Genomic DNA, 54866 nt, shown 5'->3' on the forward strand with positions numbered 1-54866 from the left:
CGATTCCAGCGCCGCGCCGCATCCCGATTCGTCGTGTTTCGAAGGCCATGAGATGCATGTGATCGCCTCTGCGCGCTTGTCGCTGGAGGCAGCGGCAGAACGGGCCGAGAGCCTGGGCATTCCTGCGGTCATCCTGTCAGATGCCATCGAAGGCGAAGCGCATGACGTGGGCCAGGTGCACGCAGCAATCGCGCGCGAGGTTGCCCTTCGTGGACGGCCTTTTGCCGCGCCTGTGGTGATCCTGTCCGGGGGGGAAACCACGGTGACTTTGGGCAAGGAACCCGGCCGCGGCGGGCGGAACACGGCCTTTCTGATGGGACTGGCCGAGGGGATCGAGGATCTGGACGGCGTGACGGCCTTGGCCGCCGATACCGACGGGATCGACGGCACCGAGGACAATGCCGGGGCGTTCGTCGACGGAGGCAGCTTTGCCCGTATGCGGGCCAAGGGGAAGGATCCGCGCGGCTTTGTCCGGCGGCAGGATCCCTATAGCGCCTTTGACCTGATCGGCGACATCTACGCGCCCGGGCCCACCGGGACAAATGTTAATGATTTCAGGGCGATCCTGATCAAACCTCAAGCATAGTCGTAGCCAAGCGCCGCTTCGGTCTGCAGATCCAGCTCACTGCGCAGCAGATCGAGGTCGGCCTCTTCCAATGTCGCGGGTGTGACCGGCCTTTGGTCGACCGAGGCGAGGAATTTTGACCCCAGACGCTTGTGAACGGGACGCATTTCTCCCGGTGGCGGGGCCAATTCCAACACGGCGTTGAGATCGGACAGAAAACGATCCGGAGCGCGCTGGACCGCCTCCATCCGGCATAGAACCACGGTGCAGCCCCGGTTCAGATAGGAGAGCAGCGCCGCCAGCTTTGCCTGGCGTAGGGCAAAGAGATTGGCAAACGGCAAGCCGGTCAGGGGATGGCGATCCTGTTGCAGCGGCATCCCTTGTCCACCAAGCGCGGCCACCTGCGGGAAATAGCGTTTGCGATCCGCAATGGTACGCCATTCCGCGCGTAGGAACTCGTCAAAGGGCAAGGCCTGCATCGCGGGGGGGCAGTGCCACGGTTTTGCGTGCATCGACAGCGCCCAGGTCCGCGCATCGCGCACGGTACAGATCACGGCCACATCGCCGGGGATCGCGGTCATCTGTGGAAACCCGTGCTTCCACCCCAGATCCTCGATTGGCGTCAGGGCCGAATTGCGGCCAATGAGGCGTTTGACGAAATTCGTGCCCGAGGACCGCTCCCCGAAGACTTGAAAGCGGGAGGGCGCGGCGTGCGGGCGACTGATCTGCCAGCCTGTGTCGCGGAAACGCGGGTCGATCATGGGGACTGCCTGTTCGTTTTGCGCCACGTTAGCGGGCGGGGTGACAGATAGCGATTCCCCGGATGCAGGTCCTGCGATAGGCTGTCCGCAAAACAACGGCGAAGAGGCCAGAGCAGATGCAAACGGTGGCAGCGGCGCTGACCATGGTGCGGGATGATACCTTTTTCCTGAAGGCATGGCTGCGCCACTACGGCGAAACCTTTGGGCGCGAAAACTGTTACATCGTCAATCATGGGCGGGGTCAAGACGTGGCCACGCTGGCCGAAGGCTGCAATATCATAGGGATACCCGGCGATCCTCATCCCAATTTTGACATGAAGCGCTGGCGAATGCTGAACAATCTGGTGCAGGGTTTGCGGTGCTATTACACCCATGTGGTCGTGGGGGATGTGGACGAACTGGTGGTGGTCGACCCGGCGCAAGGTGTATCGCTGCTCGATTACCTGCGCGAGACCAAGGCCAAGCGCGTTCTGACGCCGCTTGGCCTTGAGGTCATCCACCGGATTGATCTTGAGCCTGAAGAGATCGGCGATCGAATCCTTGGACCGCGGCGGCACGTCCGGCTGGCGCCGCATTATTCCAAGCCGTGCATCATCAGTCATGGGGTCAAGATCGCCCGTGGCGGGCATTTCACGCAATACGATCAGCTGATCGCGCCCGACGATCTGTATCTCTTTCACCTGAAGTTCTGCGACTTCGGCAACTACGTCACGACGATGAACGCGCGAAATCGCGTAACCTCGGAGGTAGGGGTCGATGTCAAGGAGGCGGCCATCGGTCGGCACTGGTTCGCAGAGGCGCGGGGCGAAGACCGTGCGGTGTTCGAGGGGTTTGCCGAGCTTCCTGTCAAAGAGGGCTTTGACCTTGGATGGGTGCGGGCGCGGATGGCGCGCAGCTGGGCCCCGCGTGGCGAAACCGGCTTTTTTGCCTTCCGACGGCCCGACTATGACGGACAATACGTCCTGCCGGAGCGGTTCATAGGGGTGATCTGACCTCAGGACCCGCCGGAGGAGGTAAAGGCGATGTTGTCGATGCTCAGGCGCGGGAAAGTCTGTTCGACCATGTCACCGGCACTGGCAAGGAAGTCCTGCGAATGGCCGTCCAGCATGCCGTATCCCGTCTGCCAGACAACCTCCGGCGTGTAGAACAGGGCAAAGGCCATCATCGCGCCGATCAGCAAGGAGCGTGAGTTCTTGCGCCGCGCGCCTTTGGTCGCAAGAAAGCGTACCACATGCAGGGCGATCATGACCATCGAGGCAGCCAACAGGGCGGCCAGCGAAGAGATCACCCAGTATTGCGCGTCGGTGGACAGGATGCTCTGGCGCAGGGAGTCTTCCAAAACGCTGCGATTGGTGCTGATGGCGGCCACCAGATAGGCCCAGGCAAAGCCGATTACGGCGGCACCAAAGACGTGTTCCCGGGTAGTGTCCTTCGCATAGGCCTGTTGGCCCAAGCGGAAGTAGGCGGGATCTATGCGCTTGACCCGGTTGGAAAAGTCGCGCTGGTCCTGCTTGCGAAAGTTCGTGGAGCGATATGGCATTGTCATAAGTAATGGTTACGAAGGGATTTGGGCGGGATCGCGGCCTGAATGGGGGCAAAACCGTGTCGATGGCCTAAAATCTGAAGGGAAATTTAACGGCCTGAAAAGGCGTCGGGCGATTGGCCCAAAAAATTGAAACAGTGCATGTAAAAACGCCCCGGGGTTTCCCGGGGCGAAACAGCCATTGAGTGCGGCCTAGGGCGGGGCTCAGCGGATGGCGTCGAGAATTCGCGCCCAGCTGCGGATGCCCTTGTGATAACTTTCCACGTCGTATTTTTCGTTGGGCGAGTGGATCTGATCGTCATCCTTGCCCCAGCCCACCAGCATCGAATCCATGCCGAGGATGGATTTGAAATAGCCCGCTACCGGGATCGAACCGCCACAACCCGTGAACGCCGCCTCATGCCCCCATTCGGTGCCCAGGACGCTGCGCGCGGATTCAAAGGCCGGATGCGTGGTCTGCATCTGGCTGGCAGGCGATGCGCCGTGGCCGTGGAAATCGACCTTGATATCCGCCGGCACCTGTTCACGGACCCAGGCGCGGAAATGGTCACGCAGCGCGTGCGGATCCTGCTTACCGACGAGGCGAAAGCTGACCTTGGCGCTGGCCTGGGACGGTAGCACGGTCTTGAACCCGTCGCCGGTATAGCCGCCGATGATGCCGTTGATCTCTGCCGTTGGACGCGACCAGATCATCTCCAGCGCGGTGCGGTCTTGTTCTCCCGCCGGGACAGACAGATCGACGTCGCCCAGAAAGGCCTTGTGGTCGAAATTCAGATCGTCCCACTGCGCGCGGATCGTATCGGACAACTCAGGCACGCCATCATAGAAATGCGGCACCTGAATGCGGCCGGACGCGTCGTGCAGATTGCCCAGAATACGCGCCAGAACCCGGATCGGGTTGATCGCCGCGCCGCCGTACATGCCCGAATGCAGATCCTTGTCGGCGCCGGTCAGGGTGATTTCCTCTCCCAGCAGGCCGCGCAACTGCGTGATGATCGAAGGCACGCGGCTTTCAAAGAGGCCGGTGTCACAGATCAGGGCAATGTCGGCTTTCAGCTCTGCCTTGTTTTCCTCAAGGAAGGGGATAAGCGAGGGCGAGCCGCTTTCTTCTTCTCCCTCAAGGAAAAAGGTGATGCGGCAGGGCATGCTGCCGTGGATTTCCTTCCACGCGCGGCAGGCCTCTATAAAGGTCATCAGCTGGCCCTTGTCGTCCGACGATCCGCGCCCGCGGATCACGCGGCCCTTGGCGGTGTCTTCGATCGCCGGGTCAAAGGGATCGCGGCTCCACAGGGTCAGGGGGTCCACGGGCTGCACATCGTAATGGCCGTAGAACAGGACATGCGGCCCGTCGCCATCGACATGACCCACGACCATCGGGTGGCCGGGGGTCGGGCGGCTTTCGGCGGCGACGCCGATGCTGTTGAGGTCCGCCACCAGCCAGTCCGCCGCCTCTTTGCATCTATCGGCATAGGCCGGATCGGTGGAAATCGACGGGATGCGCAGCAGCGCCATCAACCGGTCGAGCGCGGCGGGCAGGTCGGAATCAATACGAGCGAGGGTTGCGTCGAGGGACATGAAGACTCCTGAAGATTTTGCGCGGAGCCTAGCAGAGGCCGTGCGCGTGTCCAGACGGATGGATCAGAGCGCGACCAGCGGCGCCGCCGCCAAAACGTCGCCCGTGGGCGCGCCGGTGGGCGATCCGCCGGGCGGTTCGTCAGAGAGGGCGAGGGTGCCGCCATCCAACTGTGTGGCAAGCTGCGGCGTCAGGCTTATTTTGATCCGGTCGTTTTCCGGGAGAACGCCCAGAGAGACCGGGGCAGGGGCGCCGTCCGCGATCAGCCAAAGCTCCAGCGCGCGGCCCGGACGCGGGCCACCTGCCACCCGGGCCAACACCAGTTCCTCGCGTCCGCGCGAAACCTCGGCGGTGAACCGCAGGGAGCCATCGGCCGAGGCGATCTCTGCCCCGAACGACGGAGCGCGCAACATCGGAATGGGCGCGATCAGCAAAAGCGCTGCAACCGTCGCAAGCCCGAAACCGGCCCCCAGCCACCACCGGCGTGGCCGTGCCTGCGGCGGGGCGATCTCCTGCATCAGTTGAACACGGGTGCGGGCGCGGGGCGGGACGGGGTCCAGATCTTTGGCCATCTCGGCCAGACGGGCCTCCCATTCAAACACCCGCGCGGCGAATCCGGGGTCTTCGCCGATCCGGCGGGCAGCGGCGCGATGCGCCTCCGGGTCCAGCAGACGCAGGACATATTCCGCGGCCAGCGCGTCATCGTCATCGGGAAGGAAGGGCATCGGAGTGTCGGTCATCGTGACATGCACTCCTTCAGGCTTTGCAGGCTGCGGCGCAACCAGGTTCGCATGGTGTTCAGGGGGACCTCGAATTTGGTGGCAAGATCCGCGTAGGTCGCCCCTTCCAGATAGGCACCGCGCACGGCCTCTGCACGTTCACCGGGCAATTCGCGCAGACAGGCGACGATTCGGCGGCTTTCGGAGGCGGCGATAGTCGCGGCTTCGGGGCCCGGGCTCAGATCGGCCAAGACCTCGACTGCGGTGCCACTGGGGTCGCTCCCGGCACGGGCCTTGGCGCGCAGGCGGTCAATCGAGATATTTCGCGCAATTGTGATAAGCCATGTCATCGGGCTGTGCCCGGTGACGGCATAGCGGTCCGCCTTGTTCCAGATGCGCAGAAAAACGTCCTGAAGGGTGTCTTCGGCATCATCGCGATTCTTGAGGACGGACAGGCAGACGGCCAGCAGTTTGGCGCTGGTCGCATCGTAGAGCGCGGCAAAGGCCGTTCTGTCACGCAAGGCCGTGCGCGCGATCAATTCTTCGATATCTTCACGAGTTACCATGTCACCCCGGTGCACGCGCTCCACCTCCGATCGTAGTGCCCGGAACGTAAAAGGCAAAGCAGCCGGGAAAGAAAGGACCGGGCACTGGTCGGCCAAGCATGTTTCCGATATGCGTCATTCCGCACCCATTAAAAGGTCATTGACCGCCTAACCTTTGACTCAGATCAAGGATGCGACGGATGGTCCGGACCAAAACGGTAGACACATAAAGCATAGGGCTTTAGTTATTCACAAACTTGAATAAGCAAAGCGCCCCGTTGGCTGGTCTTTGGGCCGGTGTGCAACAAGAAGGAGGAAGCCGGTGGACTATTCGGCGAAACTGGATGACGCCCTGAACCGTCTTCACGAGGAAGGCCGCTATCGCACCTTCATCGACATCGAGCGCAAGAAGGGCCAGTTCCCGCATGCCATGTGGCGCAAGCCCGATGGGGCCGAGACCCCGATTACCGTCTGGTGTGGCAATGATTATCTGGGCATGGGCCAACAGCCCTGCGTTCTGGAGGCCATGCACGAGGCGCTGGACGCCACCGGCGCGGGATCGGGCGGGACACGCAATATCTCCGGGACCACGGTCTATCACAAGCGGCTAGAGGCGGAGCTTGCCGATCTGCACGGCAAGGAATCGGCCCTGCTGTTCACCTCGGCCTATATCGCCAACGACGCGACTCTTTCGACTTTGCCGAAACTCTTCCCCGGTTTGATCATCTATTCGGACGAGTTGAACCATGCCTCGATGATCGAGGGGATCCGCCGCAACGGCGGCGCCAAGCGGATCTTCAAGCACAACGATCTGGCCGACCTGCGGGCCAAGCTGGAGGCGGATGACCCCGCCGCGCCCAAGCTGATCGCATTCGAGTCGATCTATTCGATGGACGGCGATTTCGGTCCGGTCGAGGCGCTCTGCGATCTGGCCGACGAATTCGGCGCCCTGACCTATATCGATGAGGTGCACGCCGTGGGCATGTACGGCCCGCGCGGGGCCGGTGTGGCCGAACGTGATCGCCTGATGCACCGCATCGACATCATCAATGGCACCTTGGCCAAGGCTTATGGCGTAATGGGCGGCTATATTGCTGCCAGCGACAAAATGTGTGACGCCATAAGGTCTTATGCGCCGGGCTTCATCTTCACCACCTCCTTGCCGCCGGCTGTTGCCGCGGGCGCTGCGGCCTCCGTCGCCTTTCTCAAGAGCACCGAGGGGCGTAAACTGCGCGAACAGCATCAGACGCAGGCGGGCATCCTGAAAACCCGCCTCAAGGGCATGGGACTGCCGATCATCGACCACGGCAGCCACATCGTGCCGGTGATCGTGGGCGATCCGGTGCACACCAAGAAGCTGTCCGACATGCTGCTGGAAGGCTACGGAATCTACGTCCAGCCGATCAATTTCCCCACTGTTCCGCGCGGTACAGAGCGCCTCCGTTTCACCCCGTCGCCGGTTCACGGCCCGAATGAAATGGATCGGCTTGTTAACGCGATGGATGAATTGTGGAGCCACTGTGCGCTGAATCGCGCTGATATGGCGGGATAAACCCCCAGAAACCTATCAAAGCACTTGAGATGTGTTAAGCTGGCGACAATAACCGGGTCGTGCGAATCGTGCGGCTTGGACCGGGCAGGCGTGAACGATGGGTAGAATGGGGCAGCTTCGCAATGATCGGGCGGAAATCCCAAAACCGTGACAACGGCGAAGAGGCCGTGCCGCAGAGCTTCGATGACTATGCTCTGAAGCTCGGCGACGTTATGCGCGGTGAACGGGCCACGATGGGCAAGTCCTTGCTTGATGTGCAGCGAGAGCTGCGGATCAAGGCAAGTTACATTGCCGCCATTGAAAACTGTGATCCATCGGCCTTTGACACGCCGGGTTTCATTGCCGGTTATGTTCGCTCCTACGCGCGGTACCTGGGCATGGACCCGGATGAAGCCTTTTCGCATTTTTGCGCCGAAAGCGGGTTTTCCGTCGCCCATGGCATGTCGCAAGAGGCGTCGGTTCTCCGCAAGCCGCTGAAAGACGATGCGCCGCGCGCGCGGGCCCGCAACCCGCTGACTGAGCCGCGCATGCCCTTTGCTCCGGCCAGCGAAAGCCTGCTGTCCAAGGTGGAACCCGGTGCGCTTGGCTCGTCGCTTGTCCTGCTGGCCTTGATCGGCGGCATCGGTTTCGGTGGCTACCGTGTCCTGCAAGAAGTGCAGCGGGTGCAGGTGACGCCGGTTGACCAGACCCCGATCGTGCTGAGCGAACTGGACCCCTTGCAGGCGGCCATCGCCCCCAGCGCGGTAAGCGAGATCAACGCGCCGCAGACCGCGGGGGTCTTTACGCCACCGACGACCGAAGCCTTCGACCGGCTCTATCGCCCGCAGGCGCTGGACGTGCCGGTTCTGGTGGCGCGGGATGCGCCGATTTCGTCGCTTGACCCGGAACGGGTCGGTGTTTTTGCAGGCAACACTGGCGCATCGCGGCTGCCGCGCGTGCAGGACAGCTCGCTTGCCGCTGCCGCATTGGCAGACCGTCTGGTCGCCGAGGGCGTGCTGCCAGATAGCGCTTCTCCCACGGCAACCGCTGCCGCCGCCAAGGGGGTGACAGTCGTTGCCGTTCGTCCCGCTTGGGTCGAGATACGCGACGAGCGCAACGGCGTTCTTTTGTCGCGTGTGTTGAACGCGGGCGATACCTTCAATGTGCCTGGAAACGCTGTGAACCCGCGCATTCGGGTCGGTGAATCCGGGGCCGTCTATTTCAACGTGGATGGACGTACCTTTGGCCCGTCGGGCGCGCGTGGACGCGTCACCAGCAACATCTCTCTGGCCGCTGCCGATCTGACCGGTCGCTATGCCCCGGCAGACACCAGTCGCGATGGCGATCTTCTCGCGGTTCTGACCGATCTGAATCTGGTCGGTCCGCAGATTGCGGCAGTGGAAGCCGGTCAGACCCCAACCACCTTGGCGGATCTCGTGCCCACCAAGACCGCACCGAAAAAGCCGACGGTCAGCCCGGTGGCGCGCCCGGCCAGCATCGTCGCCGCAGCCGCAAAGCCGGTGGTGGTACCGGCCCCGGTTGTGACTCCGCAACCGGAAATCGCAGTTGCACCGGCCCCGCTGCCGACGCCGGAGATTGCCCCCGCGCCGGAGCTGACCATTGCAACACCGGCACCGCAACCCGCTCCCGTTCCGCAGGTGACGGCAACGCCGACCCCGGGGATCACGGTTGTCGCCACCTCTGAGACTTGGGTTGAGGTGACATCACCTTCGGGCCAGAAGCTGTTGGCACGCCTTATGAAACCGGGTGAGAGCTATCAGGTTCCGCAGACGGATCAGGCGCCGACGATCTTTTCGGGCAATGCGGGCGGTGTCTTCTTTGCCGTGAACGGCCAGACCTACGGTCCTTATGGGCCCAACGGTCAGTTCGGCCGTGGCCTGTCGTTGGCCGCCGGGGAAATTCAGCAAAAGATGGCGGTGGCCGATCTGACGCAGAACCAGACCCTTGCCAAGACGGTGGCAGAGCTCCAACTGCAGGGTCAGTAACGGATCAGGGTGCGCAATGGCTGGCAATGCCCGGCGTGCCGCTGTATCCAACCGTCAAAACTTGAACAATCGCAGGACCGGAGCGCATGAGCCTCAATCACGTCCGCCCGTGGCGCAACATCTACCGCCGCACGTCCCGTCAGATCATGGTCGGCAACGTCCCTGTTGGGGGCGATGCACCGATTACCGTACAGACCATGACCAATACGGTCACCACGGATATTCCCGGTACAATCAGGCAGATACAGGCCGCAGCTGATGCGGGCGCTGATATCGTGCGGGTGTCCGTGCCGGATGAGGATTCGTCACGCGCGCTCAGGGAAATCGTGCGCGAAAGCCCGGTGCCCATCGTCGCCGACATCCATTTCCACTACAAACGCGGGATCGAAGCAGCAGAGGCCGGAGCCGCCTGCCTGCGCATCAACCCGGGCAATATCGGCAGTCAGGAACGGGTGCGCGAGGTCATCAAGGCAGCGCGTGATCACAATTGTTCGATCCGTATCGGCGTGAACGCCGGCAGCCTGGAAAAACACCTGCTTGAAAAGTACGGTGAACCCTGTCCCGACGCGATGGTGGAAAGCGGGCTGGATCACATCAAGATCCTGCAGGACAACGATTTTCACGAGTTCAAGATCAGCTGCAAAGCCTCGGATGTCTTTATGGCCGCCGCCGCCTATCAGCAATTGGCCGAACAGACCGACGCACCGATCCACCTTGGCATCACCGAGGCGGGCGGGTTGATGTCCGGTACGATCAAATCGGCCATCGGCCTTGGCAACCTGTTGTGGATGGGCATCGGCGACACGATCCGGGTGTCTCTGTCGGCGGACCCGGTCGAAGAGGTCAAGGTTGGCTATGAGATACTCAAGAGCCTTGGCCTGCGCCATCGCGGCGTCAACATCATCTCTTGCCCGTCCTGCGCGCGGCAGGGATTTAACGTGATCAAGACCGTGGAAGAGCTTGAAAAGAGGCTGGAACACATCAAGACGCCGATGAGCCTGTCGATCATCGGATGCGTGGTGAATGGCCCCGGTGAGGCGTTGATGACGGATGTCGGTTTCACCGGCGGCGGCGCGGGCAGCGGCATGGTCTATCTCGCGGGCAAGGCCAGCCACAAGATGTCCAACGACCAGATGGTCGAACATATCGTCGACGAGGTCGAAAAGCGCGCGGCGCAGATCGAGGCGGAAAGCGCAGAGGCGCAGGCGGCGGAGTAGGTCACTCGGCCAGATAACGGCCCAGAACAAAAACCGGGATGTCCCCGCGGATCATCCGGTCCTGCATGACGTAGGAAGGCAGGGTGTCCAGCGTCAGCGCCTGCATGAGGTCGGCCACCTCTGGCCGGGCTGTGTCCAGAATGCGCACGGCCACCTGATGCGCCTCTGCCAACGCGCGCAGGTCTTTTTCGGCCTGCGGGCACCGCGCGCAGTCGGCTGAGGTGAACATGGCCATCGCGGCCTTCTCTGGGCCGAACAGCACATCCGCGTGGCGCGTGATCAAATCCAGATCACCCTGCCGGTCCTCGGCATAGAGATCCGGCGCGGCGGGCGCTGCCAGCGCCCGCAACCGATCCGCCAACCCGGCCTCCTGTGCCGAAGCAGTCCCCGCCAGCAGGCAGAGCAGGAGGCCAGACCGCGTCATTGGCTATCGCGGGCCTCGGCGACGATCTCCTGCATGGTCGCCAGGGGCGCATAGCCGCGCACCATCTGGTCGCCAAAGACGAAGGTCGGCGTGCCACTGATGTTCATGGCGCGCGCAAGGTCACGGGTGTCCGCGATCCGACGGTTCACTTCATCGCTGCCCATCTCGGCCATGATCGCATCTGCATCCAGGCCCAGCGTCTCGGCAATACGGCGCAGCGGGCCGTTGCCGGGGTTGCCTTCCAGCGTGATCAGCGCGTCATGCACCATCTTGTAGGCTTCGTCTCCGGCGACGATCTGCGTGGCGATGGCAAATTGCGACGAGACCATCGAGGCCTCGCCAAGGATCGGGAATTCCTTGACGATCAGGCGGATATTGCCGTCGCCGGTGATCAGTTCCTCAACCTCGGGGTGCGCGCGCCGGCAGAAACCGCAGCGGTAATCGGAGAATTCGACGATTGTCACGTCACCCTCAGGGTTGCCGCCGACCCAGGAATAGCCATCGTTGATCAGCCGTTCCATGTTGGTCGCGACCAGAGACTCGTCCTGTGCCAGTTGCGCTTCTTTTTCGCGCTCTTCGAGAACGGCGACGGCTTCCATGATCACCTGCGGGTTTTCCAGAAGATAGCTGCGCACGGCATCGCCAAAGGCCGCGGTCTGTTCCGGCGTCATCGCCTCAAAGTCGAACGGCAGACCATCCGCCGCCTGCGCCATGGGCGCGGCAAGGATGGCTAGGGCAGCGGCAGTGCCGCGAAGGAAGGTGAGACTGTTGGACATGGGAACTCCTGACGTCGCAATTCTGAGGTTATTTCGATTGTTTCGCCGCAAGTAACACATCCTGGGCGCGTTGCCATGGTCCGGAATTCCGGGGTAGCAGGCCGGTAGCACGTTGTGCGTGGATGGCGGCGTCTTTCATGCGCCCGGTCAGGGCATAGCGTTCCGCGGTCACGACTGACGCCATGCCGGGTTGGCCGACCTTGGCGTAGGCCACGGCCAGATCCCGCAGGACACGGGCGTCCGACACGTCGCGGGCACGTGCGGATTCAAGCGGTTTCAACGCCTGTTTGGGCTGTCCGGCCGCCAACAGGGCCCGGCCCAGTCCGGCAAGGATCAGCGGCTCTCGCGGGGCGCGGTTGGCGGCGGCTTGATAGACCTGAACCGCCGCGCCGAACTGGCGGGACTCCAGCAGGATCTGCCCCTTGAGTTCCAACAGATAGGGATCACTCGGACGCAGAGCGATGGCGCGGTCGATCGCGCTGAGCGCCTTTTTCATGTTCGATTGGCGATGGTAGGCCACAGCCTCACGCATCAGGGCAATATCCTGACCGCCGCTGTCTTTCAGCCGCCGCAGCGTCCAGTTCGGCGCCCGTTTGAAGGCAGAGAGTTTGCCCTTGGCTCGGTTGAACCAGTAGTTGGCTGTCGGGTCTGGTCCCGGGCTTTTCTGACCGGCAACCATCCCCTGCAGTGCGCGCAGACGGTCCCGGCTGAGCGGGTGCGTGCGCATGTAGGGGTCCTGGCGCGTGGACGACAGCGCCTCTTGCCCACGGAACAGCTCCTGCACCTCCAGCGCGCCCTTGGGATCGACCCCGGCGCGCGCCATGTAGCGGACAGAAGAAATATCGGCTGCTGATTCCTCGGCCCGGGTGTGCGACAGGAACAGACGCATGGCCGTCCCCTGCGATCCAAGGGCGAAACCGGCGGCAGCCTGGCTGTTGGCTCCGGCGGCTGCGGCCGCGGCGGCAAGGACTAGGCCGATACCGGCGGCGGTGCGGGCCGCCCGCATGTTGCCAAGACGACGGGTGATATGACCGTTGGCGATATGGGCGGCCTCATGCGCCAGCACGGCCTGCAGGGCTTCGGCGCTCTTGAGCTTCAGGATCAGGCCGGAGTGGATGAAGATATACTGCGTGTTGGCGACGAAGGCGTTCAGCGAGTGGTCGTCCACCACCACGATCCGCACCTGATTGGGGCTGAGGCCCGCGGCGCTGAGGATAGGAGCGGCCAGTTGTCTGAGGGAATACTCCATATCGGCGTCGCGCAGCAGCGTCGTCGCCGCGCGCGCAGGGGTTGCCGCGATCATCGAAAACAGCGCGACGGCGGCGATCAGCCGGGGCAGGATGAGGGTGCGGATCATTGACGGCGCGCTCCTTCCGCTCGTAAGCCTCGTTCCGCGACACAGTAGAGAGGTGGACATGCGGAGTTCAAGACGCGGTGCAGTCGATCCCTTCATCGTGATGGATGTGATGGAGGCGGCGCGGCAGGCCGAGGACGCGGGGCGGCGCATCATCCACATGGAAGTGGGCCAGCCGGGCACCGCCGCGCCGCAGGCCGCGCGGCAGGCCTTGGCGCGCTCGATGGAGGCGGATCCGCTGGGCTATACCGTGGCGCTGGGGCTGCCCGCGCTGCGCCAACGCATCGCGAAACTGTATCAGGAGTGGTACGGGGTTGATCTGGACCCGGCGCGGGTGGTGGTCACGCCCGGATCATCGGGCGGTTTCATCCTGGCCTTCACCGCGCTTTTTGATGCGGGCGAACGTGTGGCCCTTGGCGCGCCGGGCTACCCGTCTTACCGGCAGATCCTGAGGGCGCTGGATCTGGTCCCGGTGGAGGTGCAGACCTCGGCAGAGAACCGCCTGCAGCCAACGCCGGAGGATCTGGCGGGCGTGGACTATGAGGGGTTGATGGTCGCGAGCCCCGCGAATCCCACCGGGACGATGCTGGACAAACCGGCGCTTGCGGCGCTGGTGGAGGCGGCGCAGGACCGGGGGGCGGCTTTTCTGTCGGATGAGATCTATCACGGCATCGAATACGACCGGCGGGCGGTCAGCGCGCTGGAGATCAGCGACGATGTGGTCGTGATCAATTCCTTCTCCAAGTATTTCTCGATGACGGGCTGGCGGGTCGGCTGGCTGGTGGTGCCGGAGGATCTGATCCGGCAGGTGGAGCGGCTGGCGCAAAACCTGTTCATCTGCGCGCCCCATGCGGCGCAGGTGGCGGCCTTGGCGGCGATGGATGCGGGCGAGGAATTGCAGGCGAACATGGCCGTCTACGCCCGCAATCGTCAGCTGATGATGGAGGGGCTGCCCAAGGCGGGGTTCGATCGGATCGCGCCGCCGGACGGGGCCTTTTATGTCTATGCGGACGTCAGCCATCTGACCGGGGACAGCCGGGCCTTTGCCCGCGAAATTCTGGATCAGGCGGGGGTGGCGGTGACGCCGGGGCTGGATTTCGATCCGGTCCGGGGCGGCGGGACGCTGCGGTTTTCCTATGCCCGCGCCACGGCGGATATCGAGGAGGGACTGGCCCGGCTGAAGACCTTCATGGAGGGGCGCGGCTGAGGGGTGTCCACGCGTGGACAGCTTAGGGGGAATGCAGGATCAAGGGGTTACGAGCGCGTTTTTACCTTTGCGTAACCTTTTACCGCTTTCCGAGGCCGCAGAATCCCGGTTGAACCGAGGCCGGTCAGAGACAAAAATCGCCGGTGGTGCAGGCCGTGCGTGCGTCCCGATTGCGCCGCTGCTAAGGTGCGCAAAACACCGGAACCGGGGCACATGAGCAGAATCATTTCCATCCTGATGCTGGCCGTTTTTTGGGCCGGCACGACCGTGGCGCAGGACAACAGCGGCCTTGCGCGGCTGACCGACGGACGGATCGAGGACCGGCGCAAAGGCGTCACCGAAATCAGCCTTGGCCTGTCGCAGGGCGTACCGTGGCGGGCGTTTACCCTGACGGAGCCGAACCGGCTGGTGCTGGATTTCGCCGAGGTCGACTGGCAGGGGGCGGACCCGCAGGAAATCGACCAGAGCGACCGGATCAGCGCGCTGCGCATGGGACTGCTGCGGCCGGGATGGTCGCGGATGGTGGCCGAACTGGCCGAGCCGATGGTGGTCGAGACTGCCGAGCTGAAGGTCGACCCGGAGGGGGGCGGTGCGCAGCTGAGCCTGCGGCTGGTGCGCAGTGACGCCGAAAGTTTCGCCGCCAGCGCGGGCCTGCCGCCTGATCCCGGCTGGGTCATGACGCGGCCCGTGGCGCGGCGCGTGCCCAAGGCCGAGGACGGGCCGCTGGTGATCGTGCTGGACCCCGGACATGGCGGCATCGATCCGGGGGCGCAGCGGGACGGCATCGATGAGGCCGACCTGATGCTGCAATTTGCGCAGGAGTTGCGGGAGGTGCTGTTGCGGGCGGGCGATTACCAGGTGTTCCTGACACGCGACGAGGATCGCTTTGTCTCTCTCGAAGGGCGGGTGAAGATCGCCCATGACCGGGGCGCGGACCTGTTCATTTCCCTGCATGCGGATGCGCTGCAGGAGGGCGTGGCGCATGGTGCGGCGGTCTATACGCTGGCCGAAGAGGCGACCGATGCGGCCTCTGCCGCGCTGGCGGAACGCCACGACCGGGACGATCTGCTGGCCGGGCTGGACCTGTCGGGACAGGACGACCGGGTGGCCGATATCCTGATGGACCTTGCCCGGCTGGACAATACGCCGCGCAGTCAGGCGCTGGCCGAGCATCTGGTGGGCGGGATCGAGGCCACGCTGGGCCATGTGCACAAGGACCCGCTGCGGCAGGCGGCCTTTTCGGTGCTGAAATCGGCGGACATCCCGTCCGTGCTGCTGGAACTGGGTTTTCTGTCCACGGCGCAGGACCTTGAGAACCTGCAGGATCCGGTCTGGCGGTCGGGGATGGCGGATGGTGTCCGCGACGGAATCCGGGCCTGGGCGCTGGAAGATGCGGCGCTGGCGCGCCTGCGGCGGCAATAACCCGCAAGGCACTGGCCCATCGGCAAAACCCCGCGCGGTTGTGTTTTGACCCGCAGGCGGTTGATCTGTATTGAGGCGCTCAAACCAAGACACAGGAGCTGCGCGTGCTGCGTTTCATCATGTCCTTCTTCGGAGGCATTTTTGCCGTCGCCACCATGGGGATCGCCATGATCGCCCTGACCATCGGGGCGGTGTTCTGGATGTATGGCCGCGACCTGCCCAGCCATGACCATCTGGCGCAATACACGCCGCCGACGATCAGCCGGATCTATTCCACCGAAGGACAGGTGATCGACGAATTTGCGCAGGAACGGCGGCTGTTCACGCCGGCGGCGCAGATCCCCGACCTTGTGAAGAACGCCTTCATCTCTGCCGAGGACAAGAATTTCTATTCGCACCAAGGCTATGACCTGCGCGGCATCGCGGCGGCGGGTGTGCAGGCGGTGCAGTCCGGCGGGCGCGACCTGCGCGGGGCCTCGACCATTACGCAGCAGGTGATGAAGAACTTTTTGCTGTCGGGCGACCGCAAGGCAGAGCGCAAGATCAAGGAAATCATCCTTGCCAGCCGCGTCGAAGGCGCGTTGAGCAAGGAGAAGATCCTTGAGCTGTACCTGAACGAGATCTTTCTTGGCCAGAACGCCTATGGCGTGACCGCCGCGGCGCAGGTCTATTTCAACAAGACGCTGGCCGAACTGGCCCCGCATGAGGCGGCGACGCTGGCATCGTTGCCCAAGGCGCCGTCCGATTTCCACCCGGTGCGCCGCAAGGAACGCCTGCTGGAGCGCCGCAACTTCGTGCTCGAGGAGATGTACGAGAACGGCTACATCGACAAGGCCACCTATGAGACCGAGGTGGCGCTGCCGCTGCGGTCGGTCCAGAACGGCGATTTCGAGACCTACAAGACCGCGCTGCCGCCGCGTGACTATTTCACCGATGAAATCCGTCGCCAGCTGTCGCGCGACTTTGGCGAGGAACAGTTCTTTTCCGGTGGCTATTCGGTGCGCGCGACGCTGGACCCGGAAATGCAGGAAGACGCGGCGCAGGCGCTGCGCCGGGCGCTGGAACGCTATGACCGTGGGCTGGGCCGCTGGCGCGGCACCGGCAAGAAGATCGACGCCTCCACCCTGAGCGACGAGGCCAAGTGGCGCGAAGCGCTGTCGAACGTGCGCGTGGCGCGCGACGTGGTGCTGGGCAATCCGTGGCATGTGGCGGTGGTGCGCGAGGTGCGCGACAACTCGCTGCTGCTGGGCATCGAGGATGTGCCGCTGGACGATCCGCGCGGCATGAGCCTGCCGCGGTCGGACACCGATTGGTTCAAGGGCAGCCTGCAGGACAATTTCAAACCCGGCGATGTGGTGCATGTGCGCCAGATCACGCAGGACAGCGATGGCGCCTTTATCCGCTGGTCGCTGCGGCAGGTGCCCGAAGTGCAGGGCGGTTTCATGGCGATGGACGCCCATACCGGCCGTGTGATCGCCATGCAGGGCGGGTTCAGCTATCAGCATTCGGTGTTCAACCGCGCCACGCAGGCGCAGCGTCAGCCGGGCTCCAGCTTCAAGCCGTTCGTCTATGCCTCGGCGCTGGATTCGGGCTATACGCCCGCGACGATCGTGGTGGACGCCCCGATCGAGATCCGGTCGGGGAACGAGGTCTGGCGGCCCAAGAACGCCTCGAACCAGTTTTACGGGCCGACGCCGCTGCGGACGGGGATCGAACAGTCGCGAAACCTGATGACCATTCGTCTGGCGCAGGAAGTCGGCATGGATATCGTCGCCAGCTACGCCGAGAAATTCGGCGTCTATGAGCGGATGGGGCAGGGGCTTGCCAACTCGCTGGGCGCGGATGAGACGACTCTGTTCAAGATGGTGGCCGCCTATGCGATGTTCGCCAATGGCGGCGAACGGGTGCAGCCGACGCTGGTGGACCGGGTGCAGGACCGTTACGGCGCGACCGTCTACAGCCACGAGGCCGCGCTGGGGAACAAGCGGGTCTGCGTGGATTGCGGCAATCCCAACCTGGCCCCGGGCAAATCGCCCCGGATCGTCGACGAACGCGAGCGGGTGATGGACCCGGTGACCGCCTATCAGCTGACCTCGATGATGCAGGGGGTGGTGCAGCGCGGCACGGCGCGCAGTTCGGTGAACCTGAGCGTGCCGACGGCGGGCAAGACCGGTACGACGAACGACGCCAAGGATGTGTGGTTCGTGGGCTTTACCTCGAACATCGTGGCGGGTTGCTACATCGGCTATGACACGCCCCGGTCGCTGGGGCGCGGGGCCTCTGGTGGCGGCATGTGCGGGCCGGTGTTCACCGAGTTCATGCGCGAGGCGGTCAAGAAATACGGCGGCGGGCCGTTCAAGGTGCCGGAGGATTGCAACTTCATCAAGATCGACCGCTTTACCGGCGCGCGTCTGGACAGTGGCGCCAGCGGCGGCAACGTGGTGTCCGAGTGTTTCCGCACCGGGGAAGAGCCGATCTTCGGCGTGATGTTCGACGGCGGCTTTGCGATCTCTGGCAGTTTTGACCTGATCCGGCCGGATGGGTCGACCGTGGCCAAGGAAGTCACCACCTCGACCGGGGACAAGGCCATCGTGGGGCCAAAGGCGGGCTTCGGGACGCTGTCCTCGGGCGGGCTGTACTAAGGCGACGGCGTCTCGGCGATCGTGATCAGCAGGGCCAGCAGATCACCCTCGGCGTCCTGCTCCAGCAGGCCGCCACTGCGCCAGGCGATGGACAAGGCAGATTTCGCGGCGCCCCAGCGGGCGAGCCGGGCAGGACAGGTGCCCGATTGCTCTGCCATCACCTGCAGTCTTGCGCGCATATGGTCCGCATCGCGCAGGCGTTCCCCACAGCCCTTGGGATTGCGTAGGGCATTGGCCAGTTCAAAGGCCGGATCGCCCCAAACACCTTTGGCGTCGATGGCAATCGGCCCTTGGGCGGTTTCGATGACATTATCGTGGTGCAGATCCCCATGCAGCGGGCGCGGCTCGGCCGCCTCGGCCAGCAGATCCCGTGCCAGACCGGCGGCGCGGCCCATGGCGCGCTTCAGCGGTGCCTTGCAGGCTGGCGCGAAACGCAGGGCAAAAAGCGCCTGAAACCAGGTATCGAGCCCGGGCAAACCCGACAGCGCAGGCAGCGGCGCGCGATGCAGCCGCGCCGCCAAGCGTCCGAGATCCGCGCAGGCCGTCACGTCGTCGCCCGCACGGCTGCGCGCGCCCAGCTGCGGCCCTTCGAGGAAGGGCATCAGGAGCGCGTCGTCCAGGGTGGCCAGAACATGCACACAGGCGCCGGAGTCCGCCCAGGCGCGCATCAGGCTGACCCCGGTTGCCTCATTTCCGAAAGTGCCTGCGTGATAGAGTTTGACCACGCAGCGTTCCCCGGTGCGATTCCGTGCGGTCCAGAGCGCGGCGATTGCTGTTTCGGCAAAGGGTTCAGGGGCGCTCAATCCGAAGTCTGTCAGGACTTCCTGCAATCGTCTATCCATCCGGCTCCCTGCCTTGCCCGTTCGCCTGACCCTTGCTATCACGCATCACCCAAGAGGACCGCAACAGGACCCGTATATCATGCGCGCAGAGACCCAGAACCACATCGAAAAGATCGAGAAGTCGCTCGAACTTCTGGCGCAGCGGATGGATTGGGAGACCGCCCCGCACCGGCTGGAAGAATTCAACGCCCGTGTCGAGGATCCCAACCTGTGGGACGATCCTGCGGCGGCGCAGAAGCTGATGCGCGAGCGTCAGCAGCTGGTCGACGCGATGGAAACCTATGGCGCGATGAAACAGGATCTTGCCGATCAGATCGAACTGATCGAACTGGGCGAGATGGAAGACGATCAGGACGTGGTGGCGGAGGCGGAAGCCGTCATTGCCGGTCTGGTGGACAAGGCCGCCAAGAAGGAGCTTGAGGCGCTGCTGAACGGCGAGACCGACGGCAATGACGCCTTTCTGGAGATCAAGGCGGGCGCGGGCGGCACCGAGGCCTGCGACTGGGCCAACATGCTGGCGCGGATGTATGTCCGCTGGGCCGAAAAGCGCGGCTTTGAGGTTGATCTGCAGGAAGAGCAGGCCGGGGCCGAGGCGGGCATCAAATCCGCCACCTACCAGATCAAGGGGCCGAACGCCTATGGCTGGCTGAAGTCGGAGAGCGGAACGCACCGGCTGGTGCGGATTTCGCCCTTTGGCAAGGGCACGCGCGAGACCAGCTTTGCGGCTGTGGGCGCCTATCCGGTGATCGATGACAATATCGAGATCGAGGTGAACCCGGCCGATATCCGCATCGATACCTTCCGGTCCTCGGGCGCGGGCGGTCAGCACGTGAACACCACCGACTCTGCCGTGCGGATCACCCACGCGCCCACCGGGATTGTTGTGACCAGTTCGGAAAAGTCGCAGCACCAGAACCGCGATATCGCCATGAAGGCCCTGAAATCGCGCCTCTACCAGTTGGAACTGGACAAGCGGAACGCCGAGGTCAACGCCCTGCACGAAGCCAAGGGCGATGCGGGCTGGGGCAACCAGATCCGGTCTTATGTCCTGCAGCCCTACCAGATGGTGAAGGACCTGCGCACCAACTACGAGACCGCTGATACCTCGGGCGTTCTGGACGGCGATCTGGACCCCTTCATGGCGGCCACGCTTGCCATGAACGTGGCGGGCAAGAGCCGGGCCGACGCGCGCAACGAGGACTGACCGGGGGCCGCGGCGGCGGGGTGAACCCCGCCCTACGGCGGATTGCGGTCAGGGCGCGTGTTGGGGTCGTGGAAAGGCGGGGGGCTTTGCCCCCTCTGCGCGTGCCGCGCATTCACCCCCAAGGTATTTCTCAGCCCAAAGAAGCAGGGGCCGGGCCATTTGTTTGTCCGCGTGACTGGATGGCGCTGCCTGCGGCACGAGCGCGGTTGACGGGCGCGCGACATATCAGGTTTAGTGAATACAGCATCAAGGCTCGGCGCCGAGGAGGAGGACCCATGCCCGATACCCCCAAACCGGGTGTGCCCGCGCTTGGCGCCGTGGACCCGTCCATCCTGAAAGAGGCGCTGCGGCGTGGATGGCGTGACATGCGGCAGGCGCCGGGATTTGCGCTGGTGTTTTCCGGGGTTTACGTGCTGGGCGGCTGGTTCATGGTCTGGCTGACCTGGGTGACCGGCCAGAGTTACTGGCTGGTGTTTGCGGCGATCGGCTTTCCCCTGATCGCGCCATTTGCGGCGGTGGGATTTTACGACGTCAGCCGGCGGATCGAACAGGGCAGGGCGCTGGACTGGATGCAGATCTTTTCCGTGATCTGGCGGCAATCGGCGCGGCAGTTGCCTTCGCTCAGCGCGGTGATCATCGTGATCTTTCTGTTCTGGTTCTTTCTGGCCCACATGATCTTTGCGCTGTTCCTTGGGCTGTCGACCATGACCAATGTGTCGAGCAGCTACGAGGTCTATCTCAGCGCCAACGGGTTGACGATGCTGGCGGTCGGCACGGCGGTGGGGGCGGGGTTCGCCACGCTTCTATACATGATCACGGTGCTGTCGCTGCCGCTGTTGCTGGACCGGGAGATCGATTTCGTGACCGGCATGATCACCTCTTTCCAATATGTGCAGGCCCATCCGGTGCAGATGCTGGGCTGGGCCGCGTTCATCGCGGTCTTTACCTTTGTGTCGATGTTGCCCGGGTTCCTTGGGCTGTTCCTGTCGCTGCCGCTGTTGGGGCATGCCACCTGGCATCTTTACGACATGCTGGCCTATGGGACGGCGCATGACGCGGGCGCCCATGTGACGGCCTGACCCCCCGAATGCCAACATGACCTAGGTCAACGCGTCCAGACATTCCGCATGCGATATATGTCTTGTCGTCCGTCTTGATGAGCGGGGCGGGCTGCGTTGGACAGTTTGTTTCTGGAGGGGAAAATGAATCTGAAATCCGCGAAGCTGGCGCTGGTTGTGACCGCGCTGACCGTCACCGCCGTGGCGGCAGAGGAAACAGGCCATGGCAAGGCCTATTACGATCAGTATTGTGCCACCTGCCACGGGCTGGAGGGGGCGGGCGATGGGCCGATGGTGGAGATGATCCTGAACAAGGTTCCGGATCTGACCCAGCTTTCGGCCAACAATGACGGCGTTTTCCCGATGCTGGAGGTGGTCAACGTGATCGACGGGCGCACGGATGTGCGTGGGCACGGGGTGCCGATGCCGGTCTATGGCGGGCTGTTTGCCGCGGAGGTCGGCAACGGGATGCCGGAGGCCGAGGTGGTCTATGGCCGCGGCAAGGTGTTGTCGATCGCCTATTATCTGGAAACGCTGCAGAAATAAGGGGTGGGGCGCGGGGTCAGGCCTCGCGCCCCTCGGCCTTGAGGCGGGCATGCAGGGCGGAGGCCCGGGCATCGCCCAGTTCGAGCGCAAAGACATAGGCATGGGTCAGGAAGAAGCAGGCGGCGTCGAGGTCGTTCACCTGATCCGCTGCCTGCGTGTAGAGATCCACCAGCGCGCGGCGGTCGTCCCGCGCATGCGCGCGGAGCAGCCTGTCGTCCAGCCTGCTCACTCGGCCGCCTGAGCGGGGGCGCGGTGGGCCATGACCTGTTCGGCCACCCAATCGTGGAAGCAATGCGTGGGGCTGTCCATCGCGGGAGAAAAGCGCCCGCCGTCGAAGCCCGAGGCATAGCGGCCGCGCTGCATGCCCTCGACCACGAAGATGTCCTCTTCGAACACGGTTTTCCAGAGCTGCGTGTTGCGCTGGCGCAGGCCGCTGTCGGTCTGGGGCTGGGCGTAGAAGAGGTGGATGTGTTCCACCGTCTTGCCGGGGCCTTCGGGCAGCAGGATGATGGCAAAGGCGTGGTCGCGGTGCGCGCCCAGGAGGACGTTGGGATAGACGGCGATGTATTCGGCGGCGGTGTCCCACTTGTCCGAGAGGCCTTCGAAATCGGGGAAGGGCTCTTCGTTTTCGTTCTTGACCTGACGGTAGACCAGCGTGCCCTGACCGGAATAGGCGCCGGGCTGTTCGATGTTGTAGTGATCCTCAAGCCGGGAGTAGGAGTTCAGGCCGGGATGGACCCAGGGCAGGTGGTAGCTCTCGCAGTAGTTTTCCACCGCGAGCTTCCAGTTGGTCTGCACCTCAAGGGTGAGCACGCTGTCGGATCCGCCGTGGTAGAGCGGTTTGTCGAATTCGGCCCAGCGTTGGATCACGTCGGCCATGGCGTCCTGAAACGCCGGTGCATCGCCCGAGACGTTGATCCAGACCACGTCGCGCCAGATGTGGCTGCGCACCTCGATCAGGCCCAGCGTGTTGCGGTCGATGGCGTCATGGGTGTTGTGACCGGGGCCGCCGACATGCGGGGTGCTGACAAGACGGCCATCGGTGCCGTAGCACCATGAATGATAGGGGCAGCGGATCGCGCCTTCGATCTTGCGCGGCTCTTCGACGAGGATCATGCCGCGATGGCGGCAGATGTTCTGGAACACCCGGACGGAGCCGTCGCGCCCGCGCAGCAAGAGCAGCGGCATGCCGAGAAAGTCGATGGGTTTGGCGTCGCCCGGTTCCGGCACGTCGGCGGCCACAGCGAGCCCGGCCCATTGGCCGAACATCAGGGCTTCACGCTCTTCGGCGAAGACGGCGGGATCGATGTAATGGGCGTTCGGCAGGCCGTTCGCTTCGGCGACGGGACGGCGGACATTGGCGAGATCGGTCGGCTGAACGGTCATGGCGCGGGCCTTATGCTGGGGTGGGTTTCCCATCCCCTACCGTCTGCGCCGCCTCCTGTCGGGGCAAATTCCGACCCCGGTTTGCATCACAGCGACCTGACCGGCGCCGCTCAGGTGAAGGGCTGGTTCGGCTTCAGCTGCTGACGCTGGTAGGGCAGCAGGTCGGCCTCTGTGCAGAACCCGGCGCTGCGCGCGGCCGGCAGGACATGGGACATATCGCGGCCAAGGTATTCATAAACCAGGCGTTCCACCCGGCGTCCGGCGACATTTTCGCGGACAGAGCGCGCGGCATAGCCGACCCAGAAATTGTTTTCGAACGACGGGATGCGCGCGAGGTAATTGAAGGTCGAGGTGGTTGTGCCCCGGCGGCTGACAAGCGCGGCAACGCCGTCTTCCTGCGGCATGACCGCCCCGCGGAATTCGCGGTGCTCCGGGTCCACGGGCAGGCCCTGCTGGCGCATGGCGTCCTTGGCCTCGAACCCCTTGAGGAAGGTGCCGCCACGGTTGCGGAAGATGTAGATCAGGCCGCGCACGAACATCTGTTCATCGGAAAAGCTGCGCCGGGCGAAGCGGTAGAAGCCGGAGGGCAGAGCCTCTTCTGGCACCGGTTGCGAGGCGCCGCCGAGGTATTCGGTGATGGCCGGATTGCGCAGGATGCTGGCGTCATCGCCGGTGATATCGGCCACAGGTTCCAGCAGGATACGTGCGTCGACATCGAAATAAGAGCAGATCCGGTGCAATACGTCGGGACGCGGAAAACTTTCCCCGGCCAGATAGCGGTTATACTGCGTACGATTTATTCCCAATTCGCGACACAAAGCCGAAATCGACGGCGCACGCTGAGACAGCTGCCGCAGATTCGCACCAAGCATACTGCGTAATTCGGACGGGCTTGGACTACGAACCTTTGATTTTGTGACATCCTTCTCGGTCATGGTGTCGTCTTCCTGTCGTGAATCCCGCTCAAAATTCAGCATTTTTTGGGTTTGACCTGATGTGGCGTCATGGATTGTCTCTACTTGGCGTCATGGCTGATGCTCATTGGCGACAAGGTTGGCGTTTAACGGCACAAAAATCAAGAAGGCGACGCTGAAAAAGTACCTATCGGGTCGTAAGTGTTTCGTTCACTTTCATCTTACAACCAAGGATGGGTGGTTTCATGCAGGATCAGATGTTGGGCGTTATTCTCTGGGCGGATGCCAACGACCGGAAGGCGGTGATCTGGTGTGAGGACCACGGTAATCTAGCCTACTACACCGGAAGTGAACAAAACCTTCACGATGGCATGAACCTGGACGCGGGTGACCTGATCCAGTTTGAACTGCGTGAAGACCGGGATATGCGGCGGGCGCGAAATTTGCGCAGAGTGGACGCAGGCTATGCTCCCAGCATCGTCCACGACCTACGCAAGTGTCGAGAGCCTGCGCCCCAGTGCAGCAGCGCAGGCACTGTCGTGGAGTTCCCCGAGGCCCGGCGCGCCTGCTGATTTAGGCAGGCACCGGGGTTCCGAAGGGAACACACGAGACACAAGAACAGGCGGCTCCCCCCGGGCCGCCTGTTTTTCTTTCTCACGTTGTCAGGAAGAGATCGGGCCGGGCAATTGGCCAAGGGTCGGTTCGGCCCGCCTTTGGCGCGGCGGGCCAGCGCGAAACTTTTTAAGCGCCGCGGGCCAGCGCGGTCTTTCTATGCGCCGCGGGCCAACGCGGCGACACCCGTCCGGGCAATTTCGCTCAGGCCAAGCGGGCGCATGAGTTCAGCAAAGGCGTCGATCTTGTCCGGTGTCCCGGTCAGCTGAAAGACAAAGCTTTCCAGCGTCGAGTCGACCACATTGGCACGGAAGATATCCGCCAGACGCAGCGCCTCGACCCGTTTGTCGCCAGAGCCGGTGACCTTGAGCAGCGCCAGTTCCCGCTCAACCGATTTTCCTTCGACCGTCAGGTCATGCACGTCCCGCACGGACACGATCCGGCCCAGTTGCGCCTTGATCTGTTCGATGACCTGAGGCGTGCCGCTGGTGACGATGGTGATGCGGCTCAGGTGGCCTTCGTGGTCAACCTCGGCCACGGTCAGGCTGTCGATGTTGTAGCCCCGGCCAGAGAACAGCCCGATCACCCTCGCCAGCACGCCCGGTTCGTTCTCTACCAGCACGGCGATGGTGTGGGTTTCGGTCACATCGGAGAAATTCGGACGCAGGTTGTAGGCCGAATGCTTGGACGAGCCTTTTTTGATCTTCAGTGCGGACATGAGCGGGCCCTTTATCATGGGATGGGTGCTGCCTGTGCGGGGCAGGGTTAACACGATGCGATGTGAGCGGCGAACCGAAGCCCGGAAACAGGCGCATGTGGGCGGCCCGGTCCGGACGCGACCCGGGCGAAATGCTCGCCCGGATCGGAAATGCGCTGGCAAGTTTTGCCAGAACGCAGGTGCGGCATCAGACCAGCACCGCGCCCTTGCCAGCGATGGCATTGGTGGCCTTGGCGTCACCCAGCAGCATCTTGTTGTGCGGCTCGCCCGAGGGGATCATGGGGAAGCAGTTTTCGTGCTTTTCCACGAGGCAGTCGAAGATCACCGGGCCGTCATAGTCCAGCATTTCCATGATCGCATCGTCGAGATCCGCCGGATCCTTGCAGAGGATGCCCTTGGCGCCAAAGGCCTCTGCCAGCTTGACGAAATCGGGCAGCGCCTCGGACCAGGAGTGGGAATACCGCTCACCGTGCAGCAACTGCTGCCACTGGCGCACCATGCCGAGGCGTTCGTTGTTCAGGATGAACTGCTTGACCGGCAGGCGGTACTGCACCGCGGTGCCCATTTCCTGCATGTTCATCAGCCACGACGCCTCACCAGCGACGTTGATCACCAGCGCGTCGGGGTGCGCGACTTGCACGCCAACCGAAGCCGGGAAGCCGTAGCCCATGGTGCCCAGACCACCGGAAGTCATCCAGCGGTTGGGATCCTCAAAGCCAAGGTACTGCGCGGCCCACATCTGGTGCTGGCCGACCTCGGTGCAGATATAGCGGTCGCGGTCCTTGGTCAGCGCCTCAAGGCGGGTGAGGGCGTGCTGCGGCTTGATCGTGCCTTCGGAAGGCTTGAACTTGAGGCAGTCGATCTTTTTCCAGCCCTCGATCTGCGCCCACCACTTGGCCAGCGCCTCGCGGTTGACCTTGCGGCCGCGCGATTTCCACAGCGCCAGCACGTCTTCCAGCACATGGGCCACATCGCCGACAATCGGGATGTCGGTCTTGATGACTTTGTTGATCGACGAGGGATCGATGTCGATATGCGCCTTGTGCGAATTGGGGCTGAAGGCGTCGATGCGGCCGGTGATCCGGTCGTCGAAGCGCGCACCGATGTTGATCATCAGGTCACAGCCGTGCATCGCAAGGTTGGCCTCATAGAGACCATGCATCCCCAGCATTCCCAGCCAGTGACGGCCCGATGCCGGATAGGCGCCAAGGCCCATCAGCGTCGAGGTGATCGGAAAGCCGGTGGCCTCGACCAGTTCGCGCAGCAGTTGGCTGGCTGCGGGGCCGGAGTTGATGACGCCGCCGCCGGTGTAGAACACCGGTTTCTCGGCGTTCTCGATCGCCTCGACCAGATCCTCGATCATCTCGCGGTCGCCTTTGACCTGCGGCTGGTAGTGGCTGACCGAGGTCTTGGGGATCGGCTGATACTGCGCGCTGGCGAACTGCACGTCCTTCGGGATGTCGATCAGCACCGGGCCGGGACGGCCGGAGGTGGCGACGTGAAACGCCTCGTGGATGGTGGCCGACAGGCGCGCGGTATCCTTCACCAGCCAGTTGTGCTTGGTGCAGGGGCGGGTGATGCCCACGGTGTCCGCCTCCTGAAAGGCGTCGGAGCCGATCATGAAGGTCGGGACCTGCCCGGTCAGAACGACAATCGGGATCGAATCCATCAGCGCATCGGTCAGGCCGGTCACGGCGTTTGTGGCGCCGGGGCCGGACGTCACAAGGACAACGCCGGGCTTGCCCGTGGCGCGGGCATAGCCCTCTGCCGCGTGGACCGCGCCCTGTTCGTGGCGGACAAGGATGTGCTGGATGTCGTTTTGCTGAAAAACCTCATCGTAAATCGGTAGTACAGCGCCGCCGGGGTAGCCGAATACCGTGTCCACGCCCTGATCCTTAAGGGCCTGAACCACCATTTTCGCTCCGGTCATCTGACGTGTCATCGCTGTTTCTCCGTTCACGACACTCTATTTATGCGCACAAAAAAGCCCCCGAGGGTCAATCGGGGGCGCATGGGGTCCTAGAAGGGTTCCGACTTAACGGCCCATGCGCCTTGTTCCTACAATTACCACTAGCGTGGACATGCCCGAGGCTCCTTTACGTCGCGCGGGGACACTATGGCCGATGAAAGGATGCGTCAACCGCTGATCCGCAAGAAAGCAAATATCATTTTGCCGGGATGTTGCCGCAAGATTATTGCGCGCGCCGCAGGTGCCGATCCATGCAGAAAGGTTGTGCAGCCATGCGCATAACTGTGATGGACGTGGCCGGGACGCTCTGCCACAGTTGAACCGATCGGTTCAGATCGGGAAAGCCCCTGTATCCCGGACCGGATTGCAAAATTTGCGCGCGGCAACGTGAGTTGTGAGGAGCACGACGTTCGGCGATGCTGTGCATGAGATCAAAGGAGGCGAGGAGTTCGTCATGCCGAAAAATGTATTTTACCGTGATTTCACGATCTGCAAGGCCGTGGCGCTGGTTGCGCTGATGGGACTGGCGGCGGCCCTTGGCGGCGTGCCCCATGCAGACTCGGGCGTGGCCGAGGCGGCGACGCCGGAGGCGCGGGTCATTCCCGCCATGGTCTACAAGTTCTGGGATGAGTGCGACACCGAAGAGGTCGGCGTCGCTCTTTGACGGGGCAGGGCGCGCGGCCTCTTATTTCAGAGGTTCGCGCCCGTTCCCTGCAGCACGCCGTGTTCCAGCGCATAGCGCATCAGACCGGCGGTACTGCTGACGCCAAGTTTGCGGCGGATATTCTTGCGGTGCGTTTCAACGGTGCGCACCGAAATATCCAGCGCTTCCGCCACTTCCTTGTTCGACTTGCCCTGCGCAAGCTGCAACAGGACCATCTGCTCACGGTTCGTCAACTGTTCCCGTTCCTGTCCACCGGGGGCCAGCGCGCCTTCGGCCCCGGTGCACAGGTAACGTCCGCCCTGCATCACTGTGTCGATGGCGGTCTTGATCTCTTCGGTCGGCACGTCCTTCAGCACATAGCCACGGGCCCCGTGGCTGAGCGCGGTCGAGATGTATTCGGGCGTGTCATGCATCGACAGGATCAGCACCCGCGTTTCCGGCCTGCGTTCAAGGATCATCTCCGTCGCGGACAGACCGCCGAGTCCCGGCATGTTGAGGTCCATCAGGATCACATCCGGTGACAGCTCATCCAGCCGGTTAATCATGGTCTGGCCGTCCGACAGGGTGGCCAGCACGGTGATGTCCTCATAGCTTTCAAGGATCGCCTCGATCCCTTCGGCGACCATCGGGTGGTCGTCCACGACGACAACGCGGGTGGCTTTGGTCATGCGCGGGCCTTTGGTTGCTTTGGGGCGGCGGCGCCCTGTTCGGGCGGCAGCAGGTGCGTCAGCGGTACCTGCGCCTCGATAACGGTGCCATCCCGAGAGGACAAGACGCGCAGGGTGCCGCCCAGCTGATCCATCCGTTCCTGCATGTTGCGCAGCCCGATGCCCGGTGCGGGGGCCTGTTTCTGCAAGCCGCGCCCGTTGTCAGCGATGCGCAGGGTCGCGCCGGAGCGGTGTCCGCGCAGGTCGATGCCCACATAGCTGGCGCCGGAATGGCGTTCGATATTGGTCAGCGCCTCCTGCGCGATGCGGTAGAGGGCGATCTTGCTGTCCTGATCCAGACGGTTGCGGAACACCACGGTGCTGAATTCGGTTTCGATCCCGGTGCGGGTGCGGAAATCATCGGCCAGCGTCTTGATGGCCGGACCAAGGCCCAGATCGTCCAGAACGCCAGGGCGCAGGTCGCGGCTGATCCGGCGCACCTCCTGAATGGCCTGTCCAAGGTTGTGCGCGCCTTTTTCCAGCGTGTCCGAAGCGCGCGGATCGCCCGAGGCCACACGGCGGCGGGCGATGTCCAGCGCGTATTTCACACCGACAAGGATCTGGCTGATGCTGTCGTGCAATTCGCGGGCCACGCGGCCACGTTCCTCTTCCTGTGCGTCCAGAACACGTTGCGTCAGTTCGCGCAGCTTGGCGTCCGCAAGGCGGCGTTCCCGGATGTTCAGAACGAGGCCGGAGAAAAACACCAGCAGCAGGGCGGCCAGCGTGATCGCCCCGATATAGATGAAGGTGCGCCTGACCTTGGCCTCGACCTCGGCCCGGGAGGCGGCGACGCTGGCAAGGATATCGTCGATGAAGACGCCGGTGCCCACCGCCCACCGCCACGACGGAAAGGAGGTGACATAGGTGATCATCCGCGCGTCTTCGCCCGTCGAGGGTTTGGGCCAGAGGTGATCGACATATCCCGCGCCCTGACGGGCGGTTTCGATGAAGTCGCGCACGACATGGTGACCCTCGGCATCGGTCAGGTCCCACTGGTTCTGGTTGATCAGGTCGGTCTGACGGGGCGAGACGAGGTTCACCCCGTCATAGTCATAGACGAAGAAGAACCCCTCTTCGCCGTAGATCATCGCGGCAAGGATCTGCATGACCTGCTGTTTGGCGGCCTCGTCATCGGGCGCGGCGGAGCCGTAGATGAAGTAGAAACCGTTGCGCGCCTGCGTGACGTAGTTGCGCAATTCGCGTTTCTTGGCCTCGATCAGCTGGGTTTCCAGTTGCCGGATCTCCTGCTCGGCCATGTTGCGCGACTGGTGGGCCACCAGCAGCGCAATGGCCGAGACCGCAAGCACGAGCGGGACCGTCGCCAGAAGGAAGAGCTTCTGTCGGTAGGATGGACGGAGGCGCGAGATGAAACGGCGCATGTCTGACAGCAAAGCAGACAGGCGCGCGCTTGAAAAGCCTCAGCCGCGTGTGGCGAGCCCTGTCAGCATCGCCGCCATGGCAACAAGGTGGATCAGGACGATGGCCTTGTCGCGCCAGGCAAAGCCCACCGCCAGCCAGCCCAGAAGGCCAACCGCAAAGAAGGGCAGGGCCCATGTGGTGAAGCCGAAGCCGGTTGCGGTATATCCGCCGATCTGGGCGATGGAGGCCCCCCATTTGACGGTATCGACCATGACCCCGGCCTGACGCGGCGCTGGGTGCATCCCTGTAGGTGCGGAGCCGTCGGTCTTGGGTGTCATCAATTCTACTGCAGCCATGTCCGAAGTCCTTTCACGGGTGGTTTCATCAACAAATATTGGACATAATGGGTATCGAACAGGCCAGAACGACTACATCAATACGATAGGAAAACTATTGGCTGAACGACTGCCACCGCTGAATGCCCTGCGCGCCTTTGATGCGGCGGGGCGACATCTGAGCTTTGCCGCCGCCGCACAGGAATTGCGGGTTACGCAAGGCGCGGTGGCGCAGCATGTGCGCGGTATGGAGGCGCGGCTGGGGCTGCGGCTGTTCGAACGGCACGCACGGGGGCTGCGCCTGACCGAGGACGGGCGACACTATCACGACCAGATCGCGCGCGCCTTTCGCATGATGGAAAGCGCCACGCGCGACCTGCGCCCGGGAGCGCGCAGCATCACCATCTCTGTCACGCCGTCCTTTGCGTCCAAATGGCTGATCCCCAACATGCCGGACTTCAACGCGCAGCATCCCGAGATCAATCTGCGTGTCCTTGCGACCGAAGCCTATTCGCAGTTTCGCGCGGATGGCGTGGACATATCGGTGCGATATGGCACGCCGAAAGCCTCTGCCGGACTGGCGGTGCAAACGCTGTTTTCCGGTGACGTCATCGCGGTCTGTGCGCCAGACTTGCCGGGGGAAGGCGTGCAGGGTCGACGGCTGCTGCATCATACGCTGGACGTCTGGCCAGATTTTCTGGAGGTCGTCATGGGCCTGCCCAGACCGGATCATCTGCCGGGCACCCGGTTCAGTCAGAGCACCCTGGCGATCGAGGCCGCCATGGCCGGGCAGGGGGTCGCGCTGATCAGCCCGTTTCTGGTTGCGCGCGACATGCAGCAAGGGCGGTTGGTGCAGGCGGTTCCGGGCGCGTTGGACACGTCGCAGAACTATTTCGCGATTTGCCCGCGCGAGGATCTGGCCGATCCGGCCAGACGCACCGTTTTTGACTGGCTCGCGGCGGCAGCCGAACGCGAATCGCGTGACCTAGAGTAAACCCGTGAACGCGTCCGGGAACTTACCGCAGGTGTACGAAAAAATGCCCCGAAGCGGAAAATATACCGTCACCTCCGTAGCAGTGGGTATTTCTTTGCGCGGGATGCCGCCCTAGGGTGCGACCACTGAAAACCGATCCGCGCGAGGTGGGGAGCCCCGCGCAACACAAAAATTCTGGGAGGATTTCAATGGATCGTCGCTCTTTCCTTCGTAACTCGACTCTGGGTGCCGGCGCAGCCGCAGCCGCCTCGACGCTGGCCGCACCGGCCTATGCCCAAGGCAAGCGCACGCTGACGATGGTCACCTCGTGGCCGCGCGGCTTTGCCGTTCTGGACGACGCGGCCAGCTATCTTGAAAAGATGGTCGGTGAGATGTCGGATGGCATGCTGACCATCGACAAGAAAGCGCCGGGTGAACTGGTTGGCGCGCTGGAAGTCTTTGACGCCGTGTCCTCGGGGCAGGCGGACATGTATCACTCGGCCGACTACTACTTTATCGGTCAGCACCCGGGTTACGCCTATTTCACCGCTGTGCCGTTCGGCGGCACCGCGCAGGAAGTGACCAACTGGTACTACCACGGCGGCGGCGAAGAGCTGCACGACGAGCTGGGCCTGATCTTCAACATGAAGGGCCTGCTGGCCGGCAACTCCGGCTCGCAGTCGGGTGGTTGGTTCTCGAAAGAGATCAACTCGGCCGATGACTTCAACGGTCTGAAGTTCCGTATGCCAGGTCTGGGCGGCAAGGTGTTGGGCGAACTGGGCGCATCGGTCCAGAACATCCCCGGCGGCGAACTGTACCAGGCGCTGTCCTCGGGCGCGCTGGACGGTCTGGAGTGGGTTGGCCCGATGGCCGACGAACGCGCAGGCTTCCAGGAAGTGGCGAAGATCTACTACACCGCCGGTTTCCACGAGCCGGGCTCGGCGCTGGCCGCCAACGTCAACCTGGACGTCTGGAACGACCTGACCGCGCAGCAGCAGGCGATCCTGCGCTACGCCTCGATGGCGACCACGCACTTCCAGCTGGCCGAAACGCTGGCCAACAACGGCGCCGCTCTGGCGCGTCTGCAGGCGCAGGGCGTCAAGACGCTGCAGTTCCCGGACGACGTCTGGGATGCCTTCGGTACCGCCTCGGCCAAGGTCATGGACGAGAACATGGGCGACGAACTGTTTGCCAAGATCCGCAACTCGTTCGAGACTTCTCTGGCGACTTCGGCATCGTGGATCCAGAAATCGGACGGCTACTACGTCGAACAGCGCGTGCGCGTGCTGGGCGGCTAAGCCCCGGAAATCTGAACCAGGAAAGGTCCCTGCATGGCAGGGGCCTTTCGACGCGTGGCGGGAGACACGCGACAACCACGACCGCGGATAGCGGCGAACGGGGGACATCATGGACGAGACAGGCGCTATGGGCTTCGGCCAGATCCTCAGCGCCATCGGCGACGGGATCCTGTGGATCCTGCAAAGCTTCGCCCTGGCATTCTACAACCTAGGCTATGCGATCACGCATCCGCTGAGCTGGCTCGACTGGAGCGAGAAGACCGCGATCATGCGGTTCGTCTACTATGGCGGCTCTATCGAGTTCTTCTTTATCGCCTTCACCTTCTTCCTCGTGATCTTTGCGATCGGCCTGTGGAAGAACCAGTTCCTGTGGAACGTGGTGATCGGGCTGGAATTCTTCGGCAACTGGGTCGGACGGTTCTTTGCCTGGGCGGGTCTGTTGATGGTCTTGCAACAGGTCATCATCGTCTTCATGCAGCGCATCTTTACGCGGCCTGACATCGTTGTTGGCCTTGGTGTGCCGCTGCAATTCGACATCTCGTGGTATGCCGAGGAGCTGAAGCTTTACAACGCGATGGTTGTGACGCTCTGCCTTGTCTACACCTTCATCCAGGGCGGGCACGTCCGGGTGGATCTGGTCTATTCCGCCGTCAGCTTTCGTACCAAGCGGCTGATCGACATGATCGGCAGCATGATCTTCATGATCCCGATGGCCGTCCTTGTCTGGATGTACACGTGGTTCTTCATGTGGCGTTCGCTGATCGTGCCGCCGGTGTCGCCTTCCGACCCGCTGGACCGGCTGGAACTGAAAGCGCGCGCCTTGCGCTGGAATGTCGAGACCATCGGCTTCAGCCCCAACGGCTTTACCGGGTATTTCCTGTTCAAGATCCTAATGGTGATCATGGTGGGCATGATCTTCATCCACGCCTGGGCGTTCTTCTACCGTTCCTTCCTCGAATGGAAGGAAGGGCCGGAGTCCGAGGGCAAATATCTGGACAAGGACGTGCTGGAACAGGGCGAAGAGCCCTACGACCACGCAGAATTCTGAGGGATCGTAAACCATGCTATTCGGACTTGACGGCGTCGAGATCGGCCTGATCATCGTCTTTCTCGCGCTCTTCTCCGCGATCCTGTCGGGCTTTCCGGTGGCCTTTGCCATCGGTGGCGCGGGGGTCATCTCTTTCGGGATCATTGCCGCGCTGGATAACGCGGGCATCCTTGTTCACCAGGCCATGGACACATCGTCCGACGCCTATCAGGCCTTGCTGGCCAACGGGGTGAACGAAAAGAACATCTCGATTTTCCGATACCCGGACCTTCCAAGGATCGCCGCCGAGTCGGTGTTCCCGGCGGGGGACTGGGAAAACGCGATGAAACGCACCATCGCGGGTATCACCAACCGGATCAACGAACGCGTCATCGCGGGCCAGTCCATCGAAACGCTGCTGGCGGTTCTGATGTTCGTCCTGATGGGGATCGTTCTGGAACGGTCCAAGATCGCCAACGATCTGCTGACCACCATGGCGCGTGTCTTTGGCCCGCTGCCGGGCGGTCTGGCGGTGTCGATCGTGGTCGTGGGCGCCTTTCTTGCCGCCTCTACGGGCATCGTGGGGGCCACGGTGGTGACTATGGGTCTGCTGGCCCTGCCGACCATGCTGCGCAACAACTACTCACCGGAACTGGCGACGGGTGTGATCGCGGCTTCGGGCACCTTGGGGCAGATCATTCCGCCTTCCATCGTGATCGTTCTCTTGGGCACGCTGGCCGGTGACCTCTATTCGGCCGCGCAAGAGGCCCGGGCGCAGGCGGCGGGCTGTTCGGATGCGCTGACCTACCTTGGCTCGCCGGCAGTTGTGTCAGTCGGTACGTTGTTCCAGGCGGCGCTGCTGCCGGGGATCATGCTGGCCGGTCTTTATGCGGCTTATGCCTTTGGCTACGCCATGCTGAACCCGTCCAAGGCACCTGCCGTGGAACTGGGGAGCGGCGAAGGCGAGCCGATCACGCGCGGCGAGGCCTTTACCTGGTATGTCGGCGTGCCGGTGGCCCTAATTGCCGGTGTGATGATCCTGATGCAGGTCAACATCGTCGGCAGCCAGTCCACGCAGGTTGACAGCTTCTCTGATGTGGGCGAGGCCGCGTCGCTGCGGACCAATGTTTCGGATGAGTGCAAGACGTCGATGATCGACCTGCACGGTCAGAAGGCATGGGACGCGGCGGTGGCCGAGCAGACGGAGATCGACGCCGGGGGCGGCACCGCGGAAAGCGTGCGCCTGAGCCCGGAAGAGATCGAGGACCTGCGCGCGCAGAAGATCGACAATGCAGCGCCCATCGGCACCGGCATCGCCATCCTTGCAGTGATGTTTGGCCTGATCCTTGCGGTCGCGCGCGGTGTGTCGCCCTCGTCGGATCCGCTGCCCTTGCAGATCGGCGCGGCGGGCATCGTGCTGGGCCTTGCCGTGGATTTCTTCCTGCTTGGCCCGACCACCTCGTCGATGGTGACGGTTCTGCTGATGCTGATCCCCTGGGCTATCGCGATCTATGGCTGTTACTTTGCCATGGGCCGCCTGTCGAAGAACGAGTTGCTGCGGGTGGTCTTCCCACCGCTGGTCCTGATCGTTGCTGTTCTGGGTTCCATCCTTGGCGGGATCACCAACCCGACGCCTGCCGCGGCACTGGGGGCGGCAGGGGCCATCATGCTGGCGGCCTATCGCAAGCTGGGCGACCAGAACCGCAGCCCCAAGGTCATCATCTGGTCCACGCTGGCCGTGGTGCTGATGATCCTCACGGGCATCAACTTTGACCTGCGGATCAACACCGAAGAGGTCAGCTTTGAAACCTGGGTGGCGTTCTTCTTTGCCTATGCCTGCTGGCTCTATGCGCTGTTCGGCCTGCTGTTCAGCTGCTGGATCCTGTTCAAGTCCGGGGTTCTGACGCCGGCGGTGCGGGAGACGGCCAAAGTGACCTCGATGGTGTTCACCATCCTGATCGCCTCGCAGCTTCTGAACCTGGTGGTGATCTCCTTCGGGGGCGAGCACTACATTCAGGAGTTCCTGCGAAGCTTCGACGATCCGCGCACGGCCTTCATCATCGTGATGATCATCCTGTTCATCCTTGGCTTCGTCCTGGATTTCCTGGAGATCATCTACATCGTGGTGCCGATCGTGGGGCCGGTGATCTACGGCGCGCATTTCGATCCGAAATGGGTGACCATCATGATCGCGGTGAACCTGCAAACCTCGTTCCTGACGCCGCCCTTCGGTTTCGCGCTGTTCTACCTGCGCGGCGTGGCGCCATCGAGCGTGACGACCGGGCATATCTACCGCGGGGTGATCCCCTTCGTGATCATCCAGGTGGTCGGTCTGGCCATACTGGCGCTGTTCCCGTCCATCGTGACGATCGTGCCGTCGTTGCTGGGGCGCTGACCCCGTTCATCGTCTGAAATGCACAAAACGCGCCGTTTTCACGGCGCGTTTTTCTTTGGCTGGCTGCGTTGAAGGGCCGGGCAGTCAGGACGACAGCGCAATCCGGGTCGTGCTTTCGAGCCAGCGGAACCGTTTGTCCAGATCGCTGGCCATGACAAAAACAGACGGTGCGACGGATTTCTTGGGCATGCGCGCCAATCCATAGCCAAGGTTTTCGATCAGCGGCACGATCACGTCACGGAGATAGGCAATATGTTCGTCCGCAGACAAACTCTCTACTTCGATCAGAATGGCGTTAACGTGTCGATCCGGCCCAGTCATAATGTTTTCCCCCCTCGGAAATAACGCGCGCTGTTTGCGGAAACATAGGGGCGGGCGTATGCATTCTCATGGGGAAAAGGCCTGCATTTGACGCAACAACCGATTGCGTCAGGCGGATCGCTAAACAGCGTTCAAATCCGGTCAGGCACGGGTGTCCGGGAAAGAGATGTTGGCGACCTGTTCGGCGATGGGGTCGGTGGACAGCGGATGCATCTCTGCCGAGAAATCGCCGGTGTCTTCGAGCCGGTCCCAATTTCCGCGCCGATAGATTTCGAGCGCGCTGAATTCCGCCTTGTAGCCCATCTTGTCGCTGCCGGGGACCCAGTAGCCAAGGTAGACATAAGGCAGCTTTGCGCTGCGTGCGATGTCGATATGGTCGAGAATCATCCATTTGCCCAGCGAACTGCGCGCAAGGTCCGGCTCATAGAAGGAGTAGACCATGGACAGGCCGTCATCCAGCATATCGGTCAGGCAGGTTGCAATCAGGCGGCCGTCGTCCTTGTCGATGTATTCGATGACACGGCTGCGGATCGGCGTTTCCTCGATCATCGCGGCGAATTCGAATACGTCCATGTCCGCCATGCCGCCGTCCGAATGGCGAGCATCCAGATATCGGCGGAACAGGTCGTATTGCTCTTCGGTGGCCCAGGGGCTTGTCACCCGCCGTTCGATATTGGCGTTGCGCTTGAGAATACGCTTGTGGCTGCGCGAGGGATTGAATCGGTTGACGTCAATCCGGGCGGATAGGCAGGCCGCGCAATCGGCGCAGGAGGGCCGGTAGAGCACGTTCTGCGACCGGCGGAACCCCTGTTTGGACAGGGAATCGTTCAGCTTTTGCGCGGCATCGCCCTGCAGCGCGGTGAACAACTTCCGCTCCATCCGGCCCTCAAGATAAGGGCAGGGTTGTGGGGCAGTGACATAGAACTGCGGTGCAAGCGGCAGCGAGTGGCGCATCGGATCCGGATACCTCGATAACTTAAGGAAACGGTAACAATGATCCCGCCGCGCGCCAAGCGATTCAACGCCAAGAAGCCCCGCACCGGCGGGACCTCTCCGAAAAACGCCTAGGCCATTGCCAAAGCGCGTAAAATTCGGGGTTTGAAGGCGTTCTGTTGCCTCAGGCGCGACGGTTGAGGGCGACGGTTCCCAGCACGAGATCGGTCAGACCCTGACCCCGTTCGGTGACGAACATGAGGACAATCGACACCAACTGGAGAATCACCGTCGACGAGATGATGGTATACCCCAGCGTGTGCAGGAAGGCCTCACCGCCGTCGAACCGTTCACCCCAAGCATTGCGGAACTCGATGTTCATCAGCCGCATGCCCCATGTGGAGGAGCCTCCCGCGATGGTCATCCAGCGATAGAGGAAGCCGATCACAAGGAACATGAGCGGCAGCACGAACAGGCCGACAATGGTAAAGAGCGAGATCAGCAGAGTGACCAGCGCAATGACCGTGGTGTCCACCAACCAGGCGATGCCGCGCTTGACGGTCACGCCGCTGTAGAAGGCGGATTGATATTCGGGGTCGGGCAGATGGGACTGGGTCATCGTCTCGGTGTACATCGTGGGTTCCTGGCAGGGGAAGAGGGAGCGGCGCCACCCGGATTGGGCGGCGCCGCGTTGGATCAGGCGTTTTCCGGGGTTTCGACCTCGGTCTGGGCACGGCGCTCACGCTCGTCCATGAACTGGTCGAATTCCGATTTGTCCTTGGCCTCGCGCAGCCGTTCAAGGAACTGCTCGAACGCTTCCTGTTCGGCCTCCAGACGGCGCAGCGTCTCGGTCTTGTAGGCGTCGAAGGCGCGGTTGCCCGAGGGTTTCATCGCTGCCCAGGCGGCCTTGCGCCCGTCATGAGTGCGCGAGTGGTGGCGGCAGGATTTCGAAAACATGCGTTTGCTCCAGATCATGTAGGCAAGAAGGGCAAGGCCTGCGGGCCAGAAGAAGATAAAGCCCAGGACCATTGCCGCGATCCATGCGCCTTTCCCCTTGTGATCCATCCATGCCTCGGCCCGGGTGAGCCAGCCTGCGTTGGCGGGCAGTTGGGACGTATAAGCGGCGGTGGTCATGTCTCTCTCCGTTTGCGTGTGTATGTGAATGCCTTTCACATCACATGAGATCGGAATTTGGGGGCGGGCTTTCAAGTGTCTATGTGAACGTATTTTACATTTTCTGTATTTGTCTAATTTTTACAGACTGTTGGCGGGTAATTTTTCGAAATAAAATCACTGTTCCAGACGGGTTGAGCGGTGATTTCTGTCCCGAAAACAGGGGGCCAACGCCTGATTACAGGGTGAAATCCGCCTCGATCGCCCCTGTCAGTCCGGGCAGGACATGCGGATCCAGCGGAAAGACATGGCGTGGCGTACCTGCGGCGGCCCAGACCACGTCGAACTGCAACAGGCGCGGATCCAGCCATGCCCGGATCGGGTTCAGGTGGCCAAGCGGTGCCACGCCGCCGATGGCGAAACCGGTCTGCGCGCGGATCAGCCCGGCATCAGCCTTGCCCAGCGGCTCTCCGGCCAGGGCAGTGGCCTTGTCAGCGCAGACCTTGTTGCCGCCCGCGGTCAGGAACAACACGGCCGCGCCGGTTGTTTCGGCGCGAAAGATGATCGACTTGGCGATCTGGTCCAGATGGCAGCCGACGCTGTCCGCCGCTTCCTGCGCGGTGCGGGCCTGTCCGACTTCGCGGATGTCATCGGGAATGCCGGCGGCCTCGATGGCGGCGCGGACGCGTTTCAGGCTCTTGCTCATGGTCTATTGTTCCGTCGGAAATAGATGGGTGGCGGCGCGGGACAGGCGGGTTTCAAACCCCGCAAGCCGGGGTGCGGTCATCTGCTCGGCGCGATGCAGGGTCAGTAGTCGGAAACGGGCGTTTGGCGCGCAAGGCTTCACGATGCCATGTTTCAGCGCGTGAAAGACCGGACGCCGCGCGATCAGGTGGTCATAGAGGGCGGGCGCGCCCATGGTCGTGACCGCCAGAACGCTGCGCAGGCGGGGCAGGGCCGGTTTCAGCGCGCCGCCGTCACCTGCGTGCTGATAGGCGACGCCGGGCAGAAAGGTGCGGTCGATCCAGCCTTTCAGGATCGCGGGCAGGCCGAACCACCATGTGGGAAAGACAAGGATCAGCCCGTCGAGGTCCTGCAGCCCGGTCTGATCGGGGAAAGGGGGGCCGTAATAGCGCGCGCGTTCCTCTGCCGTCAGCACCGGGTCAAAGCCCGCGGCGTAGAGATCCAGCATATCGACGCTGTGGCGGCGCGCCTCCAGATCCGCCCGCAGGTTTGCGGCGAAGCGGTGGGTCAGGCTGTCCGGCAGCGGATGGGCGGTGACGAGTCGAACGTGCATGGACTCTTTTCCCATCGCTGGCGGGTCTTGCCAAGGCGCGGCGGGCGTGGCCATCTGCGGCCATGGATTTTGCCTCTCGTATCACCCGCCTGCCGCGCGCCTATGACCCTGACCACGGGGCAGAGGCGCTGGCCGCCTGTCCCTGGGCCGCTGGCCCCGTTGCCGAACTGATCGCAGGTACCGGCGGGTCCAGCCCCTATCTGCGTGGCTTGATTATCAAGGAAAGCGATTGGCTGGAGGGGGCGCTCGACGATCCGAGCGCGGCGGTGGCTGCGCTGAGTGGGGCACTGGATGAGATCGCGCCAAACCAGATCGGGCCCGCCCTGCGGCAGGCCAAGCGGCGCATAGCCCTGCTGATCGCCCTGTGTGACCTGTGCGGCGCGTGGCAGTTGGAGCAGGTTACCGGCACGCTGACCGACTTCGCCGATCTGGCCGCAAGCCTTGCCCTGCGTGCCGCCATCACACCGGAAATCACACGGGGCAAACTGCCCGGCATGACCGAAGCGGACATCCCCTCGGCGGGTGGAATGGTGGCGCTGGCCATGGGCAAGATGGGGGCGGGGGAGCTGAACTACTCCTCCGACATCGATCTGATCTGCCTGTTCGATGAAACGCGCTATGATCCGGACGACTATCATGAGGCGCGTGCAAGTCTGGTCCGGGCCACCCGCAAGATGGCCGCGACGCTAAACGATTTGACCGGCGACGGCTATGTGTTTCGGACCGACCTGCGCCTGCGCCCTGACCCTTCGGTGACGCCGGTCTGCATGGCGATGGAGGCGGCGGAACGCTATTACGAAAGCGTCGGGCGGACATGGGAGCGGGCGGCCTATATCAAGGCGCGGCCCTGCGCCGGGGATCTGGCGGCGGGCGCGCGGTTCCTGACCACCCTGAAGCCCTTTGTCTGGCGCAAGCATCTGGATTTCGCCGCCATTCAGGACGCGCATGACATGCGGTTGCGCATCCGCGAGCACAAGGGTCTTGGCGGGCGCATCAAGTTGGAAGGCCACAACATGAAGCTGGGGCTTGGCGGCATCCGCGAGATCGAGTTCTTTACCCAGACCCGGCAGTTGATCGCGGGCGGACGGGATCCTGACCTGCGGGTACGCGGCACGGTCGAGGGGTTGCGGCAACTGGCGGCCAAAGGCTGGGTTCCCGGCGACGCGGCCGAAACGCTGGTCGGGCATTACCGGGCGCACCGCGAGGTGGAGCACCGCATCCAGATGATTGGCGATGCGCAGACCCACGACCTGCCCAAAAGCGCCGACGGTATGGCGCGGCTGGCGGCGCTGGCGGGGCAGGATTTGAAAGACTTCAGGGCCGCACTGGTGGATCGCCTGACCGAAGTGCACGAGCTGACCGAGGGCTTCTTTGCGCCCGGAGAGTCAGCGACGTCGCAGGAGATTCCGGAGATCTTTGCCGACAGCGAGTTGCCAGCGCGGTGGCGCAATTATCCCTGTCTGCGCTCTCAACGGGCGGTGGAGATCTTTGACCGTCTCAGCCCCGAAATCCTGCGCCGTCTGGGAGAGGCCGCGCGACCCGAAGAGGCGCTGTTGGCCTTTGACAGCTTCCTTGCCGGGCTTCCTGCGGGCGTGCAGCTGTTTTCGCTGTTCGAAGCCAACCATCAGCTGATCGACCTCTTGGTGGACATCGTCGGCACCTCGCCCGATCTGGCACGTTATTTGTCGCGCAATGCCAGCGTCTTTGACGCGGTGATCGCGGGTGATTTTTTCAGCCCCTGGCCCGGCAGCGATGCTCTGCGCGCCATGCTGATCGACCGTCTGGACGAGACTGCCGATTATGAACGGCAGCTGGACACCGCGCGCCGCTGGGCCAAGGACTGGCATTTTCGCGTCGGCGTCCATCTGCTGCGCGGCCTGATGGGACCAGAGGAGGCGGGCAAGGCCTATGCCGATCTGGCCGGGGCGGCTCTGGCGGCGCTTTGGCCCCGGGTGCAGGCGGAGTTTGCACAAAAGCACGGCGCCCCGCCGGGACGTGGCGCGGTTGTTGTGGGCATGGGCTCTCTGGGGTCTCGGCGCCAGCACGCGCGGTCCGATCTGGACGTGATCGTGATCTATGATGCCGACGGTGTGGAGAGTTCGGAAGGGCGGCGGCCCTTGGCCAGTCGCACCTATTACGCGCGTCTGACCCAAGCGCTGATCACCGCCATGACCGCGCCCATGGCCGAAGGGCGACTGTATGAGCTGGACATGCGCCTGCGCCCCTCGGGCAATCAGGGTCCGGTGGCGACCTCTTGGACGTCGTTCCAGAAGTACCAGCGCGAGGACGCCTGGACATGGGAACATCTGGCGCTGACCCGCGCGCGGGTGGTGGCGGGTCCGGTCGAACTGGCCGAGGATGTGGAGGCATTCCGCAAGGAGATAATCGCCCGGCCGCGCGATGCGGCTGAGGTCAAGGGCGCGGTGGCAGAGATGCGTGCCCGCATCGCGGCCGCCAAGGGAGAGGCCGGCCCGATGGATGCCAAGATCGGGCGCGGGCGTTTGCAGGATCTGGAACTGTTTTCGCAGATGGCCGCGCTGTTGGCGGCTAAGCCGGTGCGCGAGGCGCCGCGCGCCCTGCGCTTGGCCAACTGGCTGAGCGATGAGGAGCAGCGCGATCTGGTCGCCGCCTATGAATTGTTCTGGAGCTTGCAGATCGGCGCGCGGCTGGTCAGCGAAGAGGCGCTGGACCTGGACAAGCTGGGCTTGGGCGGCTGCGCCTTTCTGCTGCGGTTGACCGGAGCCGCGGATATGGATGCCCTGCGGGGCGAGGTGGAAACCCGCGCGGCGCGCGCGGCGGCAATCATCGACGGGTCTTTGCCGGAACAGGAGGCGTGAAAATGGACAGCGCGGAAGAGATCGATCCCAAGGGCCTGATGCGCGAGGCCTATACGATGGAGGGGCTGACGTCCGAGGAGTGCCGGTCGATTTTTCTGGACTGGGCCTTGGCGTTGCCGTCAGAGGTGGACCCCAAGGTGGTGATCGGCGCGGTGCTTGCGAAATACGGCGAGGCGGCGGACCATCCGATGACAGCGGTGCTGCGCGAGGGGCTGGAACCGGGCCGCAGCCCACGTCGGCGCGGCGGATGGAAATCGCGCCCGCGTCCGGACCGCATCAACTGAAGACGGCGCGCCAAGGCGCGCCGTCCATTGGTTGCCTGATCTGCCCCGTTGCGGGGTAGGGCGGGATCAGCTGCGGGGCAGGGCCGCCGCGGTGCGGGCCAATTCCTCGATCCGAGCCCAGTCGCCGGCATCGACCGCATCCTTGGGCGCGACCCAGCTGCCGCCGACACACAGCGTGTTCGACAGGCCAAGATAGGTCGGCGCGTTGGAGGGGCTGACGCCACCCGTCGGGCAGAAACGCACCTGCGGGATCGGCGCGCCGATCGCCTTCAGCGCGGGAACGCCGCCGTTCGCCTCGGCCGGAAAGAATTTCTGCACGGTATAGCCACGCTCCAGCAGGCGCATGACCTCGGACGAGGTGGCCGCGCCCGGCAGCAGCGGCAGGCCGGCGTCTTCGCAGGCCTGCAGCACGGTATCGGTCGCACCGGGCGAAACACCGAACTTGGCGCCCGCCTCGACAGCGGCCTTGACGTCTGCGGGGGTCAGCAGGGTGCCCGCGCCAACGACGCCGCCCTCGACCTGCGCCATCTTGCGGATCACGTCCAGCGCGGCCGGGGTGCGGAGGGTCACTTCGAGCACCGGCAGGCCTCCGGCGACAAGCGCCTCGGCCAAGGGACGGGCCTTGCTGGCGTCCTCGACCACAAGCACCGGAATCACCGGGGCAAGACGGCAGAGCGCTTCGGATTTCTGGCTGGCTTCCTGAGGGGTCATCGATGATGTCTCACTTTATCAGGTCAATGTTTCAGTGGCGTCATAAAGCACATTTAGCGCTCACACCACCACGGCCGCACCGTTGGAGGACAGGCCGACGTTCTTGCGGAAGGCTTCGAACAATTCGCGTCCGACGCCGTGGCCATTGCCGGAGAGATCCGCCGTCACCAAGTCGCGGCTGTCGAAATCCTCTGCCAGCGTTTCGATGACGCCGTTCACCGCGTCCACCCGCACGATGTCGCCGTCGCGCAGCCGGGCCAGCGGGCCGCCATTTGCCGCCTCGGGAGAGACGTGGATGGCGGCCGGAACCTTGCCGGAGGCACCGGACATGCGGCCATCGGTGACCAGCGCCACCTTCAGCCCGCGATCCTGCAGGACGGCCAGCGTGGGCGTCAGACCGTGCAGTTCCGGCATCCCGTTGGATGACGGCCCCTGAAAGCGCACCACAACCACGGTGTCCGAGGTGAACTCACCGGCCTTGAAGGCGGCCTTGACGCTGTCCTGATCGTGGAAGATGCGGCAGGGGGCCTCGATCACGTGGCGTTCCGGGGCAACGGCGGAGACCTTGATCATGCCATGGCCAAGGTTGCCATCCAGCTGTTTCAGACCGCCGGTGGGTTGGAACGGGTCCTTTGCGGGGCGCAGGATCCGGTCGTTCTGGGTCTCACGCGGGCCATCACGATAGGTGATCGCGCCTTCGGTCAGCACCGGCTCCTGCGTGTAAAGCTTCAGTCCGTCACCGGCGACGGTCTTGACGTCGTCATGCAGCAGGCCGGCGTCCAGCAGATCGCCGATCATGTACTGCAGACCACCTGCGGCGTGGAAGTGGTTCACGTCCGCCAGACCGTTGGGATAGACCTTGGCCATCAGCGGCGTGGCCGAGCTGATCTCATCGAAATCTTCCAGCTCCAGCGCGATCCCGGCGGCGCGCGCCATGGCGGGCATGTGCAGCACGAGGTTCGTGGAGCCACCAGTCGCCATCAGTCCGACAATCCCGTTCACAAAGGCCTTGGCATCCAGAATATCGCAGACCGGACGGTAGGCATTGCCAAGGTTGGTGATCGACAGCGCGTGTTTTGCGGCCTCGATCGTCAGCGCATCGCGCAGCGGGGTGCCCGGGTTCACGAAAGAGGTGCCAGGCAGGTGCAGGCCCATGAACTCCATCAGCATCTGGTTGGAGTTGGCGGTGCCGTAGAAGGTGCAGGTGCCGGGCGAATGGTAAGAGGCCATCTCGGCCTCCATCAGCTTGTCCCGGCCCACTTCGCCGGTGGCGAACTGCTGGCGCACCTTGGCTTTTTCGTCGTTCGGCAGACCCGAGGGCATCGGCCCGGCGGGGATGAACAGGCCGGGGATATAGCCGAAGGTCGCGGCGCCGATCACCAGGCCCGGAACGATCTTGTCGCAGACGCCAAGATAGACAGCGGCGTCAAACACGTTGTGCGACAGGGCCACGCCGGTCGCCAGCGCGATCACATCGCGGGAGAACAGCGACAGTTCCATGCCGACCTGACCCTGCGTGACGCCGTCACACATGGCGGGCACGCCGCCTGCGACTTGCGCGGTGCCTCCGGCCTCGCGCGCGGCGCGGCGGATGATGTCGGGGTAATGCTCAAACGGCTGATGCGCCGACAACATGTCGTTGTAGGCGGTCACGATGCCAAGGTTCGGCGCCCGGCCTTCGGCCAGCGCGGCCTTGTCTCCGGCCATGGCGGCATAGGCATGCGCCTGGTTGCCACAGGTCAGGTGGGCGCGGCGCGGGCCTTCTTCGGCGGCGCGGCGCATCCGGTCCAGATATGTGGCGCGGAGCGTTTCAGAGCGTTTCTCGATACGTGCTGTGACTTTTGCGATGGTGGCGTCAAGCGGCATTGGGGTCTCCCTTTGGGATCTGCGTGGCCTTCGCTTGACGTTTCTTTACGGCAGTTAGCGCTAACGGTAAAGGCCTGAACGCCACGCTTGTGCAGAAAAAATCCGGCAAGATCGTTAAAGCCGCAGGAAAAACGCGGCACCGCTTCCCCCGGTTCCGGTTTGCGGATAATCGGGGGGCATGATGGACAATGACACCCCCGATCGCCGCCCCGTATTGCGGCTGAAACCCAAAGCCAACGCGGCCGCAATCCGGCGCGGCTCTCCCTGGGTCTTTGACAATGAACTGGTGATGGACCGACGCAGCAAGGCGATTGCGCCGGGCAGCATCGCCACGCTGCAAGACAACGAGCGCAAACCGCTGGCCACGGTGGCGGTCAATCCCGGCTCGCGGATCGTGGCGCGGGTGCTGGACCGCGATGCAGAGGCGCAGGTGGATGCGGCATGGTGCGCCGCGCGGATCGGCAAGGCGCAGGCGCTGCGCGAGGCGTTGTATGATGCGCCGTTTTACCGGCTGATCCACGCCGAGGGCGACGGTCTGCCGGGACTGGTGGTGGACCGTTTTGGCGAAACGCTGGTGATTCAGCCCAACGCCGCCTGGACTGAGGCGCGTCTGGATGTGCTGGTGCAGGCGCTGGTCGATGTGACCGGGGCGACGACCGTGCTGAAGAACGCGGGCGGACGGGGTCGCACACTGGAAGGACTGGACGATCAGGACACGGTCCCGTTGGGCACGGCCCCGGAGGCGGCGGTGCCGGTGGAGATGAACGGCGCGATCTACATGGCCGACCTGACCGGTGGGCAGAAGACCGGCCTGTTCTTTGACCAACGGGGCAACCACGCCTTTGCATCGCGCCTGGCGCGGGGCGCGCGGGTTCTGGACGTGTTCAGCCATGTGGGCGGCTTTGGCTTGGCTTCTTTGGCGGGCGGCGCGGTCAGCGCGCTGGCCGTGGACGGATCCGCCCCGGCGCTGGCGCTGGCCGAGGAAGGCGCGCGCCGGATGGGCGCGTCAGAGCGGTTCGAGACGCGGCAGGGCGATGCCTTTGCGGTGCTGGAGGCGCTGGCGGAAGAGGCGCAGGTCTTTGATCATGTGATCTGTGATCCGCCCGCCTTTGCACCGGCCAAACCGGCGCTGGAAAAGGGCCTGCGCGCCTATGAGCGCGTCGCACGACTGGCGGCGCCGCTGGTGGCGGAGGATGGCTTCCTGACGCTCTGTTCCTGTTCGCATTCCGTCGATCTGTCGGCCTTTACCGGCGCGTGCCTGCGCGGCATCGGGCGCGGCGGGCGGCGGGCGCAGCTGATCCACACCGGTTTTGCCGGACCGGATCACCCGCTGCTGCCGCAGCTGGCGGAATCGGGATACCTCAAGGCGCTGGTTTTCCGTCTGTGAAGGTATTGCTGGACACCTGTGTCCTTTATCCAACCGTGATGCGCGAAGTCCTGTTGGGGGCGGCGGCACAGGGGCTTTACACTCCGCTCTGGTCCGAACGGATCCTTGAGGAGTGGGCCCGCGCCGCGCGCAAACTTGGCCCCGAGGGGGAGGCACAGGCGCGCGCCGAGGTGGCGCTTGTCCGCGCCAGATGGCCCAAGGCAGAGGTGACATGGCCGCCGTCGCTGGAAGCCCGCCTTTGGCTGCCGGATGTCAATGACCGGCACGTCCTAGCGGCGGCCATCGCGGGCTATGCCGATGTCATCATCACCTCCAATGCATCTGATTTTCCACGCAATATCCTGGCCGAGGAGGGGCTGTCGCGGGCCGATCCGGACGCCTTTCTGCACGGCCTGTGGCAAGCGCAGCCAGAAACCATGAGACAGGTCGCGGAGGCGGTCCGGGCCGAGGCCGAGCGCCTGTCCGGAGAGACATGGACACTGCGCGGATTGTTGAAAAAGGCCCGCCTGCCACGGCTGGGGAAGGCCCTGACCGCATAGGGTTGCAGGGGGCGGCGGGCGGCTTTATCTCTCACCGAACCCGATGAAATTCGTCGGGCACCGGAAAGGACCACCACGTGCAGCCGCCTCGCCTTGAGATCCGCGATATTGTCCGCCGCTATGACGACAAACCGGTGGTCGACAATGTCTCTCTCGCCATCCAGCCGGGGCACGTGACCTGCCTGCTGGGGCCGTCCGGCTGCGGGAAATCGACGACTTTGCGGATCATCGCGGGCGTCGAGATGCAGGATTCCGGCACTATCCACGTCGACGGCAAGCTGATCTGCGACACCGTTTACCGGGTGCCGCCAGAGCAGCGCTCCATCGGGTTGATGTTTCAGGATTTCGCGCTTTTCCCGCATCTTAGCGTGGGACAGAACGTGGCCTTCGGACTGAAGGGCTCCGGCGCGGACAAGAAGGCGCGCGCCCGCGAATACCTTGGGCGGGTTGGACTGGAGCATTACATTGACGATTACCCGCATCAACTGTCGGGGGGCGAACAACAGCGGGTTGCTCTTGCGCGGGCCCTGGCGCCGAAACCACGTCTGATGCTGATGGATGAGCCGTTTTCCGGCCTGGACAACCGGCTGCGCGACGGCATCCGGGATGAAACGCTGGAACTGCTCAAGGAAGAGGGCACCTCTGTCCTGCTGGTTACGCATGAGCCGGAAGAGGCGATGCGCATGGCCGATGAGATCGCCCTGATGCGCAACGGGCATATCGTGCAACAGGGCGCACCCTACAACATATACAATGCCCCGATGGATCGTGAGGCAGTCGCCTTTTTCAGTGATATCAATGTGGTAAGAGGCAAAGTTAAAGGTGCGCTGGTGGCCACGCCCTTCGGGCATTTTCTGGCGCCTGGCCACGCCGATGGCACCGAGGTCGAGATCGTGTTCCGCCCGCAGCATGTCGGCATCGACTTTGACCGCGGTGGCAAGGGGCCGAACCCGTCCGCCAAGACCGGCGCGCCGGCGCGCGGCGTGGTGATCCGGTCGCGGTTCATGGGGTCGGAAAGCCTTGTGGAATTCCGAATGGATCACGATGGGCAGAAGCTGACGGCGACGGTGCCGAACGTCTTCCTTCCGCGTCCTGACACGCCGATGTGGTTGAGCATCCGGCGCGATCGGTGCTTTGTCTTTCCTGCACACTGATTACAAACAGGGACTTGGGCGCAATCTTTCACGTGTCGCGTGAAATTAGTGCGCGCTCCAGAACATAGACCCGGATCGAGGATGCAAGGCCGACCTCCGGATCTCTGTTGATATCGATTTCGCTGGCCAAGGCATTGATCGTCTTGCCATCTTCGGCGGCGATCCTGCGAAATTCACGCCAGAAAATGTCTTCGAGAGAGACCGAAGTGCGGTGACCTTTCAGCGTCAGGGAATGTTTGACCGGGCGGCCGCTCATTCCTTTTCGTGTCCTTCCAGATCGCGCCGCGCCTTGTCCGCGCGGGCCTTGGCCAGATCCTTGACCGATTTGCTCAGCCCGTGTTTCGCGGCATTGGCATCGCCTTCACGGCGTTTTTCGTCGCGCGCCTGCTGTTTTCGGAAACGGTTGAGATTGACGACCTTTGACATGTCCAACTCCGAAACCGTAGGCCCCCGTCACGCGGGGGCCTTTGTAGGGTTTGGACGACGGTACGCAAAAACAGCCATTTCGCACAAGCCCTTCAGGTTTCGGCGATCTTTGGGCTGCGCGGACGCAGATACCAGTACCACACGCGATAGGCCTCGAGCAGGCCAAGAGGCCCGAAGTGGACCAAAGCCGGGGTGATGCTGCCCCAGTTGTGGAGTGACGCCCAGTGCAGCAGCGTCAGAACCGCCGCTGCATAGGTCCAGCGCTGCAACTCTTTCCAGCCTTTGCCCATGGTGCGGACAAAGTAATCCATCGAGGTCACGCCCAGCGGAATGAAGATCGCGAAGGCCAGCCAGCCGGTCCAAATGTAGAAACGCGGGAGTTCATCCACGATGCGTTCAAAGCTGGCCTTGTCGATGATGTAGAAAACCGTGTGCGCCAGCGCGTAGGCAAAGGCTGCGACGCCGAAATAGCGGCGGTTCTTGCGCAACCAGCGGGGGCCGCGCCAGCCTTTGAACAGCAGCATCAGCGGCGTCGCCATCATGGCGATGATGGTGAACCGCGCGGCGAACTCTCCGGTCGGATGAACAAGGATATGGTAGATGCGGGGACTGGTGGTGGTGGCCAATTCATAGGCCATGCCAAAGGCGGGCAGGGCCAGCACCAGCCAGAGCCAGTAGGGGGACAAACGGGACATGGGAACGCTCTAAAAGTTTCAATTGCCTGCGTGATACGTACCGACGCCCTGTTTCCGTCGCCATTTTCCGAGATAATTCAGCACATGCCACCGAGAGGGATGACCGACAGTGCGGTCATCTCTTTCCTCCAATTGCTGCCGTCAGGGACTTGCGCAGGGTTCGACCAATAGGGGAAACGGGCGGGAGAGATGGAAGCCTGTCCGCCCGTGAAATGAAAGGCCTGCACGCCGTCCAAATTTTTTGGCACGGTGGCGCTCGCTGATCGTCGGCCGCCGCCTGACGAGATGGAGCGCCACACCCGTTTTTCGACCGGGGGGGGGGGGGACGGGGCAGGGGCCGGATTGGCCCCCGCCCGATATCTGATCAATCCTTGGGGCCGATCATTTGTTCGGGACGCACGACCGCGTCAAAGGTGGCCTCATCGACAAAGCCCAGCGCAATCGCCTCTTCCTTCAGCGTTGTGCCGTTCTTGTGCGCCGTCTTGGCGACCTTGGTGGCGTTGTCATAACCGATGGTGGGCGCCAGAGCCGTGACCAGCATCAGGCTCTCCTTCATCAGCTTTTCGATGCGCGGCTCATTGGCCTGAATGCCCATCAGCATCCGCTCGGTAAAGCTGTCGGCGGCGTCGCCCAGCAGTTGGATCGACTGCAGCAGGTTGTAGCTCATCATCGGGTTGTAGACATTCAGTTCGAAATGGCCCTGGGAACCGGCGAACTTGATGGCCGCGTCATTGCCCATGACATGGGCGGCAACCTGCGTCAGCGCCTCTGCCTGAGTCGGGTTGACCTTGCCCGGCATGATGGACGATCCCGGCTCATTCTCGGGCAGGATCAGCTCTCCCAGACCGGAACGCGGGCCAGAGCCCAGCAGGCGGATATCATTGGCGATCTTGTAGCAGGACCCGGCGATGGTGGCCAAGGCGCCGGACAGGAAGACCATGGCGTCATGGGCAGCCAGCGCCTCGAACTTGTTGGGGGCGGTGACAAAGGGCAGGCCGGTGATGTCGGTCATGTTGGCGGCGACAGCCTCGCCCCAGCCGTGTTTGGTGTTCAACCCGGTACCGACGGCGGTGCCGCCCTGCGCCAGTTCGTAGATGCCGGGCATCGCGGCCTCGACCCGTTTCAGGCCGTTGCGGATCTGCATGGCGTAGCCCGAGAATTCCTGGCCCAGCGTCAGCGGGGTGGCATCCTGTGTGTGGGTGCGGCCGATCTTGATGATGTCCTTGAATTCCTGCGCTTTGGATTCCAGCCCCTCGGCCAGCTTGGTCAGGCCGGGGATCAGGACGTCACGCACCATCATCGCGGTGGCGATGTGCATGGCCGTCGGGAAGGTGTCGTTGGACGATTGGCCCATGTTGCAGTGGTCGTTCGGGTGAACCGGGTCCTTGGATCCGATCACGCCGCCAAGGATCTCGATGGCCCGGTTGGCGATGACCTCGTTCGAGTTCATGTTGGACTGGGTGCCCGAGCCGGTCTGCCAGACGACCAGCGGGAAGTTGTCGTCGAACTTGCCCTCGATGACCTCGCCGGCGGCCTGGATGATGGCGTCGGCCAGCTTTGCGTCCAGATCGCCGGTTGCCTTGTTCTGCATCGCGCAGGCTTTCTTGATGACGCCCAGCGCGCGCACGATGGCCACGGGCTGTTTTTCCCAGCCGATGGGAAAGTTCATGATCGAACGCTGGGTCTGCGCGCCCCAGTACTTGTCAGCGGGGACTTCGAGCGGGCCGAAGCTGTCGGATTCTGTGCGGGTCGCGGTCATGGAAAGCCTCCTTCACGGGTTGCCCTCTCTTACCTCAGAAGCCGCGAAAGACAAGACTGCATACCACGGGATACCGTTAACATGCGTCAGAATGCCAAGGCCAGGCCCGGCAAACGGATGTGAAACGTGGTGCCGCCGCCCTCACGCGGGCGGGCGGTCAGGGTGCCACGGCGCATCATGATCATTCGCCGGATCCCCAAAAGGCCAAAGCCCTGTCCATAAGTGACGCCTTTGCCGTCCAGAAATTCCAGATCACCCGCAGGTAGGCCGGGCCCGTCATCGGAGACGCGCAGTTCCATCCCGCCGTCCTCTGCGGCCAGCGTGATCCGCAGCCAGATGCGCTCTTTGTCGCTGTGCTTGATCGCGTTGTCGACAAGGTTGCGCAGGACGATCTGGATGGCCAGACGATCGGCGGTGATACGCGCCTCTTCGGCGCCCAGATCGTGCTGTTGCATTGGATCGAGAACGGTAAAGATGTCGCGACACAGCAAGGCAAGGTCGAAGGTTTCGACCTGCGTTCCGGCGTTTGATGCCAGGTTGAAATCTAGCACGTCGGAAATCAGTTCCTGCGCCTTGGAACTGACCTGTTCCAGCAGGTCGGTTAGTTCATGCGCTTCGGTCTGGCCGTCCTGCAACTCGTCCCGCAAAAGCGAAGCGATGGCCGCCAACCGGTTCATGGGCGCGCGCAGGTCATGGGCGGCAAAGGTCAGGTACTGCTCCATCTCGCTGCGCGCCCGTTCGACCAGCGCCAGCGTCTCGACCTCTCGCTGTTCGGCGGCGCGCAAACCGGAAACCACGGTCGATGTGCCAACGACCGCGCGGACCTCACCCTGTTCCGACAGGACCGGAGTCAATTTGGTATGGACCTCGCTAGGCACACCGCCGAGGTCCAGCATCAAATCGTAGCTGATGGCCGTTTTCGCCTTCAGCGCCTCGCAATGTCGGGCAAAGGCCGCTTCGCCGAAAGCGCCGGAAAACACCTGTCGTGCCGTGCGGCCAATGACATCGGCGCGGGATCGCCCGCCGTAGTGCTCTGACATGCGGTTCCAGAAGGCATAGATGGGATGGCCCTCGGCATCCGGGATCAACACGAAAACCGGATGCGCAACGCTGTCGAGGATGGCGAGATCGGGAATTGTGCCGGTCGGACCGGATCCGGACAGATCGGATCTGCCCCCGCCGTTACTTGCGGAACCGGTCAAGGCTGACGACCTCTGCATCGTGATGTTCAGCCTCGCGTTCACCGGGGCCGTCATCATCCGGCGGCGTAGGATCGTCGTCGCCGTCGTCCTCTTCTTCGTCCTGGCTTTCAAAGCGCAGGCCGAATTCAACCGAGGGGTCCACAAATGTCTTGATCGCGTCGTAAGGGATATACAGCCGCTCGGGCGCATCGCCAAAGTTCAACGTCACGGCAAAGCCGTCGTTGCCGACATCAAGGTCATCGTACCAGTGCTGCATCACCACGGTCATTTCCTCGGGATACCGGTCCGACAGCCAGTCGGCCAGTTCCGCATCCGGGTGCCCGGTGTCGAAAGTGATGAAGAAGTGATGCTCACCCGGCAGACCATTGGCTTGCACACCTTCCAGCACTTCCTGGATCAAGCCGCGCATCGCGCGGTGCATGAGCTTGCCGTAGTCGATACCGTGGGACATGTAGGACCTTTCAGTGCGTGTCCCCACCATATTGCTTTTGGCGGTGAGGAAAAGAGGCGAATCTCAGAGCAGGCTCAGGCCCCAGCCCAGGGCGGCCGTCAGTGCCAAAGTCATGGGCACCCCGCGTTTTGCGACGAAAAGCAGCAGTGCCGCCAAAGCCGTCAAAGGCAGCACCTGCCAGCGCAGAGAGGACAGGTCCGGCAGGTCCAGCGACAGGAGGCCGAACGCCGTTGTCGACACATCGGCAAAGAATACATGGATCGCGAACCACAGCGACAGGTTCAGGATCACGCCGACCACGGCGGCGGTGATCGCCGCCAGCGCCGATTGCAGGCGTGGGCGGGCCAGCAGGTTCTCGACATAGGGTGCCCCGGCAAAGATCCACAGGAAACAGGGCACAAAGGTCATCCAGAGGGTCAGCGCCCCGGCGATCAGCGCCAACAGTGGACCGCCTTGCGCATGGCCCGCCAACTGACCCACGAATTGCGTCACAAGGATCAGCGGCCCGGGGGTGGTTTCGGCCAGCCCCAGCGCATCCACCATCTGTGCGGCATCCATCCATTGACGCGTCTCGACCACCTCCTGCGCCATGTAGGCCAGCACGGCATAGGCCCCGCCAAAGGTGACGACGGCAAGTTTCGCGAAAAAGGCGGCAAGGTCGAACAGCAAGGTCTGCCCGGTCAGGTACAGCAACGGCAGGGGCAGCAGCCAGAGCACGATCCAAAGCGCAATGGTTGCGGGACGGGTTCGGTTCGCCGGGGCGGGCGGCACGACTTCCGCCGGAGCGGTGGCGCGGAGCGCCCCCCAGAGCGCGGCAAGCGCAATGATCAGGGGAAACGGCAGGCCAAGCACGAAGATGGCGAGGAAAGACAGGCCCGCCGCGATGTATTCCGGCAGGCCTTTCAGGGCCTTGTTGGACAGCCGCCACAGCGCCTGCGCCACGATCACCACCACACAGGCCTTGATGCCCAGCATTAGGGCCTCGGTCTCTGGCCGCGCGCCATAGGCGGCATAAAGCAACGCCAAAGCCGCGATGATCAACGCGCCCGGCAAAACAAACAGCGTACCGGACAAAAGCCCGCCGGGAATGCCGCGCAACCGCCAGCCCGCGTAGGTCGCCAGTTGCATCGCCTCCGGTCCCGGCAACAACATGCAGAAACTCAGGGCGCGCAGAAACTGCGTTTCCGTCAGCCATGTCCGCTCTTCGACCAGTTCGCGATGCATCAGCGCGATCTGCGCCGCCGGACCGCCAAAGGACAAAAGGCCGATGCGGCCAAATACGCGGATGATGTCTGATAAGGGGGTCATGCCCTGCGGATATGCGCGGGCTGTAACAGGCGCAAGACGGTCAGAGCCACTCCGGCGCGTGCATCAGGATCAGCCATGCCGCCGGGCCCGCCTCGAATGCGAACCAGATCAGCGCCTTTGGCTGCGGCGGCTTGTCCATGATCATAGAGATCAGCCGCCCGGTAGATGCCCCGGCATAGGCGATCCCCAGCATTGTATAGGCCTCTGGCCGACCGGTGATCAGGCAGAACAGCCCCAGCGCCACAAACAGGCCCCCAGCAGAGGCACGTAATTCACTGAGCCCCATCGTTG

Annotated in this window: 55 protein-coding genes (2 of these 55 cut by a window edge); 22 read left to right on the forward strand and 33 right to left on the reverse strand. The window is 63.3% G+C overall.

Features of this window, described 5'->3' with window-relative positions:
* Positions 1-586 carry the 3' end of a glycerate kinase type-2 family protein gene (locus tag ACTXGA_RS04555; RefSeq protein ID WP_443391942.1) on the forward strand. 683 nt of this gene lie to the left of the window's left edge, so the window shows 586 of its 1269 coding nt (coding positions 684-1269); its start codon lies off the left edge, out of view; its stop codon occupies positions 584-586.
* On the opposite strand, the gene ACTXGA_RS04560 is transcribed toward ACTXGA_RS04555, so the two are convergent.
* The gene (locus ACTXGA_RS04560; RefSeq protein ID WP_443391943.1) at positions 577-1326 is read right to left on the reverse strand and encodes a hypothetical protein; all 750 of its coding nucleotides are present in this window, start codon (positions 1324-1326) and stop codon (positions 577-579) included. The genes ACTXGA_RS04555 and ACTXGA_RS04560 overlap by 10 nt on opposite strands.
* Before the next feature lie 116 nt (positions 1327-1442).
* On the opposite strand from ACTXGA_RS04560, the gene ACTXGA_RS04565 reads away from it, so the two are divergent.
* Complete coding sequence (locus ACTXGA_RS04565) at positions 1443-2318, forward strand: glycosyltransferase family protein (protein WP_443391944.1); 876 nt, start codon at positions 1443-1445, stop codon at positions 2316-2318.
* A gap of 2 nt (positions 2319-2320) precedes the next feature.
* Here ACTXGA_RS04565 and ACTXGA_RS04570 read toward each other — a convergent pair whose 3' ends face one another.
* From ACTXGA_RS04570 to ACTXGA_RS04585, 4 genes are all read right to left on the reverse strand, one after another.
* A complete protein-coding gene (locus tag ACTXGA_RS04570; RefSeq protein WP_443391945.1) occupies positions 2321-2866 on the reverse strand; it encodes a hypothetical protein in 546 nt (181 codons plus the stop codon).
* A 207-nt stretch (positions 2867-3073) separates the two neighbouring features.
* On the reverse strand, positions 3074-4444 hold the full coding sequence (locus ACTXGA_RS04575; RefSeq protein ID WP_443391946.1) for a M20/M25/M40 family metallo-hydrolase: 1371 nt from the start codon (positions 4442-4444) through the stop codon (positions 3074-3076).
* A 63-nt stretch (positions 4445-4507) separates the two neighbouring features.
* Entirely contained in the window at positions 4508-5182 is a 675-nt protein-coding gene (locus ACTXGA_RS04580; protein WP_443391947.1) for an anti-sigma factor, read from the reverse strand.
* Positions 5179-5727: a sigma-70 family RNA polymerase sigma factor gene (locus ACTXGA_RS04585; RefSeq protein ID WP_443391948.1), complete on the reverse strand. Its 549-nt coding sequence runs from the start codon at positions 5725-5727 to the stop codon at positions 5179-5181. The genes ACTXGA_RS04580 and ACTXGA_RS04585 overlap by 4 nt, the downstream gene beginning before the upstream one ends.
* A 301-nt stretch (positions 5728-6028) precedes the next feature.
* Here ACTXGA_RS04585 and hemA point away from each other — a divergent pair, with 301 nt between their 5' ends.
* The 3 genes from hemA (at position 6029) to ispG (ending at position 10460) form a co-directional block, all read left to right on the forward strand.
* Positions 6029-7258, forward strand: coding sequence for a 5-aminolevulinate synthase (gene hemA, locus ACTXGA_RS04590; RefSeq protein ID WP_443391949.1), 1230 nt, complete (start codon positions 6029-6031; stop codon positions 7256-7258).
* A gap of 122 nt (positions 7259-7380) precedes the next feature.
* Entirely contained in the window at positions 7381-9243 is a 1863-nt protein-coding gene (locus ACTXGA_RS04595) for a helix-turn-helix domain-containing protein (protein WP_443391950.1), read from the forward strand.
* A gap of 86 nt (positions 9244-9329) precedes the next feature.
* Positions 9330-10460, forward strand: coding sequence for a flavodoxin-dependent (E)-4-hydroxy-3-methylbut-2-enyl-diphosphate synthase (gene ispG / locus ACTXGA_RS04600; RefSeq protein WP_443391951.1), 1131 nt, complete (start codon positions 9330-9332; stop codon positions 10458-10460).
* A gap of 1 nt (position 10461) precedes the next feature.
* Here the strand turns inward: ispG and ACTXGA_RS04605 are convergent, their stop codons facing one another.
* Genes ACTXGA_RS04605 through ACTXGA_RS04615 form a run of 3 tightly spaced genes read right to left on the reverse strand, consistent with a single transcriptional unit; the run spans position 10462 to position 13017 of the window.
* Positions 10462-10884 (reverse strand): hypothetical protein, encoded by a 423-nt coding sequence (locus tag ACTXGA_RS04605; protein ID WP_443391952.1) that lies wholly within the window; start codon positions 10882-10884, stop codon positions 10462-10464.
* Complete coding sequence (locus ACTXGA_RS04610; RefSeq protein WP_443391953.1) at positions 10881-11660, reverse strand: DsbA family protein; 780 nt, start codon at positions 11658-11660, stop codon at positions 10881-10883. Before ACTXGA_RS04610 ends, ACTXGA_RS04605 begins: the two co-directional genes overlap by 4 nt.
* 28 nt (positions 11661-11688) lie before the next feature.
* Positions 11689-13017, reverse strand: a complete 1329-nt coding sequence (locus ACTXGA_RS04615; RefSeq protein WP_443391954.1) for a M48 family metalloprotease — start codon at positions 13015-13017, stop codon at positions 11689-11691.
* Between the two features lie 58 nt (positions 13018-13075).
* On the opposite strand from ACTXGA_RS04615, the gene ACTXGA_RS04620 reads away from it, so the two are divergent.
* The 3 genes from ACTXGA_RS04620 (at position 13076) to ACTXGA_RS04630 (ending at position 18285) form a co-directional block, all read left to right on the forward strand.
* A complete protein-coding gene (locus ACTXGA_RS04620) occupies positions 13076-14221 on the forward strand; it encodes a pyridoxal phosphate-dependent aminotransferase (protein WP_443391955.1) in 1146 nt (381 codons plus the stop codon).
* Positions 14222-14434: 213 nt separating this feature from the next.
* On the forward strand, positions 14435-15643 hold the full coding sequence (locus ACTXGA_RS04625; protein WP_443391956.1) for an N-acetylmuramoyl-L-alanine amidase: 1209 nt from the start codon (positions 14435-14437) through the stop codon (positions 15641-15643).
* Positions 15644-15747: 104 nt separating this feature from the next.
* A complete protein-coding gene (locus ACTXGA_RS04630; RefSeq protein WP_443391957.1) occupies positions 15748-18285 on the forward strand; it encodes a penicillin-binding protein 1A in 2538 nt (845 codons plus the stop codon).
* Here the strand turns inward: ACTXGA_RS04630 and ACTXGA_RS04635 are convergent.
* Positions 18282-19127: an aminoglycoside phosphotransferase family protein gene (locus tag ACTXGA_RS04635; RefSeq protein ID WP_443391958.1), complete on the reverse strand. Its 846-nt coding sequence runs from the start codon at positions 19125-19127 to the stop codon at positions 18282-18284. The genes ACTXGA_RS04630 and ACTXGA_RS04635 overlap by 4 nt on opposite strands.
* Positions 19128-19206: 79 nt before the next feature.
* On the opposite strand from ACTXGA_RS04635, the gene prfB reads away from it, so the two are divergent.
* The 3 genes from prfB to ACTXGA_RS04650 all read left to right on the forward strand — a co-directional run bounded on the left by prfB (position 19207) and on the right by ACTXGA_RS04650 (position 21935).
* A complete protein-coding gene (gene prfB, locus ACTXGA_RS04640) occupies positions 19207-20331 on the forward strand; it encodes a peptide chain release factor 2 (RefSeq protein WP_443391959.1) in 1125 nt (374 codons plus the stop codon).
* Between the two features lie 275 nt (positions 20332-20606).
* Positions 20607-21410, forward strand: coding sequence for a DUF2189 domain-containing protein (locus ACTXGA_RS04645; RefSeq protein ID WP_443391960.1), 804 nt, complete (start codon positions 20607-20609; stop codon positions 21408-21410).
* A gap of 123 nt (positions 21411-21533) precedes the next feature.
* Positions 21534-21935: a c-type cytochrome gene (locus ACTXGA_RS04650; protein ID WP_443391961.1), complete on the forward strand. Its 402-nt coding sequence runs from the start codon at positions 21534-21536 to the stop codon at positions 21933-21935.
* Positions 21936-21951: 16 nt separating this feature from the next.
* On the opposite strand, the gene ACTXGA_RS04655 is transcribed toward ACTXGA_RS04650, so the two are convergent.
* The 3 genes from ACTXGA_RS04655 to ACTXGA_RS04665 form a co-directional block, all read right to left on the reverse strand.
* Entirely contained in the window at positions 21952-22164 is a 213-nt protein-coding gene (locus tag ACTXGA_RS04655) for a hypothetical protein (RefSeq protein WP_443391962.1), read from the reverse strand.
* On the reverse strand, positions 22161-23321 hold the full coding sequence (locus ACTXGA_RS04660) for an aromatic ring-hydroxylating oxygenase subunit alpha (RefSeq protein ID WP_443391963.1): 1161 nt from the start codon (positions 23319-23321) through the stop codon (positions 22161-22163). The genes ACTXGA_RS04655 and ACTXGA_RS04660 overlap by 4 nt, the downstream gene beginning before the upstream one ends.
* A 110-nt stretch (positions 23322-23431) precedes the next feature.
* A complete protein-coding gene (locus ACTXGA_RS04665; RefSeq protein WP_443391964.1) occupies positions 23432-24298 on the reverse strand; it encodes a helix-turn-helix domain-containing protein in 867 nt (288 codons plus the stop codon).
* A 182-nt stretch (positions 24299-24480) separates the two neighbouring features.
* On the opposite strand from ACTXGA_RS04665, the gene ACTXGA_RS04670 reads away from it, so the two are divergent.
* Positions 24481-24807 (forward strand): hypothetical protein, encoded by a 327-nt coding sequence (locus tag ACTXGA_RS04670; protein ID WP_443391965.1) that lies wholly within the window; start codon positions 24481-24483, stop codon positions 24805-24807.
* Between the two features lie 197 nt (positions 24808-25004).
* On the opposite strand, the gene ilvN is transcribed toward ACTXGA_RS04670, so the two are convergent.
* On the reverse strand, positions 25005-25565 hold the full coding sequence (gene ilvN, locus ACTXGA_RS04675) for an acetolactate synthase small subunit (RefSeq protein WP_443391966.1): 561 nt from the start codon (positions 25563-25565) through the stop codon (positions 25005-25007).
* Between the two features lie 187 nt (positions 25566-25752).
* Positions 25753-27507, reverse strand: coding sequence for an acetolactate synthase 3 large subunit (locus ACTXGA_RS04680; RefSeq protein ID WP_443391967.1), 1755 nt, complete (start codon positions 27505-27507; stop codon positions 25753-25755).
* 481 nt (positions 27508-27988) lie between these two features.
* Between ACTXGA_RS04680 and ACTXGA_RS04685 the strand changes: the two genes are divergently transcribed.
* On the forward strand, positions 27989-28198 hold the full coding sequence (locus ACTXGA_RS04685; RefSeq protein ID WP_443391968.1) for a hypothetical protein: 210 nt from the start codon (positions 27989-27991) through the stop codon (positions 28196-28198).
* A gap of 26 nt (positions 28199-28224) precedes the next feature.
* Here ACTXGA_RS04685 and ACTXGA_RS04690 read toward each other — a convergent pair whose 3' ends face one another.
* From ACTXGA_RS04690 to ACTXGA_RS04700, 3 genes are read right to left on the reverse strand one after another with little or no spacing between them, the layout of a single operon-like run.
* Complete coding sequence (locus tag ACTXGA_RS04690; protein WP_443391969.1) at positions 28225-28866, reverse strand: response regulator transcription factor; 642 nt, start codon at positions 28864-28866, stop codon at positions 28225-28227.
* The gene (locus ACTXGA_RS04695) at positions 28863-30284 is read right to left on the reverse strand and encodes a cache domain-containing protein (protein WP_443391970.1); all 1422 of its coding nucleotides are present in this window, start codon (positions 30282-30284) and stop codon (positions 28863-28865) included. The genes ACTXGA_RS04690 and ACTXGA_RS04695 overlap by 4 nt, the downstream gene beginning before the upstream one ends.
* 39 nt (positions 30285-30323) lie before the next feature.
* Complete coding sequence (locus ACTXGA_RS04700) at positions 30324-30620, reverse strand: DUF6552 family protein (RefSeq protein ID WP_443391971.1); 297 nt, start codon at positions 30618-30620, stop codon at positions 30324-30326.
* A gap of 97 nt (positions 30621-30717) precedes the next feature.
* Between ACTXGA_RS04700 and ACTXGA_RS04705 the strand changes: the two genes are divergently transcribed.
* The 4 genes from ACTXGA_RS04705 to ACTXGA_RS04720 all read left to right on the forward strand — a co-directional run bounded on the left by ACTXGA_RS04705 (position 30718) and on the right by ACTXGA_RS04720 (position 36292).
* The gene (locus ACTXGA_RS04705; RefSeq protein WP_443391972.1) at positions 30718-31593 is read left to right on the forward strand and encodes a LysR substrate-binding domain-containing protein; all 876 of its coding nucleotides are present in this window, start codon (positions 30718-30720) and stop codon (positions 31591-31593) included.
* A 188-nt stretch (positions 31594-31781) separates the two neighbouring features.
* Positions 31782-32870 carry a TRAP transporter substrate-binding protein gene (locus ACTXGA_RS04710; protein WP_443391973.1) on the forward strand — a complete coding sequence of 363 codons (1089 nt, stop codon included), beginning with the start codon at positions 31782-31784 and terminating at the stop codon, positions 32868-32870.
* Between the two features lie 109 nt (positions 32871-32979).
* Positions 32980-33918: a TRAP transporter small permease subunit gene (locus ACTXGA_RS04715; protein WP_443391974.1), complete on the forward strand. Its 939-nt coding sequence runs from the start codon at positions 32980-32982 to the stop codon at positions 33916-33918.
* A gap of 13 nt (positions 33919-33931) precedes the next feature.
* Positions 33932-36292 carry a TRAP transporter large permease gene (locus ACTXGA_RS04720; protein WP_443391975.1) on the forward strand — a complete coding sequence of 787 codons (2361 nt, stop codon included), beginning with the start codon at positions 33932-33934 and terminating at the stop codon, positions 36290-36292.
* A gap of 84 nt (positions 36293-36376) precedes the next feature.
* Here ACTXGA_RS04720 and ACTXGA_RS04725 read toward each other — a convergent pair whose 3' ends face one another.
* The 6 genes from ACTXGA_RS04725 to ACTXGA_RS04750 all read right to left on the reverse strand — a co-directional run bounded on the left by ACTXGA_RS04725 (position 36377) and on the right by ACTXGA_RS04750 (position 39956).
* The gene (locus ACTXGA_RS04725) at positions 36377-36613 is read right to left on the reverse strand and encodes a hypothetical protein (RefSeq protein ID WP_443391976.1); all 237 of its coding nucleotides are present in this window, start codon (positions 36611-36613) and stop codon (positions 36377-36379) included.
* A 141-nt stretch (positions 36614-36754) separates the two neighbouring features.
* The gene (locus tag ACTXGA_RS04730) at positions 36755-37567 is read right to left on the reverse strand and encodes an arginyltransferase (protein WP_443391977.1); all 813 of its coding nucleotides are present in this window, start codon (positions 37565-37567) and stop codon (positions 36755-36757) included.
* Positions 37568-37730: 163 nt separating this feature from the next.
* Positions 37731-38180: an RDD family protein gene (locus ACTXGA_RS04735; protein ID WP_443391978.1), complete on the reverse strand. Its 450-nt coding sequence runs from the start codon at positions 38178-38180 to the stop codon at positions 37731-37733.
* Between the two features lie 62 nt (positions 38181-38242).
* A complete protein-coding gene (locus ACTXGA_RS04740) occupies positions 38243-38680 on the reverse strand; it encodes a DUF2852 domain-containing protein (RefSeq protein WP_443391979.1) in 438 nt (145 codons plus the stop codon).
* Positions 38681-38897: 217 nt separating this feature from the next.
* Positions 38898-39365, reverse strand: a complete 468-nt coding sequence (locus tag ACTXGA_RS04745; RefSeq protein WP_443391980.1) for a YbaK/EbsC family protein — start codon at positions 39363-39365, stop codon at positions 38898-38900.
* Positions 39366-39368: 3 nt separating this feature from the next.
* A complete protein-coding gene (locus ACTXGA_RS04750; protein ID WP_443391981.1) occupies positions 39369-39956 on the reverse strand; it encodes an NAD(P)H-dependent oxidoreductase in 588 nt (195 codons plus the stop codon).
* Positions 39957-40018: 62 nt separating this feature from the next.
* Here ACTXGA_RS04750 and ACTXGA_RS04755 point away from each other — a divergent pair, with 62 nt between their 5' ends.
* Together ACTXGA_RS04755 and ACTXGA_RS04760 are read left to right on the forward strand one after the other, a co-directional pair.
* Complete coding sequence (locus tag ACTXGA_RS04755) at positions 40019-42793, forward strand: [protein-PII] uridylyltransferase family protein (protein ID WP_443391982.1); 2775 nt, start codon at positions 40019-40021, stop codon at positions 42791-42793.
* 2 nt (positions 42794-42795) lie between these two features.
* Positions 42796-43077: a hypothetical protein gene (locus ACTXGA_RS04760; RefSeq protein ID WP_443391983.1), complete on the forward strand. Its 282-nt coding sequence runs from the start codon at positions 42796-42798 to the stop codon at positions 43075-43077.
* 66 nt (positions 43078-43143) lie between these two features.
* Here the strand turns inward: ACTXGA_RS04760 and ACTXGA_RS04765 are convergent, their stop codons facing one another.
* Together ACTXGA_RS04765 and edd are read right to left on the reverse strand one after the other, a co-directional pair.
* Positions 43144-43788 (reverse strand): bifunctional 4-hydroxy-2-oxoglutarate aldolase/2-dehydro-3-deoxy-phosphogluconate aldolase, encoded by a 645-nt coding sequence (locus ACTXGA_RS04765; protein ID WP_443391984.1) that lies wholly within the window; start codon positions 43786-43788, stop codon positions 43144-43146.
* Positions 43789-43848: 60 nt separating this feature from the next.
* Positions 43849-45654 (reverse strand): phosphogluconate dehydratase, encoded by a 1806-nt coding sequence (gene edd / locus ACTXGA_RS04770; RefSeq protein WP_443391985.1) that lies wholly within the window; start codon positions 45652-45654, stop codon positions 43849-43851.
* Between the two features lie 178 nt (positions 45655-45832).
* Here edd and ACTXGA_RS04775 point away from each other — a divergent pair, with 178 nt between their 5' ends.
* The 3 genes from ACTXGA_RS04775 to ACTXGA_RS04785 all read left to right on the forward strand — a co-directional run bounded on the left by ACTXGA_RS04775 (position 45833) and on the right by ACTXGA_RS04785 (position 48734).
* Positions 45833-47041 carry an RSP_2647 family RNA methyltransferase gene (locus ACTXGA_RS04775; RefSeq protein WP_443391986.1) on the forward strand — a complete coding sequence of 403 codons (1209 nt, stop codon included), beginning with the start codon at positions 45833-45835 and terminating at the stop codon, positions 47039-47041.
* Positions 47038-47580: an RSP_2648 family PIN domain-containing protein gene (locus ACTXGA_RS04780; RefSeq protein WP_443391987.1), complete on the forward strand. Its 543-nt coding sequence runs from the start codon at positions 47038-47040 to the stop codon at positions 47578-47580. Before ACTXGA_RS04775 ends, ACTXGA_RS04780 begins: the two co-directional genes overlap by 4 nt.
* 77 nt (positions 47581-47657) lie before the next feature.
* Positions 47658-48734, forward strand: a complete 1077-nt coding sequence (locus tag ACTXGA_RS04785; RefSeq protein ID WP_443391988.1) for an ABC transporter ATP-binding protein — start codon at positions 47658-47660, stop codon at positions 48732-48734.
* A 28-nt stretch (positions 48735-48762) separates the two neighbouring features.
* Here the strand turns inward: ACTXGA_RS04785 and ACTXGA_RS04790 are convergent, their stop codons facing one another.
* From ACTXGA_RS04790 to ACTXGA_RS04825, 8 genes are all read right to left on the reverse strand, one after another.
* Positions 48763-48990, reverse strand: a complete 228-nt coding sequence (locus tag ACTXGA_RS04790; protein ID WP_443391989.1) for a ribbon-helix-helix domain-containing protein — start codon at positions 48988-48990, stop codon at positions 48763-48765.
* Entirely contained in the window at positions 48987-49160 is a 174-nt protein-coding gene (locus tag ACTXGA_RS04795) for a DUF4169 family protein (protein ID WP_443391990.1), read from the reverse strand. The genes ACTXGA_RS04790 and ACTXGA_RS04795 overlap by 4 nt, the downstream gene beginning before the upstream one ends.
* Before the next feature lie 92 nt (positions 49161-49252).
* The gene (locus tag ACTXGA_RS04800) at positions 49253-49855 is read right to left on the reverse strand and encodes a protein-methionine-sulfoxide reductase heme-binding subunit MsrQ (protein WP_443391991.1); all 603 of its coding nucleotides are present in this window, start codon (positions 49853-49855) and stop codon (positions 49253-49255) included.
* A 364-nt stretch (positions 49856-50219) separates the two neighbouring features.
* Entirely contained in the window at positions 50220-51614 is a 1395-nt protein-coding gene (gene fumC, locus ACTXGA_RS04805) for a class II fumarate hydratase (protein ID WP_443391992.1), read from the reverse strand.
* A gap of 86 nt (positions 51615-51700) precedes the next feature.
* Positions 51701-52816 carry a sensor histidine kinase gene (locus ACTXGA_RS04810; RefSeq protein WP_443391993.1) on the reverse strand — a complete coding sequence of 372 codons (1116 nt, stop codon included), beginning with the start codon at positions 52814-52816 and terminating at the stop codon, positions 51701-51703.
* Positions 52797-53267 carry an SspB family protein gene (locus ACTXGA_RS04815; RefSeq protein ID WP_443391994.1) on the reverse strand — a complete coding sequence of 157 codons (471 nt, stop codon included), beginning with the start codon at positions 53265-53267 and terminating at the stop codon, positions 52797-52799. Before ACTXGA_RS04815 ends, ACTXGA_RS04810 begins: the two co-directional genes overlap by 20 nt.
* Before the next feature lie 63 nt (positions 53268-53330).
* Positions 53331-54575, reverse strand: a complete 1245-nt coding sequence (chrA, locus tag ACTXGA_RS04820) for a chromate efflux transporter (protein WP_443391995.1) — start codon at positions 54573-54575, stop codon at positions 53331-53333.
* Between the two features lie 40 nt (positions 54576-54615).
* Positions 54616-54866, reverse strand: partial view of a DUF4345 family protein gene (locus ACTXGA_RS04825; RefSeq protein WP_443392035.1) — the 3' portion only. It continues 106 nt past the right edge of the window; only the last 251 of its 357 coding nucleotides appear in the window; the start codon falls outside the window, past its right edge; the stop codon is at positions 54616-54618.

This window comes from Antarctobacter jejuensis, assembly GCF_052266595.1.
Classification (GTDB): Bacteria; Pseudomonadota; Alphaproteobacteria; order Rhodobacterales; family Rhodobacteraceae; genus Antarctobacter; species Antarctobacter jejuensis.

What these genes read in the sequence shown, in the direction of transcription:
- ACTXGA_RS04560 (WP_443391943.1), bottom strand. Translation starts at nt 1,326, where the DNA reads ATGATCGACCCGCGTTTCCGCGACACAGGCTGGCAGATCAGTCGCCCG.
- ACTXGA_RS04565 (WP_443391944.1), top strand. Translation starts at nt 1,443, where the DNA reads ATGCAAACGGTGGCAGCGGCGCTGACCATGGTGCGGGATGATACCTTT.
- ACTXGA_RS04570 (WP_443391945.1), bottom strand. Translation starts at nt 2,866, where the DNA reads ATGCCATATCGCTCCACGAACTTTCGCAAGCAGGACCAGCGCGACTTT.
- ACTXGA_RS04575 (WP_443391946.1), bottom strand. Translation starts at nt 4,444, where the DNA reads ATGTCCCTCGACGCAACCCTCGCTCGTATTGATTCCGACCTGCCCGCC.
- ACTXGA_RS04580 (WP_443391947.1), bottom strand. Translation starts at nt 5,182, where the DNA reads ATGACCGACACTCCGATGCCCTTCCTTCCCGATGACGATGACGCGCTG.
- ACTXGA_RS04585 (WP_443391948.1), bottom strand. Translation starts at nt 5,727, where the DNA reads ATGGTAACTCGTGAAGATATCGAAGAATTGATCGCGCGCACGGCCTTG.
- ACTXGA_RS04595 (WP_443391950.1), top strand. Translation starts at nt 7,381, where the DNA reads ATGATCGGGCGGAAATCCCAAAACCGTGACAACGGCGAAGAGGCCGTG.
- ispG (WP_443391951.1), top strand. Translation starts at nt 9,330, where the DNA reads ATGAGCCTCAATCACGTCCGCCCGTGGCGCAACATCTACCGCCGCACG.
- ACTXGA_RS04605 (WP_443391952.1), bottom strand. Translation starts at nt 10,884, where the DNA reads ATGACGCGGTCTGGCCTCCTGCTCTGCCTGCTGGCGGGGACTGCTTCG.
- ACTXGA_RS04610 (WP_443391953.1), bottom strand. Translation starts at nt 11,660, where the DNA reads ATGTCCAACAGTCTCACCTTCCTTCGCGGCACTGCCGCTGCCCTAGCC.
- ACTXGA_RS04615 (WP_443391954.1), bottom strand. Translation starts at nt 13,017, where the DNA reads ATGATCCGCACCCTCATCCTGCCCCGGCTGATCGCCGCCGTCGCGCTG.
- ACTXGA_RS04620 (WP_443391955.1), top strand. Translation starts at nt 13,076, where the DNA reads ATGCGGAGTTCAAGACGCGGTGCAGTCGATCCCTTCATCGTGATGGAT.
- ACTXGA_RS04625 (WP_443391956.1), top strand. Translation starts at nt 14,435, where the DNA reads ATGAGCAGAATCATTTCCATCCTGATGCTGGCCGTTTTTTGGGCCGGC.
- ACTXGA_RS04635 (WP_443391958.1), bottom strand. Translation starts at nt 19,127, where the DNA reads ATGGATAGACGATTGCAGGAAGTCCTGACAGACTTCGGATTGAGCGCC.
- prfB (WP_443391959.1), top strand. Translation starts at nt 19,207, where the DNA reads ATGCGCGCAGAGACCCAGAACCACATCGAAAAGATCGAGAAGTCGCTC.
- ACTXGA_RS04645 (WP_443391960.1), top strand. Translation starts at nt 20,607, where the DNA reads ATGCCCGATACCCCCAAACCGGGTGTGCCCGCGCTTGGCGCCGTGGAC.
- ACTXGA_RS04650 (WP_443391961.1), top strand. Translation starts at nt 21,534, where the DNA reads ATGAATCTGAAATCCGCGAAGCTGGCGCTGGTTGTGACCGCGCTGACC.
- ACTXGA_RS04660 (WP_443391963.1), bottom strand. Translation starts at nt 23,321, where the DNA reads ATGACCGTTCAGCCGACCGATCTCGCCAATGTCCGCCGTCCCGTCGCC.
- ACTXGA_RS04665 (WP_443391964.1), bottom strand. Translation starts at nt 24,298, where the DNA reads ATGCTGAATTTTGAGCGGGATTCACGACAGGAAGACGACACCATGACC.
- ACTXGA_RS04670 (WP_443391965.1), top strand. Translation starts at nt 24,481, where the DNA reads ATGCAGGATCAGATGTTGGGCGTTATTCTCTGGGCGGATGCCAACGAC.
- ilvN (WP_443391966.1), bottom strand. Translation starts at nt 25,565, where the DNA reads ATGTCCGCACTGAAGATCAAAAAAGGCTCGTCCAAGCATTCGGCCTAC.
- ACTXGA_RS04680 (WP_443391967.1), bottom strand. Translation starts at nt 27,507, where the DNA reads ATGACACGTCAGATGACCGGAGCGAAAATGGTGGTTCAGGCCCTTAAG.
- ACTXGA_RS04685 (WP_443391968.1), top strand. Translation starts at nt 27,989, where the DNA reads ATGCCGAAAAATGTATTTTACCGTGATTTCACGATCTGCAAGGCCGTG.
- ACTXGA_RS04690 (WP_443391969.1), bottom strand. Translation starts at nt 28,866, where the DNA reads ATGACCAAAGCCACCCGCGTTGTCGTCGTGGACGACCACCCGATGGTC.
- ACTXGA_RS04695 (WP_443391970.1), bottom strand. Translation starts at nt 30,284, where the DNA reads ATGCGCCGTTTCATCTCGCGCCTCCGTCCATCCTACCGACAGAAGCTC.
- ACTXGA_RS04700 (WP_443391971.1), bottom strand. Translation starts at nt 30,620, where the DNA reads ATGGCTGCAGTAGAATTGATGACACCCAAGACCGACGGCTCCGCACCT.
- ACTXGA_RS04710 (WP_443391973.1), top strand. Translation starts at nt 31,782, where the DNA reads ATGGATCGTCGCTCTTTCCTTCGTAACTCGACTCTGGGTGCCGGCGCA.
- ACTXGA_RS04715 (WP_443391974.1), top strand. Translation starts at nt 32,980, where the DNA reads ATGGACGAGACAGGCGCTATGGGCTTCGGCCAGATCCTCAGCGCCATC.
- ACTXGA_RS04720 (WP_443391975.1), top strand. Translation starts at nt 33,932, where the DNA reads ATGCTATTCGGACTTGACGGCGTCGAGATCGGCCTGATCATCGTCTTT.
- ACTXGA_RS04725 (WP_443391976.1), bottom strand. Translation starts at nt 36,613, where the DNA reads ATGACTGGGCCGGATCGACACGTTAACGCCATTCTGATCGAAGTAGAG.
- ACTXGA_RS04730 (WP_443391977.1), bottom strand. Translation starts at nt 37,567, where the DNA reads ATGCGCCACTCGCTGCCGCTTGCACCGCAGTTCTATGTCACTGCCCCA.
- ACTXGA_RS04735 (WP_443391978.1), bottom strand. Translation starts at nt 38,180, where the DNA reads ATGTACACCGAGACGATGACCCAGTCCCATCTGCCCGACCCCGAATAT.
- ACTXGA_RS04740 (WP_443391979.1), bottom strand. Translation starts at nt 38,680, where the DNA reads ATGACCACCGCCGCTTATACGTCCCAACTGCCCGCCAACGCAGGCTGG.
- ACTXGA_RS04745 (WP_443391980.1), bottom strand. Translation starts at nt 39,365, where the DNA reads ATGAGCAAGAGCCTGAAACGCGTCCGCGCCGCCATCGAGGCCGCCGGC.
- ACTXGA_RS04750 (WP_443391981.1), bottom strand. Translation starts at nt 39,956, where the DNA reads ATGCACGTTCGACTCGTCACCGCCCATCCGCTGCCGGACAGCCTGACC.
- ACTXGA_RS04755 (WP_443391982.1), top strand. Translation starts at nt 40,019, where the DNA reads ATGGATTTTGCCTCTCGTATCACCCGCCTGCCGCGCGCCTATGACCCT.
- ACTXGA_RS04760 (WP_443391983.1), top strand. Translation starts at nt 42,796, where the DNA reads ATGGACAGCGCGGAAGAGATCGATCCCAAGGGCCTGATGCGCGAGGCC.
- ACTXGA_RS04765 (WP_443391984.1), bottom strand. Translation starts at nt 43,788, where the DNA reads ATGACCCCTCAGGAAGCCAGCCAGAAATCCGAAGCGCTCTGCCGTCTT.
- edd (WP_443391985.1), bottom strand. Translation starts at nt 45,654, where the DNA reads ATGCCGCTTGACGCCACCATCGCAAAAGTCACAGCACGTATCGAGAAA.
- ACTXGA_RS04775 (WP_443391986.1), top strand. Translation starts at nt 45,833, where the DNA reads ATGATGGACAATGACACCCCCGATCGCCGCCCCGTATTGCGGCTGAAA.
- ACTXGA_RS04790 (WP_443391989.1), bottom strand. Translation starts at nt 48,990, where the DNA reads ATGAGCGGCCGCCCGGTCAAACATTCCCTGACGCTGAAAGGTCACCGC.
- ACTXGA_RS04795 (WP_443391990.1), bottom strand. Translation starts at nt 49,160, where the DNA reads ATGTCAAAGGTCGTCAATCTCAACCGTTTCCGAAAACAGCAGGCGCGC.
- ACTXGA_RS04800 (WP_443391991.1), bottom strand. Translation starts at nt 49,855, where the DNA reads ATGTCCCGTTTGTCCCCCTACTGGCTCTGGCTGGTGCTGGCCCTGCCC.
- fumC (WP_443391992.1), bottom strand. Translation starts at nt 51,614, where the DNA reads ATGACCGCGACCCGCACAGAATCCGACAGCTTCGGCCCGCTCGAAGTC.
- ACTXGA_RS04815 (WP_443391994.1), bottom strand. Translation starts at nt 53,267, where the DNA reads ATGTCCCACGGTATCGACTACGGCAAGCTCATGCACCGCGCGATGCGC.
- chrA (WP_443391995.1), bottom strand. Translation starts at nt 54,575, where the DNA reads ATGACCCCCTTATCAGACATCATCCGCGTATTTGGCCGCATCGGCCTT.